Origin of the sequence: Pseudomonas sp. REST10, assembly GCF_029542605.1 — a bacterium.
Lineage (GTDB): Bacteria > Pseudomonadota > Gammaproteobacteria > Pseudomonadales > Pseudomonadaceae > Aquipseudomonas > Aquipseudomonas khazarica.
This window is the reverse complement of sequence record NZ_CP035677.1, coordinates 4,561,935-4,617,487: the sequence shown is the minus strand read 5'-3', so window position 1 is coordinate 4,617,487 and position 55,553 is coordinate 4,561,935. Positions and strand designations below refer to the sequence as shown.

Genomic DNA, 55,553 nt, shown 5'->3' with positions numbered 1-55,553 from the left:
CCGCAATGCTCGGCGACATGCGCTGCTCGCCCGTGTTCGAGAGCCATGCCGTGGGCATCAAGAGCGGTAATTTCTTCAACCTGGTGGTGGTCGGGGACACCGAGCTGCCGCTGCTGGAGCTGGACCGCCGGCTGAAGTTCATCGAAGCCGACAACGGCCGCTATGCCCCGGACCGCAAGGGCCTGCCGCTGGATATCGACGTGCTGCTGTATGGCGAGCAGGTGGGCAACTTCAACGGTCTGATCCTGCCGCGTGCCGAGATTCTCAAGAACGCCTTCGTGCTCTGGCCGCTGGCGCTGCTGGCTCCCGAGACCTGCCACCCGCTCGACGGCCGCTCGTTCGCCGAGCTCTGGGGCTCGGCGCAGATCGACCAGCAGCTCTGGCCGGCCGCCTTCCAGTGGCGTGACAGCGCGCTGACACCGGCCGAACTGCTGGCGTCCGCGTAGCACCGAGCCCGGCTGCAAGTGCCTGGAGATGCCGTGCCTTGAGGCTACGGCGGGCGTTCGGTTGTAGCCAAGTGGAATCCGCGACCTGCGCGCATGCCGCCCCGGATTGCATCCGGGCTAGGCTTGCTCGCGTTCCTTGTAGGCCTTGAGTGCGTTCAGGCGTTCGCGATTGAGCGCTTCACCCAGTTCCGCACCCTTGTAGCCCTTATCCAGCAACGGCTTCACCGCTACCTGGCGCGCGACTTCGGCAGCGCCCAGCAGGTAGGCGGCCTGCGGATAGTCGCGTTGCTCCAGGCCCAGGCGCCCGCGTGCGTCCATCTCGCAGGCCGCGACGAATTCGGCGAAGCGTTGCGGGCGGCGGAACACATCGAAGCGTTGCAGCAGCTCCAGCAGTGTCGAGGCGCGCAGTTCCCGTGCACGGTGGCCATGGGTATGGAACTCGCCAACCAGCAAGGCCAGCTCGGCGCAGTCGCGCGGCACCTTGCAGCGTTCGTTGATCGCCTGGATCAGGTTCAGCCCCAGGTGCTCGTGGGCGATATGCCGTGGCCATTGCTCGGCCGGCGTCAGGCCCTTGCCGACATCGTGCAGCAGGCTGGCCCAGCGCACGCTCAGTGGCTGCTCGTGCTCGGCACACTGTTGCAGCACGCTGAGTACGTGCACGCCGGTGTCGATCTCCGGGTGGTGCGCGGCTGGTTGCGGCACGCCGAACAGGGCGTCGACCTCAGGCAGCAGGGCCGCTAGGGCGCCGCAGTCACGCAGTACCTGGACGAACACATCCGGGCGCGGCTCCATCAGGGCGCGGGAAATTTCCTTCCAGCTGCGCTCGGCGGTGAGGTGCGCCAGTTCGCCGGATTCGGCCAGCTGGCGCATCAGGGCCAGGGTCTCCTCCGCCACGCTGAAGCCCATTGGCGCATAGCGTGCGGCGAAACGGGCGACGCGCAGGACCCGCAACGGATCTTCGGCGAAGGCCGGGGAAACGTGGCGCAGTACGCGCGCGGCAAGATCCCGCTGACCGCCGTAGGGGTCGAACAGCGTACCCTGATCGTCCTCGGCCATGGCGTTGATGGTCAGGTCGCGGCGGATCAGGTCCTCTTCCAGGGTGACGTCGGGGCTGGCATGAAAGGTGAAACCGCCGTAGCCGCGCCCGCTCTTGCGCTCGGTGCGGGCCAGAGCGTATTCCTCCCCGCTCTGCGGGTGGAGGAATACCGGGAAGTCCTCGCCGACCGGCCGATAGCCGAGCGCGAGCATCTGCTCGGCATCGGCGCCGACCACCACCCGGTCTATATCGGTGACCGGTCGCCCGAGCAGGCGGTCGCGCACGGCGCCGCCGACTTTGTAGATCTGCATGTCTGATCCTCCACTGAGCGCAGAGGATATCGAAGATTGGCCCGGGCTGCGTGGGCCCGAGTCGATTGGCTGCTGCTTGCGGCGCTGCCTATGGCGTGGCCAGGGGGATCTGCTCGGTCAGCGCCTGGGTGGCACGCTCCAGCAGCTCGGCGCTGTCGTGCGCCGGGCTCAGTCCGGTGCTGATCACGCCTTCCCAGAGGATGTCACCGTCCAGGTCGGTCAGGCGCAGGCGCAGCACGCCGGTCTCGTCACGCAGGCGATGCATGGCCTGGTACGGGCCCAGGGGGTTGGGCGCAGGTGTGTCGACCTTGAACGTCAGCGGGCTGTCCTGCACGGCCAGCCAGTAGTAGACGCGCAGCTGCGGCGGTCGGCTCTGGTGATAGCCGCGTGCTGACAGGCCGTGACGCAGCAGCTGAGGCAACTGGCGATAGCGCTCGGGAAAGGGAGGCTCACCCTCCAGGCTGCGCTTTGGGTCGATCAGTTCGTAGCTGTGTTGCCCGGCGAGCGAGGCATCGGCCGGGCTGAGGATGCGCGCCTGCGGCACGTGGCTGGCGCAGGTGGCCAGCCCCAGGCACAACAGGAGCACCAGAAAGATTCGCATGCGCTGTCTCTCGCGGAGTCTGCCTGCGATGCTGGTATCTGCTGCGATCTTCGGCAACCGATCAAATGGGTGGTATCACCAGGTCCAGGCGTGGGTACTCGCTGTCCCCCTCGGCGCTGCCGCGTGGCGGCACGTGCTGGGTGGTGATCAGCTGGTCGCCCTGGCAGACCTCCAGGTGGATATCGAAGCCCCACAGCCTGTGCAGGTGCTTGAGCACTTCCTCGGTGGAATCGCCCAGTGGCTTGCGGTCGTGCTGCTGGTGGCGCAGGGTCAGCGAGCGGTCGCCGCGTCGGTCGATGTTCCAGATCTGCACGTTGGGCTCGCGGTTGCCCAGGTTGTACTGGGCGGCGAGCAGTTCGCGGATGGTGCGGTAGCCGGACTCGTCGTGAATGGCCGGCACCAGCAGCTCGTCCTTCTGGTCGTCGTCGAGGATGCCGAACAGCTTGAAGTCGCGGATCACCTTGGGCGAGAGGAACTGCAGGATGAAGCTCTCGTCCTTGAAGCTGGTCATGGCGAACTTGAGGGTGGTCAGCCAGTCGCTGCCGGCGATGTCGGGGAACCAGTGCTTGTCCTCATCGGTGGGCTCCTCGCAGATGCGGCGGATGTCACGGTACATGGCGAAGCCCAGGGCATAAGGGTTGATGCCGCTGTAGTAGGGGCTGTCGAATGGCGGCTGGTAGACCACGCTGGTGTGCGACTGCAGGAACTCCATCATGAAGCCGTCGGTGACCAGGCCCTCGTCGTACAGGTCGTTCATCAGCGTGTAGTGCCAGAAGGTGGCCCAGCCTTCGTTCATCACCTGGGTCTGGCGTTGCGGGTAGAAGTACTGGGCGATCTTGCGCACGATGCGGATCACCTCGCGCTGCCAGGGCTCCAGCAGCGGCGCGTGTTTCTCCAGGAAGTAGAGGATGTTTTCCTGTGGCTCGGCCGGGAAGCGCTTGCTGTCCTTCTCGCCGCCTTTGTCGGCGCTGCGTGGGATGGTGCGCCAGAGGTCGTTGATCTGTTTCTGCAGGTGCTCTTCGCGGTCCTTCTGGCGCTTGCGTTCCTCCTCGGCCGAGATCGGATAGGGCCGCTTGTAGCGGTCGACGCCGTAGTTCATCAGGGCATGGCAGGAGTCGAGCAGTTCCTCCACCGCGTCGATGCCGTAGCGCTCCTCGCACTGCATGATGTACTGCTTGGCGAACACCAGGTAATCGATGATCGAGCTGGCATCGGTCCAGGTGCGGAACAGGTAGTTGCCCTTGAAGAAACTGTTGTGGCCGTAACAGGCATGGGCGATCACCAGCGCCTGCATGCAGATGGTGTTCTCCTCCATCAGGTAGGCGATGCACGGGTCGGAGTTGATCACGATCTCGTAGGCCAGGCCCATCTGCCCGCGCTTGTAGCCTTTCTCGGTGGCGAGGAAGTGCTTGCCGTAGGACCAGTGGTGGTAGCCCAGCGGCATGCCGACCGAGGCGTAGGCATCCATCATCTGTTCGGCGGTGATGACTTCGATCTGGTTCGGGTAGGTGTCCAGCGCATAGCGTTCGGCGATGCGCGAGATTTCGCGGTCATAGGCGCGAATCAGCTCGAAGGTCCATTCCGAACCGGTGGACAGCGGTTCACGTTTCTTGGCAGTGGCACTCATGACTCGGCCCTCAGCTCACCAGACGACGCTGGAAGAGTTCGCGGAACACCGGGTAGATGTCCGCTGCGGAAACCAGTTGCTGCTGGGCGAAGCTGTCGGCGAACGCCTCGGCCACTTGCTCGTACTCGAACCACAGCGCCTGGTGCTCGCGTGGGGTGATCTCGACGTAGGTGAAGTACTGCACGAACGGCATGATTTGATTGATCAATATATCCCGGCAGATCGGTGAATCATCGTTCCAGTTGTCGCCGTCCGACGCCTGGGCGGCGTAGATGTTCCACTCGTTGATCGGGTAGCGCTCGGCCATTACTTCCTGCATCAGTTTCAGGGCGCTGGAGACGATGGTGCCGCCTGTCTCGCGGGAGTAGAAGAACTCCTCTTCGTCGACTTCCTTGGCGCTGGTGTGGTGGCGGATGAACACCACGTCGATCTTGTCGTAGTTGCGCTTGAGGAACAGGTACAGAAGGATGAAGAAGCGCTTGGCGATGTCCTTGGTGGCCTGGGTCATGGAGCCGGACACGTCCATCAGGCAGAACATCACGGCCTTGGAGCTGGGGTTGGGCTGCTTGGTCAGCAGGTTGTACTTGAGGTCGAAGGTGTCGAGGAAGGGCACGCGGTGGATGCGCGCGCTGAGGCGCTCGATCTCCGCCTCCACTTCCTGAATGTCGCCGAAGTTGTCCGGTTCTTCGCGGCGCAGGCGCTCCAGCTCGACCTTGGCCTCGCGCAGCTTGGCGCGGCTGGAGCCGGATAGCGCGATGCGCCGGGCGTGGGCCGAGCGCAGGGTCCGCACGATGTTGATGCGCGACGGATTGCCTTCGTTGCTGATGCCGGCGCGGACGGTCTTGAAGGTTTCGGCCCCGGTCAGGTGGCGCTTGACCAGGTTGGGCAGCTCCAGGTCCTCGAACATGAAGTCGAGAAACTCCTCCTGGGTGATCTGGAAGACGAACTCGTCCATGCCCTCGCCGGAGTTGCTCGCCTTGCCGCTGCCACGACCACCACCACCGCCCTGCGGCCGGGGGATGCGTTCGCCGGTGGTGAATTCCTTGTTGCCGGGGTGGACGATGGTCTGCTTGCCACCGCGCCCATGGTGCAGCACCGGCTCGTCGATGTCGCGGCCGGGAATGCTGATCTGCTCGCCATGCTCCATGTCGGTGATGGAGCGCCGGCTGACGGCTTCCTCCACCGCCTTCTTGATGTGCTCACGGTAACGCCGCAGGAAACGCTGGCGGTTCACCGTGCTCTTGTTCTTGCCATTCAGGCGCCGGTCGATCACATAGCTCATAGGCCCCTCCGGGGCTGCTTCAAGCTGCAAGCCACAAGCTGCAAGCAAGCGCCGGGCGACCAGCGCTTGCGTTCGTTCCGCCAGCTCGAAGCCTGGCGCTTGCCGCTGCCGTTATTGCGATTTGCGAACCCGCAGGTACCACTCCGACAGCAGGCGCACCTGCTTCTCGGTGTAGCCACGCTCGACCATGCGTTTGACGAAGTCGTTGTGCTTCTGCTGTTCCTCCTTGCTGCCCTTGGCGTTGAAGCTGATGACCGGGAGCAGGTCCTCGGTGTTGGAGAACATCTTCTTCTCGATGACCACACGCAGCTTCTCGTAGCTGAGCCAGGTGGGGTTCTTGCCGTTGTTGTTGGCACGGGCGCGCAGCACGAAGTTGACGATCTCGTTGCGGAAATCCTTCGGATTGCTGATGCCCGCCGGCTTCTCGATTTTCTCCAGCTCCTCGTTGAGGGCCACGCGATTGAGGATTTCGCCGGTTTCCGGATCGCGGTACTCCTGGTCCTGAATCCAGAAGTCGGCGTACAGCACGTAGCGGTCGAAGATGTTCTGGCCGTACTCGCTGTAGGACTCCAGGTAGGCGGTCTGGATCTCCTTGCCGATGAACTCGATGTAGCGCGGCGCCAGGTACTCCTTGATGTAGCGCAGGTAGCGCTCGCGCACTTCGGCCGGGAACTGCTCCTGCTCGATCTGCTGCTCCAGCACGTAGAGCAGGTGCACCGGGTTGGCGGCCACCTCATGCGGGTCGAAGTTGAACACCTTGGAAAGGATCTTGAAGGCGAAGCGCGTCGACAGGCCGTTCATGCCCTCGTCGACACCGGCGGCGTCGCGGTATTCCTGGATCGACTTGGCTTTCGGGTCGGTGTCCTTGAGATTCTCGCCGTCGTAGACGCGCATCTTCGAGTAGATGTTGGAGTTTTCCGGCTCCTTCAGGCGGCTGAGCACGGAGAACTGGGCCAGCATCTTCAGGGTGTCCGGCGCGCAGTGGGCCTTGGCCAGCGAGCTGTTGATCAGCAGCTTGTCGTAGATGCGCACCTCATCGCTGACGCGCAGGCAGTACGGCACCTTGACGATGTAGATGCGGTCGATGAAGGCCTCGTTGTTCTTGTTGTTGCGGAAGCTGTGCCACTCGGACTCGTTGGAGTGGGCCAGCAGGATGCCGCTGTAGGGGATCGCGCCGAGGCCTTCGGTGCTGTTGTAGTTGCCCTCCTGGGTAGCGGTGAGCAGCGGGTGCAGCACCTTGATCGGTGCCTTGAACATCTCGACGAACTCCATCAGGCCCTGGTTGGCCCGGCACAGCGCGCCCGAGTAGCTGTAGGCGTCGGCGTCGTTTTGCGGGAAGTCCTCCAGCTTGCGGATGTCCACCTTGCCGACCAGTGCGGAGATGTCCTGGTTGTTCTCGTCGCCCGGCTCGGTCTTGGCCACGGCGATCTGGTTGAGGATCGACGGGTAGAGCTTGACCACGCGGAACTGGCTGATGTCGCCGCCGAATTCCTGCAGGCGCTTGGTCGCCCAGGGCGACATGATCGAGTTGAGGTAGCGGCGTGGGATGCCGTAGTCCTCCTCGAGGATCGCACCGTCCTCGGTGGCGTTGAACAGCCCCAGGGGCGATTCGAACACCGGCGAGCCCTTGATGGCGTAGAAGGGCACCTTCTCCATCAGTTGCTTGAGCTTCTCGGCCAGCGACGACTTGCCGCCGCCAACCGGGCCCAGCATGTAGAGGATCTGTTTCTTCTCTTCCAGGCCCTGTGCCGCGTGGCGGAAGTAGGAGACGATCTGGTCGATGCACTCTTCCATGCCGTGGAAGTCGGCGAAGGCCGGGTAACGACGGATGACCTTGTTGGAAAAGATTCTGGACAGTCGCGAGTTGCTCGAGGTGTCGAGCAGCTCGGGTTCGCCGATGGCCATCAGCAGGCGCTCGGCCGCAGTGGCGTAGGCGCTGCGATCCTGCTTGCACAGTTCGAGGTACTCCTGCAGCGAGTACTCCTCCTGGCGGGTCGCCTCGAAACGCTGTTGGAAGTGACTGAAAATACTCATGACTTCACCTCGCTCGATGCTGAAAGCTGGCTCGGGATCGGTCGTGCGTACAGGTGCTGGGTAACCCCGGCTCAGAGACAAGTCGGGAAGAATCCCCCAAAACCTAAAAGTCGTTACCGATGGCCCGATGCCGGTTGACCGGCTCTACCTTCAGTGGGATGGCCTGAGTAACAGAATAGTTCGTTCTGCGAATGGTCAAGGGCGGGACAACGATAACTGAATGTTACCGTGCCTCGGGAAACGGCGGCAGGCCAGAGCGGGCGGGGCTTGCCGCTGGGCGAAATTTATTCTTCGGCGCTTTGCGCGGTTTCGTCCGGGTAGGTGGCGCGCCACAGCTCGAAACCGCCGTCGAGGCTGTAGACGTCGGAGAAGCCCTGGCCGACCAGATAGGCGGCAGCGCCCTGGCTGGAGTTGCCGTGGTAGCAGGAGACGATCAGCGGTGCATCCAGGTCTGCATGGGTGATGAAGTCATGCAGCGAGTGGTTGTCCAGGTGACGCGAGCCGCTGATGTGGCCGTTGGCGAAGCTCTGCGGGTCGCGGATGTCGACCACCACGGCGCCCTGGGCGCGCAGCTCTTGTGCCTGTTGCGGGGAGATTCGCTTGAATTCGCTCATGTTCGGGGCCTTTGCGTGATTCGTGGGAGCGCTGCTGGCGCTCATGCCTTGGGGCAGGTGCAGCGATGGAGTTCGCCGCTGTCGACGTCGAGCAGGGTCATCGCACCGCCCCAGACGCAGCCGGTGTCGAGGGCATGCAGGCCGGGTTCCCGGCAGTTGCCTTCCAGTGCGGCCCAGTGGCCGAAGATGATCTTCTCGCCGCGCATCTTGCGCTGTGGATGGCTGAACCAGGGGGCGAAGCCGGGGGGCGCATTGCCGATGCCTTCCTTGGTTTTCAGGTCCAGGGTGCCGTCGGCGGTGCAGAAGCGCATGCGGGTGAAGTAGTTGGTGATCACCCGCAGGCGCGTCACGCCGCTCAGCTCCCGGTTCCATTTCGCCGGCTCGTTGCCGTACATGCCGTCGAGAAACAGCGGCAGGCGCGCGTCATCGCGCAGGACTTCCTCGACCTCGGCCGCGCGGCGCAAGGCCTTGCTCAGCGTCCATTGCGGCGGAATGCCGGCATGCACCAGGGTGACCTTGCGTTCGGCGTCGTGGTGTACCAGTTTCTGCAGGCGCAGCCAGTCGAGCAGATCGGCGCGGTCCGGGGCGTCGAGGATCTCGCGCAGGGTGTCGCCCTTCTTCAGGCGCTCGATATTGTGCGCCACGGCCAGCAGGTGCAGGTCATGGTTGCCCAGGACGCAGGTCACGGCCTGGCGGATGCTATAGAGGAAACGCAGGGTTTCCAGCGACTGCGGGCCGCGGTTGACCAGGTCGCCGACCAGCCAGAGCCGGTCCCTGGTCGGGTCGAAGGCGACTCGTTCGAGCAGGCATTGCAGCGGTTTCAGGCAGCCCTGCAGATCACCCACGGCATACACGGCCATCAGTGCAGGGCTCCCGGCACTGCCAGGCGGAAGGGAGCGATGATGGCGTCGAAGCGTTTGCCGTCCTCGGCGAGCATCTGGTAGCTGCCCTGCATGGTACCCACCTGGGTGGCCATGACCGTGCCGCTGCTGTAGGTGTGGCTGGCGCCCGGCTCGATGTGCGGCTGCTGGCCGATGACGCCCGCACCGCGCACTTCCTGCACGCGGCCGTCACCGTCGGTGATGATCCAGTGGCGCGACAGCAGCTGCGCCGGCAACTCGCCGTTATTGACGATGGTCACCTTGTAGGAGAACGCGTACCGGCTCTGCTCCGGCTGCGATTGCGCGGGCAGGTAGCGAGTGGTGACGCTGACGTCGATCTGATAACGAGGGTCGGACATGCAGGAAACCCGTTGAGCGTGATTGCAGTTTAGTCCTGAGCCGCGCCGGGCTGCAGGGCCAGCTGGTCGGCCAGGCGGACGAAGGCGGCCAGGTCCAGCTGTTCGGGGCGCAGGCTGCCGTCCACCCCGGCGGCCTCGATGGCCTCGGCCGGCAGCAGCTGCTTGAGCGTGTTGCGCAGGGTCTTGCGGCGCTGGTTGAAGGCCTCGCGGACGACGCGCTCCAGCAGGCGATGGTCCTTGGCCGGGTGCGGCAAGGTCTCATGCGGGACCAGGCGAACGATGGCCGAGTCGACCTTCGGCGGCGGATTGAAGGCGCCGGGGCCGACGTTGAACAGATGCTCCACGCGGCAGTGGTACTGCACCATGATCGACAGGCGGCCCCAGTCACCGCCGCCAGGACCGGCGGCCATGCGCTCGACCACTTCCTTCTGCAGCATGAAGTGCATGTCGCGAATCAGTGGCGCGTTGTCCAGCAGGTGGAAAATCAGCGGCGTGGAGATGTTGTAGGGCAGGTTGCCGACCACGCGCAGGCTGTGCGGCGCGGCCTCGAGGCGGGAAAAGTCGAACTTCAGCGCATCGCCCTGATTCAGGCGAAAGCGCGGGTTGTCGCCGAACTTGTTCTGCAGGATGGGAATCAGGTCGAGGTCCAGCTCGATCACGTCGAGTTGCGCGCCGCTGCCCAGCAGGCCTTCGGTCAGAGCGCCCTGGCCCGGGCCGATCTCCAGCAGGCGCTCGCCTTCCTTGGCGCGGATGGCGCGCAGGATACGGTCGATCACGCCGGCATCATGCAGGAAGTTCTGGCCGAAGCGCTTGCGCGCGCGGTGTTGGTATTCGGACATGTACGGCTCCGCGAGCAGCTCGACGCGTGGTGGCCGAGGCTGGATGCAAAAAGGGAAGTCGCACAGTTTACCAGCGAATGGCGCCAGGGGTATGGGCCTTGGCCCCAGTGGCTCAATCCGTGCGGCTGGCGGCCATCTGGTAGGCAGTTTGCAGGGCGACCTGCAGGCTGCCGATGTCCACCTTGCCAGTGCCGGCCAGGTCCAGCGCGGTGCCATGGTCCACCGAGGTGCGGATGATCGGCAGCCCCAGGGTGACGTTCAGCGCGGCGCCGAAGCCCTTGAACTTGAGCACCGGTAGGCCCTGGTCGTGATACATGGCCAGCACTGCGTCGGCCTGGTCCAGGTACTTGGGGGTGAACAGGGTGTCGGCTGGCAGCGGGCCGATGAGGTTCATGCCCTCGGCGCGCAGGCGCTGCAGCGTCGGCTCGATGATGTCGATCTCCTCGCGCCCCAGGTGGCCGCCTTCACCGGCGTGCGGATTGAGCCCGCAGACCAGGATGCGCGGCGCGGCGATGCCGAACTTGCTGCACAGGTCGGCGTGCAGGATGCGGGTGACACGCTCCAGGCGCTCCGCGGTGATCGCGGCCGCGACATCCTTGAGCGGCAGGTGGGTGGTGACCAGGGCCACGCGCAGGCCGTGGGTCGCCAGCATCATCACCACCTGCGAGGTCTGGGTGAGGTCGGCGAGAAACTCGGTGTGGCCGGAGAAGGCGATGCCCGCCTCGTTGATCACGCCCTTGTGCACGGGGGCCGTGATCATCCCGGCGAAGGTGCCATCCAGGCAGCCCCGGGCTGCGCGGGTGAGGGTCTGCAGGACATAGCTGGCGTTGGCGGCTGCCAGCTTGCCCGGTTCTGCGGCGACGGCCAGGGGCGTGTCCCAGACGTACAGGCTGCCCGCCGCTGCGGGAGCGTCCGGCCATCGCTGCGGCTCGACCGCCAGCAGCTCGATGGACAGGCCCAGTTGCCTGGCGCGCTCGGCCAGCAGTTCACGGCTGGCGATCGCCACCAGCGGCGCCGGTTGCGCCTCGCGTGCCAGCAGCAGGCAGAGGTCGGGACCGATGCCGGCTGGCTCGCCTGGGGTGAGGGCAAAGCGGGGGAGCGTCATGGCGGATCTCTGTGCGGGCGACGGGGCGTCAGTGTACGCCGCCGGGCCGATAACGAAAAAGCCCGGCACAGGGCCGGGCTCGTTCAGACAGCGTCGCTGTTACAGCTTGGTCTCGACGTAGGCTTCGTCGCGGATCTGGCGCAGCCAGGCCTGCAGCTCTTCGTCGTACTTGCGGTTGCGCAGCAGGTTGGCGGCCTGTTGCTCACGGAACTGCTCGCTGGTGTCGGTAGCGCGACGGCCCAGCACCTGCAGCACGTGCCAGCCGTAGGGGCTCTTGAACGGCTTGGACAGTTCGCCGCTCGGGGTGTCGTTCATGACCTTGCGGAACTCCGGCACCAGCGCGTTCGGGTCGATCCAGTTGAGGTCGCCACCGTTGAGGGCGGAACCCGGATCTTCCGAGAAGTTCTTCGCCAGTTCGGCGAAGTCTTCGCCCGCAAGGATGCGCTGATAGAGACGCTCGACCAGGCGACGGGTCTCGGCTTCGCTGCGGATTTCGCTCGGCTTGATCAGGATGTGGCGCACATGCACTTCGTCACGTACCTGGGTGTCACCGCCACGCTTCTCGGTCAGCTTGAGGATGATGAAGCCGCCGGGCGTACGTACAGGCTCTGTCACTTCGCCCGGGTTGAGGGCGCTGACCATGCTATCGAACGGTGGCGGCAGCTGGCCGGCCTTGCGCCAGCCCATCTCGCCGCCTTCCAGGGCGTTCTCGCTGGCCGAGCGAGCCACGGCCAGCTGGGCGAAGTCCGCGCCCTGTTGCAGTTGCTGATACAGCTCCTGCGCCTGGCGGTCGGCAGCCTGGATCTCGCTGGACGATGCGCCTTCGGATACCGGAATGAGGATGTTGGCCAGGCGGAACTCTTCCGACAGCTGCATCTTGCCCAGGTCGGAGGCGAGGAAGTTCTGCACTTCCTGGTCGGTGACCTGGATGCGCTCGGCGACGCGCCGCTGGCGTACACGGCTGATGATCATCTCGCGGCGCACCTGGTCACGGGCGTCGTCGTAGGACAGACCGTCGCGCGCCAGTGCCTGGCGGAACTGCTCCAGGGACATGCCGTTGCGCTGGGCGATGGTGCCCATGGCCTGGTTCAGCTCCTCGTCGGTGATGCGAATGCCGGAGCGTTCGCCGATCTGCAGCTGAATGTTCTCGATGATCAGGCGCTCGAGCACCTGCTGGCTGAGCACGTGCTCGGGCGGCAGGGTGCCGCCACGCTTGTCGATGGTCTGCTGAACTTCGCGCAGACGCGCGTCGAGCTGGCTCTGCATGACCACGTCGTTGTCGACGATGGCCACGACGCGATCCAGAGGGCGAACCTGGGCCTGAGCCGTTGCCGCCAGCAGTGCTGCGCCCAACAGCAGGGGGCGCAGGCAATCAGAAAGCTTGGTCTTCACGTTCACGGTAACCTTGAATGCCTTGGTCGAGGAAAGATTCCACCTTGTTGCCTACGACACCGCCGAGGCCCTTGAGGACGATCTGCAGGAAGATGCCGCGGTCCGCCTCGTCGTTGCGCGAGGGGTCGAGGCTGACTTCGTCGTAGTCGATCCAGTAGCGGTTGATCAGGCGCAGCTTCCAGCAGCAACTGTCGTACTCGAAACCACCGAAGGCTTCGAGGGTACGGTTGCGGCCATAGTCGTACTGCCAGCGCGAGATCAGGCTCCACTGCGGAGCCAGCGGCCAGATGACGGAGAAGTCATGCTGGTCGATCTTGTAGTAGTCCTTGATGTAGTTCGGGTTCGGCGTGCCATCGTTAAGGGTCGGGTTGCCGTAGTCCGGGTTGGTGGTCCAGGTGCCGCTGTCACGGTCGTAGCGCACGGTGTCGTTACGATAGCGATAGCCGAAGTTGACCACCTTGTTCGGGTTGGCTTCCGGCTGGTAATGGAACATCGCGCTGCCCGAGCGGGTGGCGTGCTGGTCCGGGTCCCAGTTGAAGGTCGAGGCGAAGCGCCAGTCGCGGTTGAAGCGATACAGGTACTCCAGGGCGTACGGCGAGACGTCGGCGGTCGACTCGGCGCGGTCGCGGTAATTGATGCCGGCCAGCTGTACCTTGCGGTCTTCGAAATAGAAGGCCTGGCCGATACTGACACGCTGGCGCTCGAAACCGTTCGGCTCGATCCAGCGGCTGGTCAGGCCCAGCGACAGCTTGTTCTCGTCACCGATGCGGTCCTTGCCGCTGAAGCGGTTCTCGCGCCACAGCGAGGCGTAGCTGAAGGTCGGTTCGCTGGTGTCGAAGATCGGGATGTCGGTCTGGTCTTCTTCCGGTACGTAGAGGTAGAACGCACGCGGTTCGAGGGTCTGGCGGAAGTCCTTGCCGAACAGCTGGGTGTTGCGGTCGAAGTACAGGCCGCTGTCGACGCTGAACAGGCCGACACCGCGGTTGGGCGAGCGCTTGTAGTCCACGCCGAACCATTGGCGATTCGGATCGTCGAGAGCATTTGTCGCGCCAGCAATTTGCGATCTGCCCAGGCCGTCCAGGTTCACCTGATATTGCGTGTGCAGGTACTTGACCTGGGGCTTGATGAACCCCCCGCTCCAGTTCAGCGGCAGGCTGACACCTGGCTCCAGGTGCAGGCGCTCGCCGTCGGCACGGTTCAGGCCGGTCAGGCGCGCGTCGTACCAGAGGTCTTGCGGCCGCCCGGTCAAGCCGTCCTTGTCGACGAAGTAACCCGAGCGCAGGTTGCGGTCGAAACGCACATACTCGGCACCATAGGTGAAGTCGAGACCGCCCGGCTTGAACGGCAGCTTGCCGTCCAGGGTGATCTGCGGCAGCCGGTCGTACGGCGTCACGTCGGTGATGTTGGCCAACTCGTAGGCATGCAGGTTCAGGCGTGCACGGTAGCTGTCGCCGCGATAGGTCAGGGTGCCGCGCTGGTTGACGTAGGTCGCTGTCTCGATGCCCAGGTCAGTGTTCAGATCCTGGAAGTAGTACGGATCGCTGATGTCGGTGTAGTCGACCTCAGCCAGCAGGCGCGAATTCAGGCCCTGCTTGTGCTGCCAGCTGTACATCCAGCGCTGGTCTTCGTATTCGGACTGCAGCTTGCGCTCGTCTTCGCTGTCGTTCAGCCAAGCGCCTCCGACCTGACCCTCGCTGCTCTCCGTCAGGTAGCGGAACTCGCCTTCCATCAGCAGGCCGCGTTTGGCCATGTAGGTGGGGTACAGGGTGGCGTCGTAGTTCGGCGCGAGGTTGAAGTAGTAAGGCGTCTGCAGCGAAAAGCCACTGCCGCTAGAGCTGCCGAGGCTGGGCGGCAGGAAGCCGGACTGGCGACGGTCGTCGATCGGGAAGTAGATGTACGGCGTGTAGAACACCGGAATGTCCTTGACCCGCAGCGTCACGTTGGTCGCGGTACCGAAGCCGGTCGCCGGGTTCAGCGTGATGTTGTTGCCTTTCAGGTGCCAGGCATTGTCACCCGGCTCGCAGCGGGTGTAGGTGCCGTCCTTGAGGCGGATGATCGCGGTCTCTTCGCGCTTGGCGTAGAGCGCGCTGCCACGTACGTGCGCCTGATGCATGACGTACTCGGCGTTGTCGATCTTGGCTTCGCCGTTGTCGAGCTGCAGCTCGGCGCGGTCACCGACGACCAATGCACCCTTGTCGCGCAGGCGCACGTTGCCGACCAGTTCGCCACGGTTTTCCGTCTGGTGCAGGCTGGCCTCGTCGGCTTCGACCTGCAGGCCGGACTGGCGCAGCACCACGTCGCCAGCGAGGGTGGCGATCTGCTTTTCCTGCTCGAAACGCGAAGCCTTGGCCGAGACGTACATCGGCGCCTCGCTCAGCGGCGTGGTGTCATCCATGCCTGGGCGCAAGGGCTCGACGTAGGCACCTGCGCAGTACGGACCGGCTTCGGCCAGCTGCGCGGCGGTCAACTTGTCACGCGGGACCCAGTCCAGGTGGCTGTAGTCGGCACTGCGCGAGGCGAGTGCGCGGCCCCCGCTTTCGGTGACCAGCACCGGCGCGGCATCCTGCTTGGCGACGGCCTCAGCGGTCGTGCCAGCCGTGGTGCTGACCGCATTGCGGCTGTGCTGCGGGCGAGGTGGCAGGGCACTGGTGGCTGTCTTCGGCGCACAAGCCCAGCCGCCCGTGGGCGACACCTGGCAATCGTATTGCTCGGCGGCAAAGGACTGTAGGCTGAACACGGGCTGTAGGGCCAGAAAGCTGCCGGTAACCAGCAGTGGAAATTTCTTGCGGAACGCGGGGTGTTTTACTGCCATCTTGTTAGTCCGGGCTTCCTGCGCGCTATCGGCCCGGGGGCCGCACGCCTCTCGATGGGCTGAAAAAGATGCTGGATAATAAAGCATGACCCGCGCAACGGCTAGCGCCGTCGGAGACCCCTTGATGTCTGAACACGATGTACGTCTGCAACAACTGCACGCCTGGCTCGCCGGGCAACTGCCAAAGCTGTTCGCCGAGCGCGGCTGGGGAGCGGTACCGCCCGCCGAGCTGAGCCCCGCCAGCAGCGATGCCAGCTTCCGGCGTTACTTTCGCTGGCAGGCGGGCGAGCGCAGCCTGATCCTGATGGATGCGCCGCCCCCTCAGGAGAACTGCACGCCCTTCGTGCGTATCGCCGGATTGCTGGCCAGCGCCGGCGTCCATGTGCCGCAGGTACTGGCGGCCGATATCGAGCAGGGCTTCCTGATTCTCGATGATCTGGGGCGGCAGACCTATCTGGATGTGATCGACCCGGACAACGCCGATGCACTGTTCGACGATGCCATCGAGGCGCTGCTCCAGCAGCAGCGCCTGCCGCTCGACCAGGACCTGCCGCATTACGACGAGGCCTTGTTGCACCGGGAGTTGCAGCTGTTTCCCGAGTGGTACGTGCAGCGGCAGCTGGGGCGCGAGTTCACGGCCGAGCAGGAGGCCGCCTGGCAGCGCATCAGCCGCTGTCTGATCGACAGTGCCCTGGCGCAGCCCAAGGTGCTGGTGCACCGCGACTTCATGCCGCGCAACCTGATGCAGAGCAGTCCCAACCCCGGGGTGCTGGATTTTCAGGATGCGGTCTACGGTCCGGTGACCTACGACATCACCTGCCTGTTCAAGGATGCCTTCCTCAGTTGGCCCGAGGCGCGTGTGCAGGGCTGGCTGGAGGGCTACTGGGAGCGGGCGCGGGCGGCCGGCATCCCGGTGCAGGCGTCGCTGGAGGATTTCCTGCGTGCCAGTGACCTGATGGGGGTGCAGCGTCACCTCAAGGTCATCGGTATCTTCGCGCGCATCTGCCATCGCGACGGCAAACCCAAGTACCTCGCCGATGTGCCGCGCTTCTTCGCTTATATCCAGGCGGTGTTGGCACGCCGGCCGGAGCTGGCCGAACTGGGCGAGCTGTTCGCCAGCCTGGAGTCCGTGGAGGCCGTGGGCGCATGAAGGCGATGATTCTGGCCGCAGGCAAGGGCGAGCGACTGCGCCCGTTGACGCTGCACACGCCGAAGCCGCTGGTGCGTGCGGCCGGCGTGCCGTTGATCGAGTATCACCTGCGTGCGCTGGCGGCTGCCGGTTTCAGCGAGCTGGTGATCAACCACGCCTGGCTCGGCCAGCAGATCGAGGACCATCTCGGCGACGGCTCGCGCTTTGGCGTGATCATCCGCTATTCGCCGGAAGGCGAGCCGCTGGAGACCGGCGGCGGCATCTTCAAGGCCTTGCCGTTGCTGGGTGATGAGCCGTTCCTGGTGGTCAATGGCGATATCTTCACCGACTACGCCTTCGCCCAGTTGCGCAAGCCGCTGGCCGGGCTGGCTCATCTGGTGCTGGTGGACAATCCCGAACACCACCTGCAGGGCGACTTCCTCCTGGCTGACGGACAGGTCTCCGACGGCCAGGGGGCTGGCGAACGTCTCACCTACAGCGGGCTGGCGGTGCTCAGTCCGCAACTGTTCGAGGGCTGTGAACCGGGGGCGTTCAAGTTGGCACCGCTACTGCGCCAGGCGATGGCGCGAGGGCTGGTCAGTGGCGAGCGACATGCGGGGCGCTGGATCGATGTCGGTACGCATGAGCGTCTGGCCGATGTCGAGCGTGTGCTGCAGGAGTCGCCCTAGTGCTGTGGCCGGCCACTCTGCTTGGTGCGGCAGCGGGGCTTGCCCTCGCCAGCATCCCCGGCGCATTGCTGGGCGGCCTGCTTGGCCAGGTGCTGGACCGACGCCTGCGTCTGCACGGGTGGGACAACCTGCGTGAGCGCCTTGGCCGGGCTACGCCTGGCGACGACCAGCTGTTGTTCCTGATGCTCGGGCGCCTGGCCAAGAGTGACGGGCGGGTGGTGCAGAGCCACATCCAGCAGGCCCGTTCGGAAATGCAGCGTCTGGGCCTGGACGAGGCGGGCCAGCGCCGCGCCATCGAGTCCTTCGCGCGCGGCAAGACCGGGCGTGACAACCTGCGCACGCCGCTGCAGCGTCAGCGCGAGCGGGCCGATGCGCTGTTGCGGGCCTGCTGGCGCATGGCCTGGGTCGACGGGCGGGTGTCGCCCAGCGAGCACGAGCTGATCCTGCTGTGGGGCAAGTGGCTCGGCTGGGACAGTGCACGCCTGGAGCGCCTGGGCGAGGAATATGCGCCGCGCCGCAGCCAGCAGCCGGCCCCGGCGGGTGGCAGCTACCAGGAGGCGCTGCGCCTGCTCGGGGTCAGCGAGAGCAGCGAGCCCGATCAGATCAAGCGCGCCTATCGTCGTCTGCTCAGCCGCCATCACCCGGACAAGCTGGCCGGTTCCGGTGCCTCGCCCGAGCGGATTCGCGAAGCGACCGAGACCACGCGTCAGCTGCATCAGGCCTATGCGCTGATTCGTCAGCGCCGGGACCTGCGCTAGCCGCCGCTGGCGCGGATGTGCAGTTGCAGCCAGCCGCGCAGGCGGCGGTACAGCTGTTCGTCCTGCACGGCCAGGTTGCCCGGCAGGGCCTTCATCGCCACCTGTATATAGGTGGGCAGCTTGGCGCGCTTGCTGGCCTGCAGGCGTTTCAGGGCGGCGCTGCGTTCGCTGGCCTGGTCCTTGTAGTAGAAGTCGCCGGTGGCCACGGGCAGCTCCGGCACCAGTTCATCCAGTGGTGGTGCGAACCCGGCGGGTAGCTCGGCTGCCACCATCAGCAGGTTGTGCACGTTGGCCGGCTTGCGCTCGTTGAGATAGCGCGCTGCCCAGTACGCCCCGCTGCCATGACCGAGCAGCACGATCTCCTTGGCCTGGCGTTGTTCGGCGAAGGCGATCGCGGCATCGATTCGCGCCATGACGCGCTCGACATGCTTCTGCCGTCGTTGCTCCGGGCTGATCTCGGGGGCTGCCGCACCTTCCGCAGGCTCGACGCTGTCGGCAGTGGTCGGCTCGGTGCTCGGCGACGTTTCCGCGCCGTCTGCCGCCGGTGGGGGCGTTTCAGTGGCTTCATCGCGCAGGGGAACGGGGTCGCCATCCGGGTCCGGCAGGGTGAGGCTCAGGCTGTGCCAGCCCGCATCGGGGAACTTGCGCCGCAACGGGCCGACGGCGGCCGCGCCGTCGGCGTTTTCCACGTCACCGGGCACCAGAATCACGACGCCGCTGGGCTCGCCGACGTTGGCCGGGAGCCACAGCGCCAGGAAGCTTTCGTCGCCGGCCTGCAGCATCTGCTGCTCGCGCTTGTCCAGGCGTTGTTCCAGGGCCAGTGCTTCGCTGACGCTGCGCTCCGGCAGGGCCGGGCGCTCGTTGCCGGGGCCGGCGCCATCGGGATTTTCGCTTGCCGCTGCATCGCTGGTTTCCTGTGCCCAGGTCGCGGGGCTGCAAGACAGGCAGAGTCCGAGCAGAAAGAGAGAGAGGGGGCGCATCGTTCGAGCTCCTGATGATCTGCTACAGAGCCTAATGCCGGGCTCCGCTTTTGTCAGGCGACGGCTGCAAGACTGGAGTAAGGTAGGGGATCGCGTCATCGGATCGTCCCCTCGCATGAAGTCCGCTCTCTTCTCCCTCTGCCTGCTGCTGATGCTGTGTGCCTCGACCACCTGGGCAGATGCGACGCGCCTGCCGTTGCGGCCGGCCTACGATGTCGAACAGCGAGCCTGGCTGAAGGCGCATCCGGTGTTGCGGGTGGGGCTGATCCAGCAGGCACCCTGGGCCCAGCGCGTGCAGAACCGGCAACTGGTCGGCGCCAACATCGACCTGATGAAGCGCCTGCTCGAAGGCATGGGCGTCATGCCCGACTGGCACCTGTACCCGGATTTGCCCGCGCTGGAGCGGGCGGCTGCAGCAGGTGAGGTGGACCTCGCTCCCGGACTGCAGCAGACCCCGGCGGGGTTGCGCATCTGGCACTACTCGATGCCCTATCTGCGGGTGCCGCATCTGGTCGTCGGTGAACGCAGCGGCAGTGGCTCGGTGGACCTCGATCAGTTGCCGCTGGAGCAGATCGTGGCGGTGCGCGTGCCGAGCCAGGCAGCCGAATACCTGGAGCGTACCCATACCAACCTGCGCCTGAAGCCCACCAGCAGCGAACGCGCCGCGCTGCTGCAGGTGCTGAACCAGGAAGTCAGCTACGCGGTGCTCGACGAGGCCAGCCTGAGCCTGCAACTGCGCGAATCGCGCTTCACCAACCTGAGCATCGTCGGTGATATCGGGCTGCCGCAGCTGTTGCGCCTGGCCACGCGCCGCGACCAACCGCTGCTGTCGGACATCGTCGACCGCACCCTGCAGGCGCTCCCGGCTCGCGAACTGGAGGAGCTGCGTGACACCTGGCTGCCGCTGCGCTACCCGCAGTCCACGGACTTCGTCGGTTTCTGGAAGACCCTCACGCTGTTCCTCTTTCTGCTGCTGACCCTGGTGGCGACCGCGCTGTACCGGCAACGCCAGCAGACCCGCCTGCTGGAGCGCGGCCTGCTCGGCGCGCGGGCGCAGCTCGACTCGCATCAGCAGGCCGCCGAGGCGCTGCGCCTGAGCCAGTTCTCCATCGACAACAGCACGGTCGGCATCCTCTGGGTCAACTGGGACAGCCACTTGCGCTATGCCAACGGCGCGGCCGAACGCATGCTCGGCTATCGCCCCGGCGAGTTGGTGGACAGGCCGCTGAGCCAGGTGGAGCCGAGCCTCGACATGGATCGCTGGCTGCGCCTGTGGAAGCGCGTACGCGAGCAGGAAGACGGTTCGTCGAGTTTCGAGATCGACTGCCTGCGCGCCGATGGCAGCCGCATGCCGGCGGATGTGTCGTTGAGCTTTCTGCGCTATCGCCAGGCCGAGTACCTGGTGGTCTTCCTCAGCGACGTGACCGAGCGCCGCCGCGCGCGGGCTGCACTGGAGGAGAGCGAGGCGCGCTTCAAGGGCATCGCCGGCAACGTGCCGGGCCTGGTGTTCCGCCTGGAGCGCGCGGCCCCGGGGCAGGTGGTCAACTTCGCCTATATCAGCGAGGCCAGCCAGGAGATGGTCGGCTGGCCGGCCCGTGAACTGCAGCGTGAGGAGCGTGGCATCCGCAGCCTGGTGCATCCGCAGGACCTGGCCAGCTACCTGAACAGCCAGACGCTGGCGCTGGAAGGCGAGAGCGACTGGTATTGGCAGGGGCGCATCCTGACCCGCGACGACGAGGTGCTCTGGGCCGACATTCGCACCACCGCGCGGCCTTTGGGCGGCGGGCGCATGGTCTGGGACGGGATTCTCTGGGACATCACCGAGAACAAGCTGGCGGAGCTGGCCCTGGCCGATTCGCGGGCGCGCCTGCGTGAGCTGTCGGCGCATCTGGAGAGCGTGCGCGAAGAGGAAAAGGCGCGCATCGCCCGCGAGGTGCATGACGAGCTGGGCCAGGTGCTGACCGTGCTCAAGCTGGAAACGGCGATGTGCGAGCTGGCCTGTGCCGGGCAGATACCGGCGCTGGACGAGCGCCTGGCCAGCATGAAGCGCCTGATCGCACAGCTGTTCCAGCTGGTACGCGACGTGGCCACGGCGTTGCGTCCGCCGATTCTCGATGCCGGTATCGCCTCGGCCATCGAATGGCAGGTACGTCGTTTCGAGGAGCGGACGCAGATCCCCTGCCTGGTCGAGGTGCCGGAGCATCTCATGCAACTGCCGGATGCCCAGGCCATCGGCCTGTTCCGCATCCTGCAGGAGGCCCTGACCAACGTGATGCGCCATGCCGGCGCGCACAGCGTCGAGGTGCACCTGTGGCAGGAGGGCGACACCTTGTGCCTGTCGGTGGCGGACGATGGCAAGGGCTTCGATCCGGCGCAGCGCAAGCCGGGACAGTCCTTCGGCCTGGTCGGCATGCAGGAGCGCATGCTCATGCTCGGCGGGCAGTTGCAGATTGACAGCAGGCCCGGCGAGGGCACTACCCTTTATGCGCGCATAACTTTGGATGAGGAGGTCACGGCGTGATCCGGGTACTCGTGGCCGAAGACCACACCATCGTACGGGAAGGCATCAAGCAACTGATCGGCATGGCCCGCGACCTCGAGGTGGCGGGGGAGGCGAGCAACGGTGAGCAGCTGCTCGACGTGCTGCGACGCACGCCCTGCGATGTGGTCCTGCTGGATATCTCCATGCCTGGCGTCAACGGCCTGGAGGCCATTCCGCGGATTCGCGCGCTCAGCGCGTCCCCGGCCATCCTGGTGCTGTCGATGCATGACGAGGCGCAGATGGCCGCCCGCGCCCTCAAGGCCGGCGCCGCCGGCTATGCCACCAAGGACAGTGACCCGGCACTGCTGATCACCGCCATCCGCAAGGTCGCTTCGGGCGGGCGCTACATCGACCCGGCGCTGGCCGACCGCATGGTCTTCGAGGTCGGCCTGACCGATTCGCGCCCGCCCCATGCGCAACTGTCCGAACGCGAGTTCTCGGTGTTCGAGCGCCTGGTGCGTGGCGAGGGCGTCAACGACATCGCCCTGCACCTGGCGGTGAGCAACAAGACCGTGAGCACGCACAAGGCGCGCCTGATGCAGAAGCTGGGCGCGCATTCGGTGGCCGACCTGGTGCGCTACGCCATGGAACACCGCCTGGTCTGAGCGCTCAGCCGCGCCGGAGCAGGGTGGATGGCGCTCTTTTCATCCACCGTTTCGAGATCGACGCGCTCGCATCGGTGGACATGATAAGTGCTGTCCACCCTACCCGTGGATCAGCTGTTGGCGCGCAGTGCTGATCGCGGATAGATCGCGTCTGCAGGCGCGGCCTGCGCCTTCGATAGCCGAGACTATCACTCGGAATTTGTAGGGCGATCCCTACACGAGATTCTCTCCGCGCCTGATATCAGCTTGTCATCCCGCCCGATTTTTCGCCCTTTCTCGCCGCCCTACTCTGTGGTCATCGGCCTGAGACAAGAACAAGGGTGTGGTGTGATGGCAAACGATGTACTGGTGAGCTTCCGCGGCGTGCAGAAGAGCTACGACGGCGAAACGCTGATCGTCAAAGACCTCAACCTGGATATCCGCAAGGGCGAGTTTCTGACCCTGCTCGGCCCGTCCGGTTCCGGCAAGACCACCAGCCTGATGATGCTGGCCGGTTTCGAAACGCCGACCGCCGGCGAGATCCTCCTCGATGGCCGCTCGCTGAACAAACTGCCGCCACACAAGCGCGACATCGGCATGGTATTCCAGAACTACGCGCTGTTCCCGCACATGACCGTGGCGGAGAACCTGGCCTTCCCGCTGAGCGTGCGCGGCATGTCGCGCACCGACATCAGCGAGCGGGTCAAGCGGGCACTGTCGATGGTGCAGCTCGACAGCTTCCGCAACCGTTATCCGGGGCAGCTTTCCGGTGGCCAGCAGCAGCGTGTGGCACTGGCCCGCGCGCTGGTGTTCGAGCCGCAGCTGGTGCTGATGGACGAACCGCTCGGGGCGCTGGACAAGCAGCTGCGCGAGCACATGCAGATGGAGATCAAGCACCTGCACCAGCGCCTGGGCGTGACCGTGGTCTACGTGACCCACGACCAGGGTGAAGCGCTGACCATGTCCGACCGCGTGGCGGTGTTCCACCAGGGCGAGATCCAGCAGATCGCCGCGCCGCGCGAACTCTATGAAACCCCGCAGAACACCTTCGTCGCCCAGTTCATCGGTGAGAACAACCGCCTCGCCGGGCAACTGGTCAGCCGCGACGGCGAGCAGTGCGTGGTGCGCCTGGCGCGCGGCGAGCAGGTGAAGGCCACGGCGGTGAACGTCGGTGCCGTCGGCGAGCCGGTGAGCCTGTCGATCCGCCCGGAGCGCATCCGCCTCAACGGCCACAGCGAAGCCTGCCCGAACCGGTTCTCCGGGCGCATCGCCGAGTTCATCTACCTGGGCGACCACGTGCGCATCCGCATGGAGGTCTGCGGCCAATCCGATTTCTACGTCAAGCAACCCGTGGCCGAGCTCGATCCGGGCCTGGAGGTTGGTGACCTGGTTCCGCTCGGCTGGTCTGTCGAGCATGTCCGCGCGCTCGACCCACTCCTGGCGGAGTGAGCGTTGCGCGCAGTGCTTCACCTTACCCCGTAACACAGAGGAGCTGATAAGAATGACGAAATCCCTGAAGCTCGCGGCATTGGCCCTGGGCGTGAGCTGTGCCATGCCGGCGCTGGCGGTGGATCTGACCGCGGTGTCCTTCGGCGGCGCGAACAAGGCGGCGCAGGTCAAGGCCTTCTACGAACCCTTCGAGAAGGACACCGGCAACAAGGTACTGGGCGGCGAATACAACGGTGAGATGGCCAAGGTCAAGGCCATGGTCGACACCCGCAGCGTGAGCTGGGACCTGGTCGAGGTGGAGTCCCCGGAACTGGCACGCGGCTGTGACGAAGGCCTGTTCGAGGAGCTCGATCCGGCGCAGTTCGGCAGCGCTGACAATTTCATCGACGGCGCCATCCAGCCCTGCGGCGTGGGCTTCTTCGTCTGGTCGACGGTGCTGGCCTACAACGCCGACAAGCTGAGCAGCGCACCGACCAGCTGGGCCGATTTCTGGGACGTGCAGAAATTCCCGGGCAAGCGCGGCCTGCGCAAGGGCGCCAAGTACACCCTGGAATTCGCCCTGATGGCCGATGGCGTGCCGGTCAAGGACGTGTACAAGGTGCTGGCCACCAAGGATGGCCAGGATCGCGCGTTCAAGAAGCTCGATGAGCTCAAGCCGAACATCCAGTGGTGGGAAGCCGGTGCCCAGCCGCCGCAGTACCTCGCCTCCGGCGACGTGGTGATGAGCTCCGCGTACAACGGCCGCATCGCTGCCGTGCAGGCCGAGAGCAACCTGCAGGTGGTGTGGAACGGCGGTATCTACGACTTCGACTCCTGGGCGATTCCGCGTGGCGCGAAGAACGCCGAAGTGGCCAGGCAGTTCATTGCCTACGCGGTCAAACCCGAAGCGCAGAAGACCTACTCGGAAAACATCGCCTACGGCCCGGCCAACAAGCAGGCCATCGAGCTGCTGGCGCCGGAGCGTCTGAACCTGATGCCGACCACGCCGGAAAACATCGCCAACCAGGTGGCCATCGACGTGACCTTCTGGGCTGACTACGGCGAGCAGCTGGAGCAGCGTTTCAACGCCTGGGCCGCGCGTTAAGTCGCCTATCCGGCCCCGCCCACTGGCGGGGCCGTCTGAATTCTCTTCCTGCTTGCGGAGTTGTCCATGGCCGCCGTACTGCCTGCCACCGATATGCCAGGGCCCAGCCTGAAACAGCGTCTGGCCCGTGCCGAGCGTTTCAATCGCCTGAAGTCGAAGGCGCTGATCCTGCCGCTGTTGCTGTTTCTCCTGCTGACCTTCCTGTTGCCCATCGGCGCCCTGCTGCTGCGCAGTGTCGACAACCCGGAAGTGGTCGGCAGCCTGCCGCGTACCGTCGAGGCGCTCGCCACCTGGGATGGCCGTGGCCTGCCCGCCGAGCCGGCCTATCGGGCGATTGCCGAGGACCTTGCCGAGGCCCGTCGCAATCAGCAGCTGGGTGACCTGTCCAAGCGCCTGAACATGGAGCTGGCAGGCTTCCGCAGCCTGGTCAGCAGTACCGCACGCAAGCTGCCGCTACGTGAGGAGCCGGCCTCCTATCAGACGGCCTTCCTCGACCTGGACGAGCGTTGGGGTGACCCCGCCTACTGGCAGGTGATCCGCCGCAACGCGTCTTCGTCCACCCCCTACTACCTGCTGGCCGCGCTCGATCACCGCATCGACGACCTCGGTGAGCTGGCCAAGGCCACGCCGGACCAGGCCATCTACCTGGACATCTTCGCCCGTACCTTCTGGATGAGCCTGGTGATCACCGCCATCTGCCTGGTGCTGGCGTACCCGCTGGCGTACCTGCTGGCCAACCTGCCGACCCGTTCCGGCAACCTGCTGATGATCCTGGTGCTGTTGCCGTTCTGGACCTCGATCCTGGTGCGGGTCGCGGCCTGGATCGTGCTGCTGCAGTCGGGCGGCCTGATCAACAGTGCGCTGATCTCGCTGGGCATCATCGAGCAGCCGCTGCAACTGGTGTTCAACCGCAGCGGCGTGTACGTGGCGATGGTGCACATCATGCTGCCGTTCATGATCCTGCCGATCTACAGCGTGATGAAGGGCATCTCGCCCAGCTACATGCGCGCGGCGGTGTCGCTCGGCTGCCACCCGTTCGCCAGTTTCTGGCGGGTGTACTTCCCGCAGACCCTGGCCGGTGTCGGTGCAGGCTGCCTGCTGGTGTTCATCCTGTCGATCGGCTACTACATCACCCCGGCGCTGCTGGGCAGCCCGAACGACCAGATGATCAGCTACTTCGTCGCCTTCTACACCAACACCACCATCAACTGGGGCATGGCCACGGCCCTCGGCGGCCTGCTGCTGGCGGCGACCCTGGTGCTCTACGTGGTGTACAGCTGGCTGGTCGGCGCAAGCAAGCTGCGGCTTGGCTGAAAGCGGCCTGCGTAGCAGGCCATCCGATGACCCTCGCCCATTCATGGGCGAGGGTGCCCGAAGGACGGGAGAGGGTGCTTGTGTCGGCAGCGCTGCTCTACGTCTCTGATGTTCACCAGACCTTCTCCCGCCAGCGGGAGAGGGGAGCTAAACGCTAAATGGAGTCACAGCCATGCTCAGCCCCTACATGTCACCCGTCGAGCGCCTCTGGTACTACGGCCTGCGCATTCTCTGCGGCCTGGTGCTGCTGTTCCTGATCCTGCCGGTGCTGGTGATCGTGCCGCTGTCGTTCAACTCCGGCACCTTCCTCGTCTACCCGCTGCAGGGCTTCTCGCTGCGCTGGTACGAGGACTTCTTCATGTCCGCCGACTGGATGCGTTCGCTGAAGAACAGCCTGATCATCGCCCCGGCGGCGACGATGCTGGCGATGGGCTTCGGCACCCTGGCGGCCATCGGCCTGACCCGTGGCGAGTTTCGTGGCAAGGCGCTGGTCATGAGCCTGCTGATTTCCCCGATGATCGTCCCGGTGGTGATCATCGGCGTGGCCAGCTACCTGTTCTTCGCGCCCCTGGGCCTGGGTAACAGCTACCTGTCGCTGATCCTGGTGCATGCGGTGCTCGGCGTGCCCTTCGTCATCATCACCGTGTCGGCGACCCTGCAGGGTTTCAACCACAACCTGGTGCGCGCCGCGGCCAGCCTCGGTGCCTCGCCGATCACCACCTTCCGCCGCGTGACGCTGCCGCTGATCGCGCCTGGCGTCATCTCCGGTGCGCTGTTCGCCTTCGCCACCTCGTTCGATGAAGTGGTGGTGACGCTGTTCCTCGCCGGCCCCGAGCAGGCGACCCTGCCCCGGCAGATGTTCAGCGGCATCCGCGAGAACCTGTCGCCGACCATCGCGGCCGCTGCCACCTTGCTGATCGGCTTTTCCGTGCTGCTCCTGCTGACCCTGGAGTGGCTGCGCGGCCGCAGCGAGCGCCTGCGTACCCAGCAAGTGGAGTGAGTTCACCCGTGCGGCGCAAGGGGCCGCATACCTGAGTCATCATTAGCGAATGCGTGCCGGCATGGCCCGTGAGGCTGCGCCGGCCGTTCACAGGGAGAATCAAGGATGCTGTGGAAACGTAATTGGCCCTGGGCGCTCGCCCTGTGCTGCGTGGCTTCGATCGATGTGGCCCAGGCCGCATCGCAGTTGCGGGTCGTTTCATTCGGTGGCTCGGTGCGCGATGCCCAGCGCGAAGCCTTCTATCGCCCGTTCCGCGAAGCCTCCGATGTCGTGGTGGTGAGCGGCTCCTACAACGGCGACTTCGGCAAGCTGCGCAAGATGCAGGCGATGCAGCACGTCAGCTGGGACGTGATCGAGGTCGAGGCGCCCGAGCTGGTGCGGGGTTGCGAGGAAGGGCTGTTCCAGCCGATCGATGCCAGTGCGCTGGGCGATACCTCCAGCTATCTGCCGGGGGCGATACGGCCCTGCGGCGTGGGCATCTTCGTCTGGTCCATGGCGCTGGCCTACGACAGCAAACGCTTCGGCCAGGCACCGACCGGCTGGGCCGATTTCTGGGACGTGCAGAAATTCCCGGGCAAGCGCGGCCTGCGCAAGGGGGCCAAGTACAACCTCGAATTCGCCCTGCTGGCCGATGGCGTGCCGGCGCAGCAGATCTATGCGCGCCTGGCCAGCGAGGCCGGTGTGCGCCAGGCCTTCGCCAAGCTCGATCAGATCAAGGCCGATATCCACTGGTGGGAAGCCGGGGAGGAGCCGGTGCGGCGCCTGCGCGATGGCTCCGTGGCGATGAGTGCGGCCTACAGCGGACGTATCGCCACGGCGCAGGATCAGGGCGACCCGCTGCAGCTGATCTGGGCCGGCAGCGTCTATGACTTCGATTACTGGGCGATTCCCAAGGGCAGCTTCAACACGCCGCAGGCGCAGGCGTTCATCCGCTTCGCCAGCCAGGCCGACGCCCAGCGTGCCTTCTCCGAGCAGATTCCCTACGGGCCGATCCGCCAGGACGCCCAGGCCGGGCTCGACGCGCAGCGCCTGGCCAGGCTGCCGACCGCGCCGCAGAACCTCGAGCAGGCACTGCCGATGGGGGTGGAATTCTGGATCGAACATGGTGCCGACCTGGAGGCTCGCTTCGAGCAGTGGGCGTCACGCTGAGGCAGGCGGCGGCAGGCAGCGATAGAATTCGTGCTTTAAGCCAGCCGAGGATGCCTGATGGATTTCGATGCCCCGGGGTTTCGCGAACTGCTCGATGCCCTGCATGACGGTGTCTACATCACCGATGCCGACGGCATTACCCTCAAGGTCAACAGCGCCTACGAACGCCTGACCGGACTGCGCAGCGAGGACGTGGTCGGCCAGCACATGCAGGCGCTGGTGGAGCAGGGGGTGATCTCGCAATCGGTTTCCCTGCGCGTGCTCAAGGAGGGCAAGGCGCTGTCGCTGATGCAGAGCGTCAGCCAGGGCAAGCGCCTGCTGGTCAGCGGTACGCCGATCTTCGCCGAGGACGGGCGTGTACGTTATGTGGTCAGCACCGTGCGTGACATGACCGAACTGCTGCGCATGAAGCACGAGCGCGACGAGCTGCAGCAACTGCGCAAGCTGCGCAGCAGCACCGCCAGGCTGCATGCCGGCCAGCGCGATGACCTGCTCGACACCTCGCCCGTGGCCAACCTGCCGGCCTCGGGCAGGGTCTTCGCCCTGGCCCGCCAGGTCGCCGCCAGCGATGTGAAGGTGCTGCTGCAGGGCGAAACCGGTGTGGGCAAGACGCTCATCGCGCAGTACATCCACAAGAGCAGCCCGCGGGCTGCACAGCCCTTTCTGGCGCTCAACTGTGGCGCGCTCCCAGAGAACCTGATCGAGGCCGAACTGTTCGGCTATGTCGCCGGGGCCTTCACCGGTGCCGGCAGCAAGGGCAAGCGCGGCCTGCTGGAGCTGGCGCACCAGGGCACGGTGTTCCTCGACGAAATCGGCGACCTGCCGCTGGCGCTGCAGGTGAAGCTGCTCAAGGTGATCGAGGAGAGCCGCTTCATTCCGGTCGGCGGGCTGGAACTCAAGGAGGTGGACGTGCGCATCGTCACCGCCACGCACCACGACCTGCGCGCGATGGTCAGCGAAGGGCGTTTTCGCGCCGACCTCTATTACCGCCTCAACGTGGTGCCGATTCATGTGCCGGCGCTGCGTGAGCGGCGCGAGGAGATCCAGCCGCTGCTGGATTTCTACCTGGCCGAGTTCAACCAGCGCTACGGCCGCGAGCTGAGCTGGGGGCTGGAGGCCCTCGATGCGCTCACCGACTACGACTGGCCCGGCAACATTCGCGAGCTGATCAACCTGGTCGAACGCCTGGTGGTCACCTGCAGCGCCGGGAGCGTGGAGCTGTTCGACCTGCCCGAGGAGATGCGTGCCGCCCGTGGCGCGCGTGACGATGAGCACCTGCTGCCGCTGCGCAAGCAGGTCGAGCAGCTGGAGCGCCGCCTGATCCGCCAGGCGCTGGTGCAGCACAAGACCACGCGAGAGGCTGCCAGGGTGCTGGGCCTGAGCCAGGCGACGCTGGTGCAGAAGATGAAGCGCTGGGAACAGGGCTGATTGAAAAATGGATCGTAAGGCGGCTTTTTGATTGGTTTTCCGATCAATGCTGCCTTGAAAAACACTGTGGCAAATCGACGCAAGCCCTCTGCGGCGGTGCTTTGCGCGAAGTGGCACAGGAATCGCTATTGCAGCGCCCGACCCCGTTTCGCAAAACAACGCATAAAGGGCCTGCTGATGAGTATTGCTGCATTCAAGATCGCCAATAAGCTGCTGACCGGCCAGGGCGCCGTCGAACAGCTGGCGAGCGAACTGCCCCGCCTGAAGATCAGCAACCCGCTGATCGTCACCGACACCATCCTGATCAAGTCCGGTACGGTCGAGCATGTCCTCGGGCAACTGGGGGAAATGGCCTATGGCATCTTCGATGGTGTCGAACCGGAGCCGGAGATCGCCATCGTCGAGGCCTGTGCCAAGGCCTATCGCGAGGGTGGTCACGACGGCCTGATCGGCGTGGGCGGTGGCAGCGCCATCGATATCGCCAAGGCCGTGGCCGGCTATGTGGGCCATGACGGCGCGCTGGAAGAGCTGTTCGGCGTCGACCAGGTCAAGCGCAAGGGCCCGCCGCTGATCGCCATCCCGACCACCGCCGGCACCGGCTCGGAAGTGACCAATGTGTCGATCCTGTCCGACAAGCAGGCGCAACTGAAGAAGGGCATCGTCAGCGACTACCTGCTGCCCGACGTGGCGCTGGTCAGCCCGGTGATGACCCTGACCTGTCCGCGCGGCGTCACTGCGGCCAGCGGTGTCGACGCACTGGTGCATGCGGTGGAGTCGTACCTGTCGGTCAATGCCTCGCCGATCACCGACGCGCTGGCCATCGGCGCCATCAAGCTGATCGCCAGGGCCCTGCCCAAGGCCTACGCCAACCCCGCCGACCTGGCCGCGCGCGAGGACATGGCCACCGCCAGCCTGATGGCCGGCATGGCTTTCGGCAATGCGGGGGTCGGTGCGGTGCACGCCCTGGCCTATCCGCTGGGCGGGCGTTTCAACATCGCCCACGGGGTCAGCAATGCCTTGCTGCTGCCTTACGTGATGGCCTGGAACAAGCTGGCCTGCGTCGAACGCATGGCGGAAATCGCCACCGCTCTGGGCGTGCAGACCCACGGCCTGAGCGACAAGGCGGCCGCCGATCTGGCGGTCGAGGCCATGGCCGAGCTGTGCGCCAGCGTCGACATTCCCAAGGGCATGCGCAGCTTCGGTGTGCCCGAAGACGCCATCCCGGCCATGGCCGAAGAGGCCAGCCGGATCGACCGCCTGATGCGCAACAACCCGCGTCGCCTGACTGCCGGCGACATCGAGCAGATCTACCGCGCCGCCTACTGAGCGCTGCGCGACAACCGCTGAAAGGCCCCAGCCTGCTGGGGCCGGCTGACTACAACTCTAATAAGGCTGGGTGACTCACATGTCCGAACTGCATCAATCCGAACTGGGCGCGGAAGCTCCTTACTGGCCGCTGGGGCCATTCAAGGTGCGTCTGCCGTTCATTCATTACCGCTTCGAAGCCTCCGACTACATGCAGGGCCTGCTCATGTGTGCGGTGGACCTGGCGGCGATCCCGCTGATGACCGAATTCCTCGGCATGCCGTTCGAGGTCGCGCTGGCGGTGGTCATGCTCAATGGCTTGCTCTATCTCGTGCACCACCTGCTCGGTGATCCGGTGGTGCCAGGCTGGATCACCCCGGCGATTCCCCTGCTGATGGCCTATTGCAGCCAGTTTCCGGAGGGGCCGGAGCGGGTTCACGCGTTGATCGCCTTCCAGTTGATGCTCGGGGTGTTCTCCATCGGCCTGGGGATGACGGGCATGGCGCGCAAGGTGGTGTCGCTGGTGCCCTCGGCGCTCAAGGCCGGCATCATCATGGGCGCCGGCCTGAGTGCGGTGGTCACGGTGTTCAAGGAAGGCGGCCGCTTCGACAGCTTCCCCTGGACCATCTCCATCGCGGTGGGCATCGCCTTCTACCTGGTGTTCTCCATGCACTTCCAGGAGCTGAAGAAGCGCAGCCGCTTCTGGTGGAACTTCGCCAAGCTGGGCATCTTCCCGATCATCCTGCTGGCGGTGTTCGTTGCGCCGATCTTCGGCGAGGCACCGTGGCCGAAGATCGAGTGGGGCATCAGCCAGCCGGACTTCGCCACCCTGTGGCGCGAATACACCGTGTTCGGTCTCGGCATGCCGCCGCTGATGATGTTCGCCACTGCCATCCCCACCGTGCTGGCCGCCTACCTGGTGGTGTTCGGCGACGTGCTGGGGGCCAGGGCGATCCTCTCCGAGGCCGACCATGTGCGCCGTGACGAGAAGGTCGATTTCAACCCCGACCGCTCGCACCTGATCTTCGGCGGGCGCAACGCCTTCATGAGCATCTTCGGCCCGGACGTGGCCATGTGCGGCCCGCAGTGGTCGGCGATGCAGGTGGTGATCACCGAGCGCTTCAAGGGCGGCGCCAAGGCGATGAAATCCATCTACGGTGGCGTCGGCTGGTTCCGCTGGGGCACCAACACCGGCTTGCTGCTGCTGCCGGTGGTGACCCTGTTGCAGCCGATTCTCGGTGTGGCGCTGGCGCTGACCCTGCTGATCCAGGGCTACGTCAGCGTACGCCTGGGCATCATGGAAGCCCGCAGCCAGCGTGACCTGGGGATCGCCGGGGTGATCGGCGCGGTGCTGGCGATCAAGGGCGCCGGCTGGGCCTTCGCCATCGGCGTCGGCCTCTGCGCGCTGATCTATGGCGCGCGGATGTTCCGTGGCGAAAACGACCAGACCTTCACCAAGGATCTGCCACCGGCCGAGTGATTCCTTCCTAACCGACCTGCCGGAGGCCGTGCGCCTCCGGCTGCAGGAGCCATGCATGAAACTGATCGATGCTGATTTGCTGCGTCACCAGGCCTACGTCGATGGCCAGTGGTGCGATGCCGACGAGGGCGCGACCACGGAAATCTTCAATCCCGCCAGCGGCGCGTCGCTGGGCCGTGTGCCCAACATGGGCGCGGGCGAGACCCGTCGCGCCATCGACGCGGCGCAGGTCGCGCAGGTGGCCTGGCGCGCACTGACCGCCAAGGAGCGCGCGGCGCGTTTGCGCGCCTGGTACGAGCTGATGCTGGCCAACCAGGAAGACCTGGCGCAGATCATGACCGCCGAGCAGGGCAAGCCGCTGAGCGAGGCGCGGGGCGAGGTGCTGTATGCCGCGTCCTTCATCGAATGGTTCGCCGAGGAGGCCAAGCGTGTCTATGGCGACACCATCCCTGGCCATCAGCCGGACAAGCGCCTGATCGTGACCAAGGAGCCGGTCGGCGTGGCGGCGGCGATCACCCCCTGGAATTTCCCGGCGGCGATGATCACCCGCAAGGCCGGGCCGGCACTGGCCGCCGGTTGCGCCATGGTGCTCAAGCCGGCGCCGCAGACTCCCTTCAGTGCCCTGGCCCTGGCGGTGCTGGCCGAGCGCGCGGGTATCCCGGCGGGCCTGTTCAGCGTGCTGCCGGCCGATGCCGAGCGCTCCCGTGAGGTCGGTGGCGAGCTGTGCGCCAATCCGGTCGTGCGCAAGCTTTCGTTCACCGGCTCGACCGGCGTCGGCATCAAGCTGATGGAGCAATGCGCGCCGACGTTGAAGAAGCTGTCGCTGGAGCTGGGGGGCAACGCGCCGTTCATCGTCTTCGACGATGCCGACCTGGATGCGGCGGTCGAGGGGGCCATGGTCGCCAAGTACCGCAATGCCGGGCAGACCTGCGTCTGTGCCAACCGCATCTACGTGCAGGACGCCGTGTACGACGCCTTCGCCGAGAAGCTCGCGGCGGCGGTGGCCAGGCTCAAGGTCGGACAGGGCGTCGAGGCGGGGGTGACCACCGGGCCGCTGATCGATGGCAACGCCGTGGCCAAGGTGCAGAGCCACCTGGCGGATGCGCTGGAGAAGGGCGCCAGGGTGGTGCAGGGCGGCAAGGCGCTGGGTGGCAACTTCTTCGAGCCGACCGTGCTGGTCGACGTGACGCCGCAGATGCGCGTGGCCCGCGAGGAAACCTTCGGTCCGCTGGCGCCGCTGTTCCGCTTCAGCGACGAAGCCGAGGTGGTGCGCCAGGCCAACGACACCGAGTTCGGCCTGGCCGGCTACTTCTATACCCGCGATCTGGGCCGCGCTTTCCGCGTGGGCGAGGCGCTGGAGTACGGCATGGTCGGCATCAACACCGGGCTGATCTCCAACGAGGTGGCGCCGTTCGGTGGCATGAAGGCCTCCGGGCTTGGCCGCGAAGGCTCCAGGTACGGGCTGGATGAGTACCTGGAAATCAAATACCTCTGCCTCGGCGGTATCTGAGTCGCGGCGCGCAGGTGGGAGGGGCTTCGGCCGCGGCGGCTACCGGCCCGAACGTCCAGCGCTCGCCGCTGAAGCGCCTCCCGGCGTGCAGTGCTTGTGACTATCTGGCAGCGCCGTCCTCGGGCAGCGCTGCCAGATGAGGCTCGAGCCGCTACAATGCCCGCCACCGTGATCAAGCACTCAGAGGTGCGCCATGCAACCCTTCGCCATCGCCCCGTCGATCCTGTCCGCCGACTTCGCCCGCCTGGGCGAGGAAGTGGATAACGTGCTCGCCGCCGGGGCGGACATCGTCCACTTCGATGTCATGGACAATCACTACGTACCCAACCTGACCATCGGCCCGATGGTCTGCTCGGCGCTGCGCAAGTACGGCATCACCGCGCCGATCGACGCCCACCTGATGGTCAAGCCGGTGGATCGCATCATCGGTGACTTCATCGAGGCCGGCGCCTCGTACATCACCTTCCACCCGGAAGCCAGCGAGCACATCGACCGCTCGCTGCAACTGATCAAGGCCGGTGGCGCCAAGGCCGGCCTGGTGTTCAACCCGGCCACGCCGCTGGACGTGCTCAAGTACGTGATGGACAAGGTCGACATGATCCTGCTGATGAGCGTCAACCCGGGCTTCGGCGGGCAGAAGTTCATCCCCGGCACCCTCGACAAGCTGCGCGAGGCGCGCGCGCTGATCGACGCCAGCGGTCGTGAGATCCGTCTGGAGATCGACGGCGGCGTCAACGTGCAGAACATTCGCGAAATCGCCGAGGCGGGCGCCGATACCTTCGTTGCCGGCTCGGCGATCTTCAACCAGCCGGACTACAAGGCCGTGATCGATGCCATGCGTGCCGAGCTGGCCCAGGTGCGTGGATGAAACCGCTGCGCGAGCTGTGCGGCGGCGAGCTGCCGCGGCTGGTGATGTTCGACCTGGACGGCACGCTGATCGACTCGGTGCCGGACCTGGCCGCTGCCGTCGACCGCATGCTGGTCGAGCAGGGGCGTGCCCCGGCGGGTATCGAGAAGGTTCGTGACTGGGTCGGCAACGGTGCCCGGGTGCTGGTGCGACGCGCCCTGGCCGATGGCCTGGAGCATGCGGCGGTGACAGAGGCCGCGACGGAAGAGGCGCTGGCGCGCTTTCTCGAGATCTACGCCGATTGCCATGAGCTGACGGCGCTCTATCCCGGCGTGCACGAGCTGCTCGAGGCCCTGAGCACGGCTGCCGTGGAACTGGCGGTGGTGACCAACAAGCCGGAGCGCTTCGTTGCACCGCTGCTGGAACAGGTCGGTCTGGGGGGGTACTTCCGCTGGATCATCGGCGGTGACACCCTGCCGCAGCAGAAGCCCGACCCGGCCGCGCTGCTGCAGGTGATGCACCTGGCGGGTGTCGACGCCGGGCAGTCGTTGTTCGTCGGGGATTCGCGCAGCGACGTGCTGGCCGCGCGTGCTGCCAGCGTGCCGTGCGTGGCGGTGAGCTACGGCTACAACCACGGGCGCCCCATCGACGAGGAACGGCCGAGCCTGGTCGTGGATAGCCTCGCCGAACTGCTGTAGGGGGGCGCCGCATCGATCCACTGCGGTGAGCTTGCCGGTGGGCGAGGGGGCCTGGCGGGTGATGCGGCTGTCCGGCTTGCGCAGGCGCGGATTCATCGCTGATTCCGTGGAGAGGTCCGCTCCTGCAACGCTATCGCCTTACCCGGCTTGCAGCCTGTAGTGTGTAGCTGCTACCTTGGCCGCTCTCCTTATTCCCCCGCCTGTCGAGATCGCACCGTGGTGGTTAGCTGCAAACTCTGGATGAAAGTCATCAAGGCTCTGGCCCGCTGGCGCTGGCGCGCCTGATTTTTTCCTGCCGCTGCGCGCGGCCCGTTTGCACCCGACCGTTTTCCCCGAGCCATGAGGCTGATCATGACCCATGAAGAATTCCTGCGTTTAGCCGGCGAAGGCTACAACCGCATTCCCCTGGCCTGCGAAACCCTGGTGGATTTCGACACGCCCCTGTCCATCTACCTGAAGCTGGCCGACGCGCCGAACTCCTACCTGCTCGAATCGGTGCAGGGCGGCGAGAAGTGGGGGCGTTATTCGATCATCGGCCTGCCGGCGCGCACCGTGTTGCGCGTGCACGGCCATGACGTCGTGGTGAGCACCGATGGCGTCGAGGTCGAGCGTCAGCAGAGTGCCGACCCGTTGGCGTTCGTCGAGCAGTTCAAGGCGCGCTACAAGGTGCCGACCATCGCCGGCCTGCCGCGTTTCAACGGTGGCCTGGTGGGCTACTTCGGCTACGACAGCGTGCGCTATGTCGAGCAGAAGCTGGCCAGCTGCCCGAATCCGGACCCGCTGGGTACGCCGGATATCCTGCTGATGGTGTCCGACGCCGTGGTGGTGTTCGACAACCTGGCGGGCAAGATGCACGCCATCGTCCTGGCCGACCCCGATGAGGCGGATGCCTTCGAACGGGGCCATGCGCGCCTGCGCGAGATCCTGCACAAGCTGCGTCAGCCGATCACCCCGCGCCTCGGCGTGGACCTCGCTGCGCCACAGGGCGAGGAGCCGGCGTTCCGCTCCAGCTACAGCAAGGGTGACTACGAATCGGCGGTCAGTGCGATCAAGGAATACATCCTGGCCGGCGACTGCATGCAGGTGGTGATCTCCCAGCGCATGACCATCGGCTTCCAGGCCGCGCCCATCGATCTGTATCGCGCGCTGCGTTGCATCAACCCGACGCCGTACATGTACTTCTTCAACTTCGGCGACTTCCACGTGGTCGGCAGCTCGCCGGAAGTGCTGGTGCGGGTCGAGGATGGCCTGGTCACCGTGCGCCCGATCGCTGGTACCCGGCCGCGTGGCGCCACCGAAGAGGCCGACCTGGCGCTGGAGCAGGACCTGCTCGGCGATGCCAAGGAGGTCGCCGAACACCTGATGCTGATCGACCTGGGCCGCAACGATACCGGCCGCGTGTCGCAGATCGGCTCGGTCAAGCTCACCGAGAAGATGGTCATCGAGCGTTATTCCAACGTCATGCACATCGTCTCCAACGTCACCGGCCAGCTCAAGCCCGAGCTGTCGGCGATGGATGCGCTGCGCGCGATCCTGCCGGCGGGCACCCTGTCCGGGGCGCCGAAGATCCGCGCCATGGAAATCATCGACGAGCTGGAGCCGGTCAAACGCGGCGTCTACGGCGGTGCGGTCGGTTACTACGCCTGGAACGGCAACATGGACACTGCCATCGCCATCCGCACCGCGGTGATCAAGGATGGCGAGCTGCATGTACAGGCTGGCGCCGGTATCGTCGCCGATTCGGTGCCTGCCCTGGAGTGGGAAGAAACCCTGAACAAGCGCCGCGCGATGTTCCGCGCCGTTGCGCTGGCTGAACAGACCGCTCCCCAGGCTCAGGAATAAGAGGCGCCGCACCATGCTTTTGATGATCGACAACTACGACTCCTTTACCTACAACGTCGTGCAGTACCTGGGTGAACTGGGCGCCGACGTGCATGTGATTCGCAACGACGAACTCAGCGTGGCCGAGATCGAGGCGCTCAAGCCCGAGCGCATCGTGGTCTCGCCGGGGCCGTGCACGCCCAGCGAAGCGGGGGTGTCCATCGAGGCCATCCTGCATTTCGCCGGCAAGCTGCCGATCCTGGGCGTGTGCCTGGGCCACCAGAGCATCGGCCAGGCCTATGGCGGCGACGTGGTGCGTGCGCGCCAGGTGATGCACGGCAAGACCAGCCCGGTGTTCCACGAGGACAAGGGGGTGTTCGCCGGCCTCAACAAGCCGCTCACCGTGACCCGCTATCATTCCCTGGTGGTCAAGCGCGAGACCTTGCCTGACTGCCTGGAAATCACCGCCTGGACCCAGCACGACGACGGCTCGGTCGACGAGATCATGGGCCTGCGCCACAAGACCCTGAACATCGAAGGCGTGCAGTTCCACCCCGAGTCCATCCTGACCGAGCAGGGCCACGAACTGTTCGCCAACTTCCTCAAGCAGACCGGAGGCGTGCGCGCATGAACATCAAGGAAGCCCTCAACCGGATCGTCGCCCAGCTCGATCTGACCACCGAGGAAATGCAGGCGGTGATGCGCGAGATCATGACCGGCCAGTGCACCGACGCCCAGATCGGCGCCTTCCTCATGGGCATGCGCATGAAGAGCGAGACCATCGACGAGATCGTCGGTGCTGCCAGTGTGATGCGTGAGCTGGCCTCCCCGGTGGTGATCGACGCCGAGCGCATGGTCGATACCTGCGGCACCGGCGGCGACGGCATGAACGTGTTCAACGTCTCCACCGCCGCGGCATTCGTCGTCGCGGCTGCCGGTGGCAAGGTGGCCAAGCATGGCAACCGCGCGGTGTCCGGCAAGAGCGGCAGTGCCGATCTGCTCGAGGCCGCCGGGGTCTACCTGGGACTCAAGCCCGAACAGGTGGCGCGTTGCGTGGAAAGCGTCGGGGTCGGCTTCATGTTCGCCCCTGCCCATCACGGGGCGATGAAGCACGCCATCGGTCCCCGTCGCGAACTGGGGCTGCGGACCATCTTCAACATGCTCGGCCCGATGACCAATCCGGCGGGTGCCCGGCATCAGGTGATCGGTGTGTTCAGCCAGGCGCTGTGCCGGCCGATGGCCGAGGTGCTGCAGCGTCTGGGTAGCCAGCACGTACTGGTGGTGCATGCGCAGGACGGCCTGGACGAGATCAGCCTGGCTGCACCGACCTTCGTCGCCGAGCTGAAGGATGGGGCGGTCAGCGAGTACCGCATCCAGCCAGAGGATTTCGGCATCAAGAGCCAGAGCCTGATCGGCCTGACCGTCGACAACGCCGAGCAGTCGCTGGAGCTGATTCGCGACGCGCTGGGTCGACGCAAGACCGAGAATGGACAGAAGGCGGCCGATATGATCGTCCTCAATGCCGGTGCGGCGCTGTACGCCGCCGACCATGCCAGTACCCTGAACGAAGGCATGCAGCTCGCGCATGACGCCCTGCACACCGGGCTGGCGCGCGAGAAGCTGGAGGAGCTGGTGTCCTTTACCGCGGTATTCAGACAGGAGAACGAAGGGTGAGCGTACCGACCGTACTGGAGAAGATCGTTGCCCGTAAGTTCGAGGAAGTGGCGGCGCGCCGCGCGCAGGTCAGCCTCGCCGAACTCGAGGTCGCAGCCCGCAGCGCCGACGCACCGCGCGGTTTCGCCCGCGCACTGCTGGAGCAGGCTGCGCGCAAGCAGCCGGCAGTGATTGCCGAGGTGAAGAAGGCATCGCCGAGCAAGGGCATCCTGCGCGAGGACTTCATCCCGGCCGACATCGCCCGCAGCTACGAGGCCGGCGGCGCTACCTGCCTGTCGGTGCTGACCGATATCGACTTCTTCCAGGGTGCCGACCAGTACCTGCAGCAGGCCCGTGCGGCCTGCACGCTGCCGGTGATCCGCAAGGACTTCATGGTCGATCCGTATCAGATCGTCGAAGCCCGCGCCCTGGGCGCCGACTGCGTACTGCTGATCGTCTCCTGCCTGGATGACGTGCGCATGGCCGAACTGGCCTCGGTGGCCAAGGATGTTGGTCTCGATGTGCTGGTGGAGGTGCATGACGGCGACGAACTCGAGCGCGCCCTGACCACCCTCGATACGCCCCTGGTCGGTATCAACAACCGCAACCTGCACACCTTCGAGGTCAGCCTGGAAACCACGCTCGACCTGCTGCCACGTATCCCAAGGGATCGCCTGGTGGTGACCGAGAGCGGCATCCTCAACCGGGCCGATGTCGAGCTGATGGAAATCAGCGAGGTGTACGCCTTCCTGGTCGGCGAAGCCTTCATGCGCGCGCAGGAGCCGGGCGTGGAGCTGCAGCGCCTGTTCTTTCCCGAGCGCGGGCGGGCCACGGTGATCGGCAAGGATCCCGACTAGGACGCATGAAAAAGCCGGCTCAGAGCCGGCTTTTTCATTGCGTGGCGCGTCAGCGAGTGCCGAACACCACCATGGTCTTGCCCTTGACGTGCACCAGCCCCTGTTCCTCCAGGGACTTGAGCACGCGACCGACCATCTCGCGGGAGCAGCCGACGATGCGGCCGATTTCCTGGCGGGTGATCTTGATCTGCATGCCGTCCGGGTGGGTCATGGCGTCCGGCTGCTTGCACAGGTCGAGCAGGGTGCGCGCGACACGGCCGGTCACGTCGAGGAAGGCCAGGTCGCCGACCTTACGCGTGGTGTTGCGCAGGCGTTCGGCCATCTGGCTGCCGAGGGCGAAGAGAATGTCCGGGTCTTGCTGGGTCAGTTCGCGGAACTTGGTGTAGCTGATTTCCGCGACCTCGCATTCGGTCTTGGCGCGTACCCAGGCACTGCGCTCCTTCTCCGTGCCTTCTTTCTCGAACAGGCCCATTTCACCGAAGAAGTCGCCGGCATTGAGGTAGGCGATGATCATCTCGCGGCCGTCGTCGTCCTCGATGAGGATGGTGACCGAACCTTTGACGATGAAGAACAGGGTTTCGCAACGATCACCTGCGTAGATGATGGTGCTTTTCGCGGTGTAGCGACGGCGGTGACAGTGCGCGAGCAACTTGTCGAGATGTTTGATTTTTGGTGTAAGGGTAATAGCGACCATGCCCGAGTCCCGAATATAGAAAAGTAGGCCTTTGTCCAACAGGCAATTTCTTATTAGTTATCCGGCCAAGTGTGCCAGCAATCCGGCGCCAGCTTAACAGACGCACAAAATGAAGGGTGTTTTTTGTGACCTGCCTAACACAGCCTAGTGGAACTTTGACGCTTGGCGCGTGCATCAGGATGTCGCGGGGCTGTGCTAACCTGCGTGCCTTTGCAAAGCAACGGAGCCTGGATAGATGAAAGCGCGCGTGCAGTGGGCCGGCGAAGCCCTGTTTCTCGGGGAATCCGGTAGTGGCCATGCCGTGGTCATGGACGGCCCGCCCGAGGCCGGAGGTCGCAACCTGGGCATCCGTCCGATGGAGATGCTGCTGATCGGCCTGGGTGGCTGCAGCAACTTCGATGTCGTCAGCATCCTGCGCAAGGGGCGCCAGCCGGTGGAGAGCTGCGAGGTGTTCCTCGATGCCGAGCGTGCAGGCGAGGAACCCAAGGTGTTCACCAGGATTCACCTGCACTTCGTGGTCAAGGGGCGTGGCTTGAAAGAGGCTCAGGTCAAGCGTGCCGTGGAGCTGTCGGCGGAGAAATACTGCTCGGCTTCGATCATGCTGGGCCGTGCCGGTGTCGACATCAGCCACGACTACGAAATCGTCGAGCTGGGCTGAGCGGGTTTCGCGTGATACGACGAGGGCGCCCATGGGCGCCCTCGTTCATTCAGATGCGGTAGGTGCTCTTGGTCATGACCTTCGATAGCAGGGTCATGCCGAACTTGACCGGCGCCGGGAAGCGTACACCGCCGGCTGCAAGCGCGCTGTTGGCGTGCTGCTGCTCGTCGATGCGCATCTGCTCGAGAATGGCGCGCGACTTGGCGTCATGTTCGGGAATCTGCTCCAGGTGTTCGTCCAGGTGCTTGCAGACCTGATCCTCGGTGGCGGCGACGAAGCCCAGGCTGACCCGGTCGCTGACCAGGCCGGCAACGGCGCCCACGCCGAAGGACAGCCCGTAGAACAGCGGGTTGAGCACGCTCGGGTGGCTACCCAGTTCGCGGATACGCTGCTCGCACCAGGCCAGGTGGTCGATTTCCTCATCGGCCGCGTGCTCCATGGCGCTGCGCACCTCCGGCAGCTTGGCCGTCAGCGACTGTCCCTGATACAGCGCCTGGGCGCAGACTTCACCGGTGTGGTTGATGCGCATCAGGCCGGCGACGTGGCGCGACTCCTCGCTGCTCAGCTCCGCCTCGTTCTGCACCACGGCGGGTGAGGGGCGAGCCGATGCGCCGCTGAAGGGCAGCAGGGTGCGCAGGGCGGCATCGGCCTGCAGCAGCAGGCGATCGACGGGGGAATACTGGCGTTCGCTGGCCATGGGGCACCTCCAGAAGGAACAACGCGCCTAGTCTACTGCAAAGTGGCCGGGGCGTCCGGGGTCAGGGCAACTCGCGCAGGACGCGAAAGCCCAGGGCATAGTCGCGGTGGTGCGGCTGCTTGAGGTCGCGCATGCTGCTGCGCAGGTAGCTCGGGCCGCTGTTCCAGGCACCGCCGCGCACCACGCGCGGGCTGTCGTCGAGCAGGCCGGCACTCTGCGTTTCGCTGCCGTCGAAGCGCTGGGTGAAGCGCGATGCGGTCCATTCCCAGACATTGCCCGCCGTGTCGCTCAGGCCGAAGCCGTTGGCGGGGAACTGGCCCACGGCGGCGGTCTTGTTGCGCAACAGGCGTGATGTCGCGCAGCCACGGCAGTGGGCGCGCGGCGCCTGCTCGCTGCTGTCCAGGTCATCGCCCCACCAGTAGTAGCTCGGGCTGCCGCCGCGCGCGGCATATTCCCATTCCGCCTCAGTCGGCAGGCGGTAGCGGGCGCCGCTCTGGCGCGACAGCCATTGCGTATAGGCATGCGCGTCGCGCCAGGACACGTGGATCACCGGGCGCCGTGCGGAGAGGCCCCAGCCCTCGTTGTCGGGCATGGGCAGGTTGGCGGCTTCGGCATAGCGCTGCCAGTCGGCGAAGGTGACCTCGTAGCGGCCGATGGCGAAGGGCGCGGCGAAGGTCACGGTTCGTGGCGGGCGCTCGTTGTCGTTGCCCCGGCCGCTGCCATCGCCCAGCTGGAACTGCCCGGCGGGGATGACCACCAGTTCGGGCCCCGTGCCGCCGCTGGCGAGCGCGTCGCTGATCGGCTCGCTGGCGAACGCCGGCAGGGCCAGCAGCGCCAGGCCGGCGAGGCCGAGGGATAGCTGCCGTGTCACAGCACGTGCGATCAGCACTTGCATGGCAGGTTGCCTGCGGCGACGATCTGCGTGTTTAGACGGTCCATGCGGCGAGCTCCCGATTCTGCCAAATCGCGGATGTTAACCTTGCTCGCCGGGCAGACCCAACCTCACAAGGAGCAGGTGTTGAAGAACGATATTCACGATCTGGGGCTGGTGCTGGACTCGAAGGTCAAGCTGATCGTCATCGAGTCCTGGGACGAGCTGCGCGTTCTGGAGACCCTGACTGGGCTGGCGATCAAGCGCGGCCTGGGCTTGCACACCTGGTCGGTGACCGAAGGCCTGCAGCGCCTCGGCTTCGGTGGCGCGGCGGTGGACGAGTCGCCCACACTGGAGCCGGATGCCGCGTTGCGCCTGATCAAGGTCGATCCGCAGCCCAACCTGTACGTGATGTGCGATCTGCACCCGTTCCTCGATGACAACCCTCGCCTGGTGCGCCTGCTCAAGGAGATCGCCATGAGCGAGGGGGCACACAAGCCGACGCTGGTACTGGTGTCGCACGCACTCAAGCTGCCGGCCGAGGTGCAGCGTTATGCCGCGCGCTTCAGCCTGGCGCTGCCCTCCGAGGACGAACTGCTCGGCATCGTGCGTGACGAGGCGACGCGCTGGAGCGAAGGGAACCGCGGGGCGCGGGTGCGCACCGACAATCGCACGCTGCAGCAGGTGGTCAAGAATCTGCGCGGCCTCAGCCATGCCGAGGCGCGTGCGCTGGCACGCAACGTGATCTGCGACGACGGGGCGATCACTCAGGAAGATATCCCCGAGCTGAACAAGACCAAGTTCCAACTGCTCGATCTGGAAGGCGTGCTCAGCTTCGAGTACGACACCGCACGCTTCGCGGAAGTCGGTGGCCTGGTCAACCTCAAGCGCTGGCTGGCGGAGCGGCAGGCCGGTTTCCTCGAGGGCAAGCAGCTCGACGCGCCAAAGGGGGTGATGCTGGTCGGCGTGCAGGGCGGCGGCAAGAGCCTCGCGGCCAAGGCGGTGGCCGGTCTCTGGGGGCTGCCGTTGCTGCGCCTGGACTTCGCCTGCCTGTACAACAAGTTCTTCGGCGAGACCGAGCGCAACCTGCGTGAGGCGCTGCGCCTGGCTGAACAGATGGCCCCCTGTGTGCTGTGGATGGACGAGGTGGAGAAGGGCCTGGCCAGTGGTGACCATGATGGCGGGGTCAGCCAGCGGGTGCTCGGCACCCTGCTGACCTGGATGTCCGAGCGCAAGGCACCGGTGTTCGTCGTGGCCACGGCCAATGCCATCGACCGCCTGCCGCCCGAGCTGGTGCGCAAGGGGCGTTTCGACGAGCTGTTTTTCGTCGACCTGCCGAGCGCCGAGGTCCGTGCCGAGATCTTCCGCATCCACCTGCAGCGCCGCGAGCTGGATCCTGCCGGGTTCGACCTGGCACAACTGGCGGCGGCCAGCGAGGGTTACTCCGGCGCGGAGATCGAGCAGGCGGTGGTCAGTGCGCTGTACGCCGGTCAGGCGCAACAGCAGTCGGTCGACCAGGCGCTGGTGGTGCGTGTGCTGCAGGGCACGGCGCCGCTGTCGGTGGTGATGGCCGAGCGGCTGGCGGCGCTGCGTGACTGGGCGGACGGCAGAACGGTCAACGCGGGCTGACGTCGGGCTGTCGCGAACGGCTCAGGCGCCAGTGAAGGGGCGGGTCAGGCGTGCGCTGATCTTGCGCACCAGCCAGCGCGGCGCCAGGCGCGGGCTCATGGCCAGCAGGCGGTTGCGCCAACCGGGAATGATCAGGGCGCGGTCTTTCTGCAGGGCGCGCACGGTGAGCAGCGCCACTTCCTCGGCGCTCATCATCAGCCTGCTGCCGGCGAGGCGGCTGACGTCCATCTGCGCCGAGCGGAAGAATGCACTGTGCGTCGGCCCGGGGCACAGGACGGAAACCTGGACGCCACGCGCGCGCAACTCCTCGCGCAGGCCTTCGGAAAAGTGCAGGACATAGGCCTTGCTGGCGTAGTAGCTGCTCATCCAAGGGCCCGGCTGGAATGCCGCGACCGATGCCACGTTGAGAATCTGTCCGCCGCCCTGTTCGGCCATACGCTGACCGAGGGCATGGCAGAGGCGGGTCAAGGCCAGGACGTTGACTTCCAACTGCTCCTGCTCGCGGCCCCAGTCCTGTTCGAGGAACGGGCCAGCACAGCCCAGGCCGGCGTTGTTCACCAGCAGGTCGATGTGCCACTGGCCCTGTTCCAGTTCGATCAGCAGCCCGGACAGCTGCAGGGGCTCGCTCAGGTCGCAGAGCCGGAACAGCACTTCGACGCCGAAGCGCTGTGCCAGCTCGCAGGCGATGCTTTCCAGGGCTTCACGCCGGCGCGCCACCAGGATCAGGTTGCGCCCACGACGCGCCAGGGCTTCGGCCATGGCCAGGCCGATGCCGCTGGATGCGCCGGTAACCAATGCATAACTGCGCATGATGGGGCGTCAATGATCCCGTCTGTAGGCCGGCACTAGCCGAGGTAGCCCTGGTAGGCAGGCAGGGCGATGGCCGCGACGATGCCCGCGATCGGTACCAGCAGGAACAGCCAGGCCAGGACCTTGACCCCGGTGCTGTTGGGCGGTGGCGGCGGACCGTAGCGGTTGACGCCCTGAGTACCCGGAATGATCAGCATGAGCAGGGCAAACACGCTGCCGACGACGGGAACGAAGTTGAGCAGCCAGAGCCAGCCTGACCAGCCCATGTCATGCAGGCGCTGCACGCCGATGAACACGCTGATAACGATCATGGCAATGACCGCGATACCCAGCAGCAGCCCGCCAAGAGTGCCGGAAATGGCCGAAGCGCCCGCGAACAGCGCCATCAGCGGCAGGGAGCAGAGCAGCATGGCCATGGTCCAGCCGAGGTAGCGCACGCGGCCGATACGGCCGTTGACGCTGAATACCTTGAGTTCGGAATACTCGGGCAGTGCCTCCGCGACATTGGCCTGCGGCGGTGCATAAGGGGAGGCGCCAGTGGCGTCTGCGACCTGCGCCGGGGCGGCTTCGGCCAGCTGGGCCTGGCGAGCGAGGTACTTCTCGATGATGATGCCGCAGGCAGAGCATTCGCTGGCCTTGGCCTGCTCATGCCCGCACTTGGGGCAGTTCATGCGGGCGCTATCCACCGGCTCCGCCTCGGATTCTTCTTCGGTGGGCACCAGGCTCAGGCTGGCGCTCTGGTCCAGTTCCTTGCGCACGTTGGCGCCGGCCTTCTGCAGGGCGTTGAGGTACTGGTTCGCCTCGTGTTCCTCGAGGTCGCGCTTGAGTGCCACCGGGGTGCCGCTGAACAGGCTGTCGATGCGGGCTGCATCGCTCTTGAACAGGCGGGCCAGATTGTCCTTGACCGTTTCCAGTGTGGTCTCCGGCATCAGTTGGCCATCGAACACTATCTTGTAGCGCGGTTGGTTCATGCGAGCTTCCTTGTCTGCTGGAAGGTAGAAGTGGGCTAAGCCTAGAGCGACGCGAGGCCAATATACAAGCGGCCTGAGCTGCGAGCGATGGGCAATGTTCAGGCGTTGCCTATTGTGCTCCAGCGGCCCACCAGCTGGCCGCGGCGTAGTAGACGTATTTCGCTGAAGTAGGGCAGCAGGCCCTCGCTGACGGCGGGGCGCAGGAACACCCAGTCCCCGCTGCCCAGTTGCGTGCCTGCGCTGCCGATCAGGCGTTCCTGGTTGGCGCTGCGGCCATACAGGGGGTCGTAGTCGAGGCCTTGTGGCGAAACGGGTTGCGCTGGCCAACGGCCACCGTACAGGTAGTAGGCGCGCTGCCGGTTCGGGTTCCAGGCGCTGATCGCCGGCTGCAGCGGCTGCAGGTAGGGCAGGGCTCCGTCAACCGCCTTGAGTACCGGCGCAGCGATCCACAAGGCCGGCTGGTGCGCCTGTAGCAGCGCGGTATCGAAGTCCGCAGGCTTGAGCAGGGCGGAGCCGACGGCGACTTCATTGAGCACGCTGGCCTGCTGGTTGTGGAGGGGGTAGGTCAGGCTGCCGCCGCCGTTGAGCAGGGGCTGCGCCGGCCACAGCTTGTCGAGCGAGCGTACGCTGTCGATGAACGCGCGATAGCGCGCATCGCTGTCGGCGAAGGCTTGCTGCTGGCGCATCCAGGGCGGGCTGTGGGCGACATGGGCGTCGTAGCCCATCAGGCCGCGGCACCGCAGCAGCGGGTAGCGGGTGAGTTGCTGCACGGCCTGGTTCAGTGCCTGCGGGCTGGCGAAGCCGCCACGCTGCAGGCCGACATCGATTTCCAGCGCGATGTGCAACGGCTGGTGCAGCGCCTTGGCCAGCTCGGCGTACTGCACCAGGCGCTGTTCGCTGTCGATCAGCCAGGTCACCTGGCGCGCCGCGTCGAAAGTCAGGTGCTGTGGCAACTGGCGGTGGAAGTTCAGTGCTGCCTCGACGGGCAGCGGCTTGCCCAGCAGCAGGTCGGCCTGGGGGAAACTCCTGGCCAGACGATTCAGCTGAGGTTGCTGAAAGACCATGAAACGCTGGGTCTGCAGGCGTTTGGCCAGGTACTCCAGCAGGCCACTGCTGGCCAGCGACTTGGTCACCAGGCGCAACGCGAGGCGCTCCGGCAGGCGCGCGGCGAGCAGGTCGGCGTTGGCGTCCAGCCGGTCGAGGTCGAGCAACAGGGTGGGCAGGCCATCGCCATCCTGTTGCAGCTGCCGATTGAGCGCGGCGAAATAGGCGTCATGCACCTGCCCCCGGTCATGCGGGCGCAGCGCCCAGCCGCCGAGCAGGCCCAGCGCTCCCAGGCCGAGCAGGTGACGGCGTTTCATCGTGGCCAGCGTTGCCCCAGTTGCTGGCTGCGGGCCACTGCCGCGCGGTACTCGCCGTCGAGTCGTGCCACCAGCTCCTGTACCGATGGCAGGTCATCGATGGCGCCAACCCCCTGGCCGGCCGACCATACGGTTTTCCACGCCTTGGCCTCGTCATCCATCGGCTTGAGTTTCTCGCCGTAGTTGATGCTGGCCTTGTTTTGCAACTGATTCAGGTCGTAACCCGCCTGTTCCAGGCTCTGGCGCATGAAGCTGGCCGGCACGCCGGAGACGGCGGGCGTGTGGATGATGTCGGCGGCGCGGGCGCCGAGGATCATATCCCGGTAGGCGGCGGGGGCGTCGTTCTGCGTGGTGGCGATGAAGCGTGTGCCCATGTAGGCCAGGTCCGCGCCCAGCAACTGGGCGGCGAGAATCTCATGGCCGTGGTTGAGGCAGCCGGACAGCAGCACGGTCTTGTCGAAGAATTGACGGATCTCGGCCAGCAGCGCGAAGGGGCTCCAGGTGCCCGCATGGCCACCAGCGCCCGCAGCCACCGCGATCAGCCCGTCGACACCGGCCTCTGCGGCCTTCTCGGCGTGACGGCGGGTGGTCACGTCATGGAATACCAGGCCGCCATAGCCATGCACGGCGTCGACCACTTCCTTCACCGCGCCCAGGCTGGTGATGACGATCGGTACGCGGCGCTCGACGCAGATGGCCAGGTCGGCCTGCAGTCGCGGGTTGCTCTGGTGCACGATCAGGTTGACGGCGAAGGGCGCGGCGTCGGGCTGCAGGCTGGCGCTAATCTCGTCGAGCCAGGCGGAGAAACCGCTGCTTTCACGCTGGTTGAGCGCCGGAAAGCTGCCGACGATACCGCTGTTGCAGCAGGCGCTGACCAGTGCCGGGTTGGATACCAGAAACATCGGAGCGGCTACCAGGGGCAGACGCAGGCGTTGCTCGAGCAGAGTAGGCAGAGACATGGTGGTTTCCTCAGAAGGGGCGGACGACGACCAGAATGACGATGCCCAGCAGAGCCAGCACCGGCGCTTCGTTGAACCAGCGATAGAACACATGGCTGCGGCTGTTCTCACCCCGCGCGAAGCGCTTCAGCTGAGCGCCGCACAGGTGGTGATAGATGACCAGGGCGACCACCAGTGTCAGCTTGGCGTGCATCCAGCCCTGGGAGAAATAGTAGGAAGGGTTGAGGCTCAGCAGCCAGATGCCCAGGCCCAGTGTCGCGATCATCGACGGCAGCATGATGCCGCGGTAGAGCTTGCGCTCCATCACGCAGAAACGTTCATGGCTGGCGCTGTCGTCGCTCATCGCGTGATAGACGAACAGGCGCGGCAGATAGAACAGGCCGGCGAACCAGCAGACCACGGCAATGATGTGCAGGGCCTTGAGCCAGAGATAGAGCATTTGCGTGTCTCATGCTGAAAATTGCCCCGATAGTAGAGGCAGGCAACGCTTTACGTCACCTCTGCGGTTGGAGCTTGGCCGATGCGGCTTTATCATCGGCAACTTTCCAATGGCTTTTGTGAAGGGGCATGTGATGATCAAGGTCGGTATCGTCGGCGGCACGGGTTACACCGGTGTTGAACTGCTGCGTCTGCTGGCGCAACACCCGCAGGCTGAAGTGACCGTCATCACTTCCCGTTCCGAAGCCGGCCTGCGTGTCGACGAGATGTACCCCAACCTGCGCGGCCACTACCCGGACCTGGCATTCAGCGTGCCGGACGTCGCCACCCTGGGCGCCTGCGATGTGGTGTTCTTCGCCACGCCTCACGGTGTGGCCCATGCCCTGGCCGGAGAACTGCTGGCTGCCGGCACGCGAGTGATCGACCTGTCCGCCGACTTCCGTCTGCAGGATGCCGAGGAGTGGGCCAAGTGGTACGGCCAGCCGCACGGCGCGCCGGAGCTGCTGAGCGAGGCGGTGTATGGCTTGCCCGAGGTCAACCGTGAGGCGATCAAGGCGGCGCGTCTGATCGCCGTGCCGGGTTGCTACCCGACGGCGACCCAGCTTGGCCTGATCCCGTTGCTGGAGGCCGGGCTGGCAGACACCGGCAGTCTGATTGCCGACTGCAAGAGTGGTGTCAGCGGCGCCGGGCGTGGCGCCAGCGTCGGCTCGCTGTTCTGCGAGGCCGGCGAAAGCATGAAAGCCTACTCGGTCAAAGGCCATCGCCACCTGCCGGAAATCCGCCAGGGGCTGCGCCTGGCTGCGGGCAGCGACGTCGGCCTGACTTTCGTCCCGCACCTGACACCGATGATCCGTGGCATTCACGCCACCCTGTATGCGCGCGTGGCCGATACCTCGGTGGATCTGCAGGCACTGTTCGAGAAGCGCTATGCGGGCGAGCCGTTCGTCGATGTGATGCCAGCCGGCAGCCACCCGGAAACCCGCAGCGTGCGCGGCGGCAATGTCTGCCGGATCGCGGTGCATCGGCCTCAGGGCGGTGACCTGGTGGTGGTGCTGTCGGTCATCGACAACCTGGTCAAGGGGGCTTCCGGCCAGGCAGTGCAGAACATGAACATCCTCTTCGGCCTCGACGAGCGACTCGGCCTGTCGCACGCGGCTCTGTTGCCGTGACAGCGGGTTGGGAAGTTCGCCTCAGCGATCCGCGCCGTGATCGTCGACGTCGCTGGTCGCTGTTGCTGCTGGTGCTCGCGCTGCCAGCGGCATTCGCCCTGGGCTGGTACTGGCCGCAGGCTGCGCCGCAGCAGAGCCCGGAGCAAACGCAGGCGCTGCTGACGCGCCTGGCCGAGCAGGACCAGGAACTGGAGCTGCTGCGCCAACGCCTGGCGGTGGTGGGCAGCAGCGACAAGGTGAGTCAGCAGGCGATCGAGCAGAACCGCCTGACCATCAAGCTGCTCGAGGAGCAGATCTTCAAGCAGCAGCAGGACCTGGCCTTCTACAAGGGCGTGCTGGCGCCTGCCAGTCGCCGCGAAGGCCTGCGCATTCGCACGTTTGAGCTGCAAGCCACGGACGCACCTCGGCGTTTCCGCTACAAATTGCTGATGAGCCGAGTCGGTGCCAGTGACGAGGCGCTGCAGGGGAAGATGCGTGTCACCGTCGAAGGTCGGCAGGGGGGTAAAACCGCCTCTCTGGCGCTGTCGACGTTGTCCGATGACGTGAGTGAAAACCCCATCCCATTTTCCTTCAAGCATTTCCAGTCCTTTCCCGAGGCTGGCCGCTTCGGTGAATTGCAGCTGCCTGAAGGCTTCGAGCCGCTTCAGGTCAAGGTTCAGGCGGAAGTCGAAGGCGACAAGCCGCTGAACCGTACGTTCGAATGGATCAAATCAGGAGTTATGACCCCCCATGTGGAGTAAAGACAAGGCCAAACCCGACCTGCAGCGTTTCAGCGGCAAGACCAGCCTGATCGCTGCCGGTGCCGAGCTGGTGGGCGACATGCGCTTTCAGGGCGCGGTGCAGGTGGACGGCAAGGTCACCGGAAACCTGCTGGCCACCGAAGGGCTGGTTCGTGTCAGTGTGGGTGGGCTGGTTGAAGGAGAGGTGCGGGCCCCCCATATCGTCATCGACGGCGAAGTGATCGGCGACGTGTTCGCCAGCGGCCATCTTGAACTGGGTGCGCGTTCGCGTGTGCGCGGCAATCTGCACTATGCCCTGATGGAAATGGCCATGGGGGCGCAGATCGAAGGTCGCCTTCACCATCTCAAGGACGGCGACAAGCCGCTTGAGCTGCCAGCCTTGGTAGATGCCGAGCAATAGTTGACCGATTTTGTAGGGCAAGCGGATAATGCATGCCCAACGCAGTATGGCGCATGGCGCCGGGAGTTCAGCATGAGCGTCGAAACCTTCACCCCTGCCCCTTTGCACTTCACCCAGGGTGCGGCCAGCAAGGTGAAGACCCTGGTCGATGAAGAAGGCAATCCGCGTCTGAAGTTGCGCGTGTTCGTCACGGGCGGTGGCTGCTCGGGCTTTCAGTACGGCTTCACCTTCGATGAAGACGTCGCCGAGGATGACACCATTGTCGAACGCGAGGGTGTCAGCCTGGTGGTCGATGCCATGAGCTTCCAGTATCTGGTCGGCTCCGAGGTCGATTACCAGGAAGGGCTCGAGGGTTCGCGCTTCGTGATCAAGAACCCCAATGCCACCACGACCTGTGGCTGTGGTTCGTCCTTCTCGATCTAAGCACCTTGGCAGATGAAAAACGCCGCGCTCGATGCGCGGCGTTTTCGTTCAGGCGGGATAGATCGCGCCGAGGATGCGCAGCCCTGCGGCTCCGGTAACGCTCGGCCGGTTACCCGGAATCCCCTCCAGGGCGCAGTGGGCGAGCCAGGCGAAGGCCATGGCCTCGACCCAGTCCGGGTCGATACCCTGCGCAGCCGTGCTCCGCACGTCGGCTCCTTGCATCAGCGCGCTCAGGCGCTGCATGAGACAGGTGTTGTGCGCGCCGCCGCCGCATACCAGCAGGACATCGGTATGGGCCTGCGCAGTGCGCAAGGCACTGGTGATGCTGCGGGCAGTGAGTTCGACCAGCGTCGCCTGAACATCCTCGCCCGCTATCGCAGGCAAGGCCTGCAGGTGGCCGAGCAGCCAGTCGAGGTTGAACAGTTCGCGGCCGGTACTCTTGGGGCCGGCCGTCGCGAAGAACGGATCGCTCAGCAGTCGGCTCAGCAGGCCGGGGTGCACGGTGCCAGTGGCAGCCCAGGCACCGTCGCGGTCATAGTTGAGCCCCTGGCAGTGATGAATCCAGGCATCGAGCAGGACGTTTCCAGGGCCGCTGTCGAAGCCCAGCACCTCCCCATTCGGATCCAGCAGGCTGAGATTGCTGAAACCGCCGACGTTCAGCACGGCCACCTGATGCTCGCCATCAGCAAACAGGCTCTGATGGAAGGCAGGCACCAAGGGCGCGCCCTGGCCACCCGCCGCAACGTCGCGGCGGCGGAAGTCCGCGACCACGCAGATGCCGGTCAGCTCGGCGAGTAGCGCGGGGTTGCCGATCTGGATGGTGAAACCACGGGCAGGTTCATGGCGCACGGTCTGGCCATGGCTGCCAATGGCGCGAATCTGTTGTGCGGTCAGGTTCTGCTGTTTCAGCAGCTCGTCGATGCCCTGTGCGGCAATCTCGACCCAGCGTTGTTCGGCAATGGCTGCGCGAGCCAGCTCATTTTCGCCAGGTGCGCAGAGTGCCAGCAGATCGCTGCGCAGCGTCTCGGGCATTGGCCGGTAGAGGGTCGCGAGCAGGCGGGGGGAGTGGTGTTGCTCGATCAGTGCGATGTCCAGGCCGTCCAGACTGGTACCGGACATCACACCTATATAAAGAGACATGGATTACTGCTTGTTGCTGGCCAGCATGGTGGCCTTTTCCTGATCCATGCGTGCCATCAGCGGCTTGCTCAGTTGCATGAAGCGTTGCTTCTCGCTCGCAGCAATCGGGTCGGCCATTGGCAGCTTCTGGCTCAGCGGGTCGACGTGCACACCATTGACCTGGAACTCGTAGTGCAGGTGCGGGCCGGTCGACAGGCCGGTGGTGCCGATATAGCCGATGATCTGTCCTTGCTTGACGTTGACGCCGTTGCGAATGCCCTTGGCGAAGCCCTGCATATGCGCATAGAGCGTCCGGTAGCGCTGTCCGTGCTGGATGATCACCGTATTGCCATATCCGCCGTTACGACCGGCCAGGGCGATCTTGCCGTCGCCGGCCGCCTTGATCGGTGTGCCGCGTGGCGCCGCGTAGTCGACACCCTTGTGCGCGCGAATCTTGTTCAGGATCGGGTGCTTGCGTCCGGTGGAGAAGCGCGAGCTGATGCGGGCAAAGTCCACCGGCGTGCGGATGAAGGCCTTGCGCATGCTTTCGCCGTTGGCGCTGTAGTAGCTGGTCGCGCCCTGCTTGTTGGTGTAGCGCACAGCGGTGTAGGTCTTGCCGCGGTTGGTGAAGCGTGCGGACAGGATGTCGCCGGTGCCGACGCGCTTGCCGTTGACCACCTTCTCCTCGTAGATCACCTCGAACTCGTCGCCTTCGCGAATATCCATGGCGAAGTCGATGTCGTAACCGAAGACGTTGGCCAGGTCCATGGTCAAGCCATGAGACAGACCGGCACGCTTGGCCGAGAGGAACAGCGAGCTGTTGATCACGCCATGGCTGTAGGCCGTCACGACTTCCGGCTTGACCTGGTCACGCTGGAAATCGAAGCCATCGGCGTCACGGCTCAGGCGAATGGTTTCCAGTTCACTGAGCTTGCTCTGCAGGCTTTTCAGCTTGCCGTCGTCACCCAGCTGGAAGTCGAGTACCTGGCCGACCTTGAGGCGGCTGAACTGCTTGGCTTCCTTGCTGCTGTTGAGCGCCTCGTGCAGGTCGTTCGCGTTCAGCCCGACCTTGGCAAAGACCGTGGACAGCGTATCGCCGTTGCTGACGGTGACGCTGTGCTGGTTGGGATCGGAAGGAGTGGTGTCGGCTGTTGCTGGATTCTTTTCATCAGCGCCATCTCCGACGCTGTTTTCGGCGCTATCTGCGCTCGGTCCGATCGTGGCGAACGGCGAGGCAGCGCCAGAGGCTGGCTGTCCCGCTCGGAGGTCGTCCTTTTCCTGCAGCACCAGCTCGGCTTCGCTGCCGAGGTCCAGATCGAGAAAGGTCTTCTGCGCTTCGACTTCACGCGAAGGAAACACCAGCAGAGCCAGGCTCAGCAGCGCAGCTACACCACTCGCAGCCAGGATATGGCTCTTTGGGTAGGGCGGGGCTTTAGGGATATTTTGCGTCATGGCGTGAGGCGTTTTCTTGGAATGTGCATTAACTGTATAAAATATAACCAAAATCGGCTCGGGGCAACCCTTGACATGCCCTGTCTGCGACCGCCGGGCCAACCATGGGCAAAACTTGTAATTAGTTTGCGATCTTGTATGGTTGGTTCCCTTTCAATTTCCAGTGGTTGCGGGTTCTGTCATGAAGTCGGTCGAAGAGCAGCTGGCGCTGATCAAGCGCGGTGCGGAAGAGGTTCTGGTTGAAGCGGAGCTGGTCGAAAAGCTCAAGCGTGGTCAGCCGCTGCGGATCAAGGCGGGTTTCGATCCTACCGCGCCGGACCTGCACCTCGGTCATACCGTGCTTATTAATAAGCTGCGTCAGTTCCAGGAGCTGGGACATCAGGTGATTTTCCTGATCGGTGACTTTACCGGAATGATTGGTGATCCCAGCGGCAAGAGCGCTACCCGTCCGCCGCTGACCCGCGAGCAGGTACTGGACAACGCCGAGACCTACAAGCAGCAGGTGTTCAAGATCCTCGATCCGGCCAAGACCGAGGTGGCGTTCAACTCCACCTGGATGGATCAGCTCACGCCGGCCGACTTCATTCGCCTGGCGTCGCAGTACACCGTGGCGCGGATGCTCGAGCGCGATGACTTCGACAAGCGCTACAGCAGCAACCAGCCGATTGCCATCCACGAGTTCCTCTACCCGCTGGTGCAGGGCTACGACTCCGTTGCGCTCAAGGCCGATGTGGAGCTTGGCGGTACCGACCAGAAGTTCAACCTGCTGATGGGGCGCGAGCTGCAGCGTGCCTACGGTCAGGAGTCGCAGTGCATCGTCACCATGCCTCTGCTCGAAGGGCTCGATGGCGTGAAGAAGATGTCCAAGTCTCTGGGTAACTACGTGGGTATCCAGGAAGTGCCTGGCGTGATGTACAACAAGCTGGTGTCCATGCCGGATGCATTGATGTGGCGCTACTTCGAGCTGCTCAGCTTCCGCTCCATGGAGGAGATCGAGCAGTTCAGGCGCGATGTCGAGCAGGGTGCCAACCCGCGTGACATCAAGATCAAGCTGGCCGAGGAACTGGTTGCGCGTTTCCATGGTGAAGAGGCAGCTGCCAATGCGCATCGCTCGGCCGGTAACCGCATGAAGGATGGCGAGCTGCCGGACGACCTGCCCGAGGTCGAGCTGGTTTCGGCTGAAGATATGCCGATCTCGTCCGTCCTTAATAAGGCAGGTCTGGTGAAGAACGCTGCGGTAGCGCGTGATCTGCTGGGCTCCGGCGGTGTGCGGGTCGATGGCGAGGTGGTCGATCGTTCCTTCCTGTTCAAGGTGGGCGAGGCCCATGTCTGCCAGGCGGGCAAGAAAGCCTTTGCGCGGGTCGTGCTCAAGGCCGAGTAATAAAATTGCAATTTAAGCTTGACGCGCGTTCTGTGGGTTGTAGAATGCGCGCCACTTCAGCGATGAAGCTCTTCGAAAACTTCTTGTTAATCAATAAGTTAAGTTTAAAAGAGGGGTTGCAAAGCTGGGTCGGGCGTGTAGAATGCGCGCCGGTCGACAGGGTGG

Annotated in this window: 51 protein-coding genes and 1 pseudogene (1 of these 52 only partly in view); 29 read left to right on the top strand and 23 right to left on the bottom strand. The window is 65.2% G+C overall.

All coding sequences use genetic code 11. The annotated features are described in order from the left end of the window. Nucleotides 1–446: the 3' portion of a 2-amino-4-hydroxy-6-hydroxymethyldihydropteridine diphosphokinase gene (gene folK, locus EWH21_RS21845; RefSeq protein ID WP_047589147.1), read on the top strand. The gene continues 82 nt to the left of window position 1, outside the view; 446 of the gene's 528 nt are visible here — the last part of the coding sequence; the start codon falls outside the window, past its left edge; it ends in the stop codon at nucleotides 444–446. Between the two features lie 117 nt (nucleotides 447–563). Here the strand turns inward: folK and EWH21_RS21840 are convergent, their stop codons facing one another. The 12 genes from EWH21_RS21840 to EWH21_RS21785 form a co-directional block, all read right to left on the bottom strand. Further along, nucleotides 564–1,793: a multifunctional CCA addition/repair protein gene (locus tag EWH21_RS21840; protein WP_277699312.1), complete on the bottom strand. Its 1,230-nt coding sequence runs from the start codon at nucleotides 1,791–1,793 to the stop codon at nucleotides 564–566. Nucleotides 1,794–1,881: 88 nt separating this feature from the next. After that, complete coding sequence (locus tag EWH21_RS21835; protein WP_277699311.1) at nucleotides 1,882–2,394, bottom strand: hypothetical protein; 513 nt, start codon at nucleotides 2,392–2,394, stop codon at nucleotides 1,882–1,884. Nucleotides 2,395–2,455: 61 nt separating this feature from the next. Continuing rightward, nucleotides 2,456–4,021, bottom strand: coding sequence for a SpoVR family protein (locus EWH21_RS21830; RefSeq protein WP_150606771.1), 1,566 nt, complete (start codon nucleotides 4,019–4,021; stop codon nucleotides 2,456–2,458). A 10-nt stretch (nucleotides 4,022–4,031) separates the two neighbouring features. After that, on the bottom strand, nucleotides 4,032–5,303 hold the full coding sequence (locus EWH21_RS21825) for a YeaH/YhbH family protein (RefSeq protein WP_277699310.1): 1,272 nt from the start codon (nucleotides 5,301–5,303) through the stop codon (nucleotides 4,032–4,034). A gap of 111 nt (nucleotides 5,304–5,414) precedes the next feature. Next, on the bottom strand, nucleotides 5,415–7,337 hold the full coding sequence (locus tag EWH21_RS21820; protein ID WP_277699309.1) for a PrkA family serine protein kinase: 1,923 nt from the start codon (nucleotides 7,335–7,337) through the stop codon (nucleotides 5,415–5,417). A gap of 284 nt (nucleotides 7,338–7,621) precedes the next feature. After that, a complete protein-coding gene (gene glpE, locus EWH21_RS21815; RefSeq protein WP_277699308.1) occupies nucleotides 7,622–7,951 on the bottom strand; it encodes a thiosulfate sulfurtransferase GlpE in 330 nt (109 codons plus the stop codon). Between the two features lie 41 nt (nucleotides 7,952–7,992). Beyond that, nucleotides 7,993–8,811 (bottom strand): symmetrical bis(5'-nucleosyl)-tetraphosphatase, encoded by an 819-nt coding sequence (locus tag EWH21_RS21810; protein WP_134676493.1) that lies wholly within the window; start codon nucleotides 8,809–8,811, stop codon nucleotides 7,993–7,995. Beyond that, nucleotides 8,811–9,191 (bottom strand): Co2+/Mg2+ efflux protein ApaG, encoded by a 381-nt coding sequence (gene apaG / locus EWH21_RS21805; RefSeq protein WP_277699307.1) that lies wholly within the window; start codon nucleotides 9,189–9,191, stop codon nucleotides 8,811–8,813. Before apaG ends, EWH21_RS21810 begins: the two co-directional genes overlap by 1 nt. Before the next feature lie 29 nt (nucleotides 9,192–9,220). After that, the gene (gene rsmA, locus EWH21_RS21800) at nucleotides 9,221–10,030 is read right to left on the bottom strand and encodes a 16S rRNA (adenine(1518)-N(6)/adenine(1519)-N(6))-dimethyltransferase RsmA (protein WP_152489734.1); all 810 of its coding nucleotides are present in this window, start codon (nucleotides 10,028–10,030) and stop codon (nucleotides 9,221–9,223) included. Between the two features lie 112 nt (nucleotides 10,031–10,142). Beyond that, the gene (pdxA, locus tag EWH21_RS21795) at nucleotides 10,143–11,135 is read right to left on the bottom strand and encodes a 4-hydroxythreonine-4-phosphate dehydrogenase PdxA (RefSeq protein ID WP_277699306.1); all 993 of its coding nucleotides are present in this window, start codon (nucleotides 11,133–11,135) and stop codon (nucleotides 10,143–10,145) included. 99 nt (nucleotides 11,136–11,234) lie between these two features. After that, nucleotides 11,235–12,527 (bottom strand): peptidylprolyl isomerase, encoded by a 1,293-nt coding sequence (locus EWH21_RS21790; protein ID WP_277699305.1) that lies wholly within the window; start codon nucleotides 12,525–12,527, stop codon nucleotides 11,235–11,237. Beyond that, on the bottom strand, nucleotides 12,508–15,339 hold the full coding sequence (locus EWH21_RS21785) for an LPS-assembly protein LptD (protein ID WP_277699304.1): 2,832 nt from the start codon (nucleotides 15,337–15,339) through the stop codon (nucleotides 12,508–12,510). Before EWH21_RS21785 ends, EWH21_RS21790 begins: the two co-directional genes overlap by 20 nt. 124 nt (nucleotides 15,340–15,463) lie before the next feature. On the opposite strand from EWH21_RS21785, the gene EWH21_RS21780 reads away from it, so the two are divergent. From EWH21_RS21780 to EWH21_RS21770, 3 genes are read left to right on the top strand one after another with little or no spacing between them, the layout of a single operon-like run. Beyond that, nucleotides 15,464–16,489, top strand: coding sequence for a phosphotransferase (locus EWH21_RS21780; RefSeq protein WP_277699303.1), 1,026 nt, complete (start codon nucleotides 15,464–15,466; stop codon nucleotides 16,487–16,489). Then, nucleotides 16,486–17,157, top strand: a complete 672-nt coding sequence (gene murU / locus EWH21_RS21775; protein WP_277699302.1) for an N-acetylmuramate alpha-1-phosphate uridylyltransferase MurU — start codon at nucleotides 16,486–16,488, stop codon at nucleotides 17,155–17,157. Before EWH21_RS21780 ends, murU begins: the two co-directional genes overlap by 4 nt. Then, nucleotides 17,157–17,915, top strand: a complete 759-nt coding sequence (locus tag EWH21_RS21770) for a DnaJ domain-containing protein (RefSeq protein WP_277699301.1) — start codon at nucleotides 17,157–17,159, stop codon at nucleotides 17,913–17,915. The genes murU and EWH21_RS21770 overlap by 1 nt, the downstream gene beginning before the upstream one ends. Here the strand turns inward: EWH21_RS21770 and EWH21_RS21765 are convergent. Next, on the bottom strand, nucleotides 17,912–18,895 hold the full coding sequence (locus EWH21_RS21765; RefSeq protein WP_277699300.1) for an alpha/beta hydrolase family protein: 984 nt from the start codon (nucleotides 18,893–18,895) through the stop codon (nucleotides 17,912–17,914). The two genes, EWH21_RS21770 and EWH21_RS21765, sit on opposite strands and share 4 nt — an antisense overlap. Nucleotides 18,896–19,010: 115 nt before the next feature. On the opposite strand from EWH21_RS21765, the gene EWH21_RS21760 reads away from it, so the two are divergent. The 18 genes and pseudogenes from EWH21_RS21760 to trpC all read left to right on the top strand — a co-directional run bounded on the left by EWH21_RS21760 (nucleotide 19,011) and on the right by trpC (nucleotide 39,616). Further along, nucleotides 19,011–21,416 carry a sensor histidine kinase gene (locus EWH21_RS21760; RefSeq protein ID WP_277699299.1) on the top strand — a complete coding sequence of 802 codons (2,406 nt, stop codon included), beginning with the start codon at nucleotides 19,011–19,013 and terminating at the stop codon, nucleotides 21,414–21,416. Continuing rightward, nucleotides 21,413–22,042 (top strand): response regulator transcription factor, encoded by a 630-nt coding sequence (locus EWH21_RS21755; protein WP_037054999.1) that lies wholly within the window; start codon nucleotides 21,413–21,415, stop codon nucleotides 22,040–22,042. The genes EWH21_RS21760 and EWH21_RS21755 overlap by 4 nt, the downstream gene beginning before the upstream one ends. Before the next feature lie 330 nt (nucleotides 22,043–22,372). Further along, nucleotides 22,373–23,470 carry an ABC transporter ATP-binding protein gene (locus EWH21_RS21750; RefSeq protein ID WP_277699298.1) on the top strand — a complete coding sequence of 366 codons (1,098 nt, stop codon included), beginning with the start codon at nucleotides 22,373–22,375 and terminating at the stop codon, nucleotides 23,468–23,470. A 52-nt stretch (nucleotides 23,471–23,522) separates the two neighbouring features. Further along, a complete protein-coding gene (locus EWH21_RS21745) occupies nucleotides 23,523–24,554 on the top strand; it encodes an ABC transporter substrate-binding protein (protein WP_277699297.1) in 1,032 nt (343 codons plus the stop codon). 66 nt (nucleotides 24,555–24,620) lie between these two features. After that, nucleotides 24,621–25,868 (top strand): ABC transporter permease, encoded by a 1,248-nt coding sequence (locus tag EWH21_RS21740; protein WP_277699296.1) that lies wholly within the window; start codon nucleotides 24,621–24,623, stop codon nucleotides 25,866–25,868. A gap of 172 nt (nucleotides 25,869–26,040) precedes the next feature. Continuing rightward, entirely contained in the window at nucleotides 26,041–26,868 is an 828-nt protein-coding gene (locus EWH21_RS21735; protein WP_037054990.1) for an ABC transporter permease, read from the top strand. Between the two features lie 105 nt (nucleotides 26,869–26,973). After that, the gene (locus EWH21_RS21730) at nucleotides 26,974–28,017 is read left to right on the top strand and encodes an ABC transporter substrate-binding protein (RefSeq protein WP_080757045.1); all 1,044 of its coding nucleotides are present in this window, start codon (nucleotides 26,974–26,976) and stop codon (nucleotides 28,015–28,017) included. A gap of 57 nt (nucleotides 28,018–28,074) precedes the next feature. Then, nucleotides 28,075–29,445 carry a sigma 54-interacting transcriptional regulator gene (locus tag EWH21_RS21725; protein WP_210389795.1) on the top strand — a complete coding sequence of 457 codons (1,371 nt, stop codon included), beginning with the start codon at nucleotides 28,075–28,077 and terminating at the stop codon, nucleotides 29,443–29,445. Nucleotides 29,446–29,622: 177 nt separating this feature from the next. Beyond that, nucleotides 29,623–30,771 carry an iron-containing alcohol dehydrogenase gene (locus EWH21_RS21720; RefSeq protein WP_047589104.1) on the top strand — a complete coding sequence of 383 codons (1,149 nt, stop codon included), beginning with the start codon at nucleotides 29,623–29,625 and terminating at the stop codon, nucleotides 30,769–30,771. Nucleotides 30,772–30,850: 79 nt separating this feature from the next. Then, nucleotides 30,851–32,230 (top strand): hypothetical protein, encoded by a 1,380-nt coding sequence (locus EWH21_RS21715; protein WP_277699295.1) that lies wholly within the window; start codon nucleotides 30,851–30,853, stop codon nucleotides 32,228–32,230. Between the two features lie 55 nt (nucleotides 32,231–32,285). Next, the gene (gene gabD, locus EWH21_RS21710) at nucleotides 32,286–33,740 is read left to right on the top strand and encodes an NADP-dependent succinate-semialdehyde dehydrogenase (RefSeq protein WP_277699294.1); all 1,455 of its coding nucleotides are present in this window, start codon (nucleotides 32,286–32,288) and stop codon (nucleotides 33,738–33,740) included. A 193-nt stretch (nucleotides 33,741–33,933) separates the two neighbouring features. Continuing rightward, the gene (gene rpe / locus EWH21_RS21705; RefSeq protein WP_013717380.1) at nucleotides 33,934–34,608 is read left to right on the top strand and encodes a ribulose-phosphate 3-epimerase; all 675 of its coding nucleotides are present in this window, start codon (nucleotides 33,934–33,936) and stop codon (nucleotides 34,606–34,608) included. Further along, the gene (locus EWH21_RS21700) at nucleotides 34,605–35,285 is read left to right on the top strand and encodes a phosphoglycolate phosphatase (protein WP_277699293.1); all 681 of its coding nucleotides are present in this window, start codon (nucleotides 34,605–34,607) and stop codon (nucleotides 35,283–35,285) included. The genes rpe and EWH21_RS21700 overlap by 4 nt, the downstream gene beginning before the upstream one ends. A gap of 192 nt (nucleotides 35,286–35,477) precedes the next feature. Then, a pseudogene (locus EWH21_RS21695) lies at nucleotides 35,478–35,570 on the top strand (phosphoglycolate phosphatase); the annotation flags it as partial. A gap of 66 nt (nucleotides 35,571–35,636) precedes the next feature. After that, nucleotides 35,637–37,127, top strand: a complete 1,491-nt coding sequence (gene trpE / locus EWH21_RS21690) for an anthranilate synthase component I (protein ID WP_277699292.1) — start codon at nucleotides 35,637–35,639, stop codon at nucleotides 37,125–37,127. A 13-nt stretch (nucleotides 37,128–37,140) separates the two neighbouring features. Next, nucleotides 37,141–37,737: an aminodeoxychorismate/anthranilate synthase component II gene (locus tag EWH21_RS21685; RefSeq protein WP_037054979.1), complete on the top strand. Its 597-nt coding sequence runs from the start codon at nucleotides 37,141–37,143 to the stop codon at nucleotides 37,735–37,737. Continuing rightward, nucleotides 37,734–38,780, top strand: coding sequence for an anthranilate phosphoribosyltransferase (trpD, locus tag EWH21_RS21680; RefSeq protein ID WP_037054977.1), 1,047 nt, complete (start codon nucleotides 37,734–37,736; stop codon nucleotides 38,778–38,780). The genes EWH21_RS21685 and trpD overlap by 4 nt, the downstream gene beginning before the upstream one ends. After that, a complete protein-coding gene (gene trpC, locus EWH21_RS21675; protein WP_152489717.1) occupies nucleotides 38,777–39,616 on the top strand; it encodes an indole-3-glycerol phosphate synthase TrpC in 840 nt (279 codons plus the stop codon). Before trpD ends, trpC begins: the two co-directional genes overlap by 4 nt. A 49-nt stretch (nucleotides 39,617–39,665) precedes the next feature. Here trpC and crp read toward each other — a convergent pair whose 3' ends face one another. Further along, a complete protein-coding gene (gene crp, locus EWH21_RS21670; protein WP_037054974.1) occupies nucleotides 39,666–40,310 on the bottom strand; it encodes a cAMP-activated global transcriptional regulator CRP in 645 nt (214 codons plus the stop codon). A 235-nt stretch (nucleotides 40,311–40,545) separates the two neighbouring features. Here crp and EWH21_RS21665 point away from each other — a divergent pair, with 235 nt between their 5' ends. After that, nucleotides 40,546–40,968, top strand: a complete 423-nt coding sequence (locus EWH21_RS21665) for an OsmC family protein (protein ID WP_037054973.1) — start codon at nucleotides 40,546–40,548, stop codon at nucleotides 40,966–40,968. A gap of 49 nt (nucleotides 40,969–41,017) precedes the next feature. Here the strand turns inward: EWH21_RS21665 and coq7 are convergent, their stop codons facing one another. Further along, entirely contained in the window at nucleotides 41,018–41,665 is a 648-nt protein-coding gene (coq7, locus tag EWH21_RS21660; RefSeq protein WP_037054971.1) for a 2-polyprenyl-3-methyl-6-methoxy-1,4-benzoquinone monooxygenase, read from the bottom strand. A gap of 61 nt (nucleotides 41,666–41,726) precedes the next feature. Next, entirely contained in the window at nucleotides 41,727–42,560 is an 834-nt protein-coding gene (locus tag EWH21_RS21655) for a formylglycine-generating enzyme family protein (protein WP_277699291.1), read from the bottom strand. 123 nt (nucleotides 42,561–42,683) lie between these two features. Here EWH21_RS21655 and EWH21_RS21650 point away from each other — a divergent pair, with 123 nt between their 5' ends. After that, the gene (locus tag EWH21_RS21650) at nucleotides 42,684–44,165 is read left to right on the top strand and encodes an AAA family ATPase (protein ID WP_037054968.1); all 1,482 of its coding nucleotides are present in this window, start codon (nucleotides 42,684–42,686) and stop codon (nucleotides 44,163–44,165) included. Nucleotides 44,166–44,186: 21 nt separating this feature from the next. Here the strand turns inward: EWH21_RS21650 and EWH21_RS21645 are convergent, their stop codons facing one another. The 5 genes from EWH21_RS21645 to hemJ all read right to left on the bottom strand — a co-directional run bounded on the left by EWH21_RS21645 (nucleotide 44,187) and on the right by hemJ (nucleotide 48,705). Continuing rightward, nucleotides 44,187–44,975, bottom strand: coding sequence for an SDR family oxidoreductase (locus EWH21_RS21645; protein ID WP_277699290.1), 789 nt, complete (start codon nucleotides 44,973–44,975; stop codon nucleotides 44,187–44,189). Nucleotides 44,976–45,010: 35 nt separating this feature from the next. After that, nucleotides 45,011–45,946: a DUF805 domain-containing protein gene (locus EWH21_RS21640; protein WP_152489714.1), complete on the bottom strand. Its 936-nt coding sequence runs from the start codon at nucleotides 45,944–45,946 to the stop codon at nucleotides 45,011–45,013. Nucleotides 45,947–46,044: 98 nt separating this feature from the next. After that, nucleotides 46,045–47,307 (bottom strand): alanine racemase, encoded by a 1,263-nt coding sequence (locus tag EWH21_RS21635; RefSeq protein ID WP_277699289.1) that lies wholly within the window; start codon nucleotides 47,305–47,307, stop codon nucleotides 46,045–46,047. After that, nucleotides 47,304–48,266, bottom strand: coding sequence for a nitronate monooxygenase family protein (locus tag EWH21_RS21630; protein WP_037054960.1), 963 nt, complete (start codon nucleotides 48,264–48,266; stop codon nucleotides 47,304–47,306). Before EWH21_RS21630 ends, EWH21_RS21635 begins: the two co-directional genes overlap by 4 nt. Before the next feature lie 10 nt (nucleotides 48,267–48,276). Then, on the bottom strand, nucleotides 48,277–48,705 hold the full coding sequence (gene hemJ / locus EWH21_RS21625) for a protoporphyrinogen oxidase HemJ (RefSeq protein ID WP_047586843.1): 429 nt from the start codon (nucleotides 48,703–48,705) through the stop codon (nucleotides 48,277–48,279). 133 nt (nucleotides 48,706–48,838) lie between these two features. Between hemJ and argC the strand changes: the two genes are divergently transcribed. The 4 genes from argC (at nucleotide 48,839) to erpA (ending at nucleotide 51,436) form a co-directional block, all read left to right on the top strand. Then, complete coding sequence (argC, locus tag EWH21_RS21620) at nucleotides 48,839–49,873, top strand: N-acetyl-gamma-glutamyl-phosphate reductase (RefSeq protein WP_277699288.1); 1,035 nt, start codon at nucleotides 48,839–48,841, stop codon at nucleotides 49,871–49,873. Further along, on the top strand, nucleotides 49,870–50,613 hold the full coding sequence (locus EWH21_RS21615) for a DUF6776 family protein (RefSeq protein WP_277699287.1): 744 nt from the start codon (nucleotides 49,870–49,872) through the stop codon (nucleotides 50,611–50,613). Before argC ends, EWH21_RS21615 begins: the two co-directional genes overlap by 4 nt. Next, entirely contained in the window at nucleotides 50,603–51,013 is a 411-nt protein-coding gene (locus EWH21_RS21610; protein WP_037054952.1) for a polymer-forming cytoskeletal protein, read from the top strand. The genes EWH21_RS21615 and EWH21_RS21610 overlap by 11 nt, the downstream gene beginning before the upstream one ends. Before the next feature lie 72 nt (nucleotides 51,014–51,085). Then, nucleotides 51,086–51,436: an iron-sulfur cluster insertion protein ErpA gene (gene erpA, locus EWH21_RS21605; protein WP_004373465.1), complete on the top strand. Its 351-nt coding sequence runs from the start codon at nucleotides 51,086–51,088 to the stop codon at nucleotides 51,434–51,436. A gap of 48 nt (nucleotides 51,437–51,484) precedes the next feature. On the opposite strand, the gene EWH21_RS21600 is transcribed toward erpA, so the two are convergent. Both EWH21_RS21600 and EWH21_RS21595 read right to left on the bottom strand, forming a co-directional pair. Beyond that, nucleotides 51,485–52,576 carry an anhydro-N-acetylmuramic acid kinase gene (locus EWH21_RS21600; RefSeq protein WP_277699286.1) on the bottom strand — a complete coding sequence of 364 codons (1,092 nt, stop codon included), beginning with the start codon at nucleotides 52,574–52,576 and terminating at the stop codon, nucleotides 51,485–51,487. 3 nt (nucleotides 52,577–52,579) lie between these two features. Next, nucleotides 52,580–54,007: a peptidoglycan DD-metalloendopeptidase family protein gene (locus EWH21_RS21595; protein ID WP_277699285.1), complete on the bottom strand. Its 1,428-nt coding sequence runs from the start codon at nucleotides 54,005–54,007 to the stop codon at nucleotides 52,580–52,582. A gap of 181 nt (nucleotides 54,008–54,188) precedes the next feature. Here EWH21_RS21595 and tyrS point away from each other — a divergent pair, with 181 nt between their 5' ends. Continuing rightward, nucleotides 54,189–55,388, top strand: a complete 1,200-nt coding sequence (tyrS, locus tag EWH21_RS21590) for a tyrosine--tRNA ligase (RefSeq protein ID WP_277699284.1) — start codon at nucleotides 54,189–54,191, stop codon at nucleotides 55,386–55,388. Nucleotides 55,389–55,553: the final 165 nt, after the last annotated feature.

Bases quoted from the DNA above. Each gene is read 5' to 3' on its own strand.
- EWH21_RS21840 (WP_277699312.1), bottom strand. From the start codon at position 1,793: ATGCAGATCTACAAAGTCGGCGGCGCCGTGCGCGACCGCCTGCTCGGG.
- EWH21_RS21835 (WP_277699311.1), bottom strand. From the start codon at position 2,394: ATGCGAATCTTTCTGGTGCTCCTGTTGTGCCTGGGGCTGGCCACCTGC.
- EWH21_RS21830 (WP_150606771.1), bottom strand. From the start codon at position 4,021: ATGAGTGCCACTGCCAAGAAACGTGAACCGCTGTCCACCGGTTCGGAA.
- EWH21_RS21825 (WP_277699310.1), bottom strand. From the start codon at position 5,303: ATGAGCTATGTGATCGACCGGCGCCTGAATGGCAAGAACAAGAGCACG.
- EWH21_RS21820 (WP_277699309.1), bottom strand. From the start codon at position 7,337: ATGAGTATTTTCAGTCACTTCCAACAGCGTTTCGAGGCGACCCGCCAG.
- glpE (WP_277699308.1), bottom strand. From the start codon at position 7,951: ATGAGCGAATTCAAGCGAATCTCCCCGCAACAGGCACAAGAGCTGCGC.
- EWH21_RS21810 (WP_134676493.1), bottom strand. From the start codon at position 8,811: ATGGCCGTGTATGCCGTGGGTGATCTGCAGGGCTGCCTGAAACCGCTG.
- apaG (WP_277699307.1), bottom strand. From the start codon at position 9,191: ATGTCCGACCCTCGTTATCAGATCGACGTCAGCGTCACCACTCGCTAC.
- rsmA (WP_152489734.1), bottom strand. From the start codon at position 10,030: ATGTCCGAATACCAACACCGCGCGCGCAAGCGCTTCGGCCAGAACTTC.
- pdxA (WP_277699306.1), bottom strand. From the start codon at position 11,135: ATGACGCTCCCCCGCTTTGCCCTCACCCCAGGCGAGCCAGCCGGCATC.
- EWH21_RS21785 (WP_277699304.1), bottom strand. From the start codon at position 15,339: ATGGCAGTAAAACACCCCGCGTTCCGCAAGAAATTTCCACTGCTGGTT.
- EWH21_RS21780 (WP_277699303.1), top strand. From the start codon at position 15,464: ATGTCTGAACACGATGTACGTCTGCAACAACTGCACGCCTGGCTCGCC.
- murU (WP_277699302.1), top strand. From the start codon at position 16,486: ATGAAGGCGATGATTCTGGCCGCAGGCAAGGGCGAGCGACTGCGCCCG.
- EWH21_RS21765 (WP_277699300.1), bottom strand. From the start codon at position 18,895: ATGCGCCCCCTCTCTCTCTTTCTGCTCGGACTCTGCCTGTCTTGCAGC.
- EWH21_RS21760 (WP_277699299.1), top strand. From the start codon at position 19,011: ATGAAGTCCGCTCTCTTCTCCCTCTGCCTGCTGCTGATGCTGTGTGCC.
- EWH21_RS21750 (WP_277699298.1), top strand. From the start codon at position 22,373: ATGGCAAACGATGTACTGGTGAGCTTCCGCGGCGTGCAGAAGAGCTAC.
- EWH21_RS21745 (WP_277699297.1), top strand. From the start codon at position 23,523: ATGACGAAATCCCTGAAGCTCGCGGCATTGGCCCTGGGCGTGAGCTGT.
- EWH21_RS21740 (WP_277699296.1), top strand. From the start codon at position 24,621: ATGGCCGCCGTACTGCCTGCCACCGATATGCCAGGGCCCAGCCTGAAA.
- EWH21_RS21735 (WP_037054990.1), top strand. From the start codon at position 26,041: ATGCTCAGCCCCTACATGTCACCCGTCGAGCGCCTCTGGTACTACGGC.
- EWH21_RS21730 (WP_080757045.1), top strand. From the start codon at position 26,974: ATGCTGTGGAAACGTAATTGGCCCTGGGCGCTCGCCCTGTGCTGCGTG.
- EWH21_RS21725 (WP_210389795.1), top strand. From the start codon at position 28,075: ATGGATTTCGATGCCCCGGGGTTTCGCGAACTGCTCGATGCCCTGCAT.
- EWH21_RS21720 (WP_047589104.1), top strand. From the start codon at position 29,623: ATGAGTATTGCTGCATTCAAGATCGCCAATAAGCTGCTGACCGGCCAG.
- EWH21_RS21715 (WP_277699295.1), top strand. From the start codon at position 30,851: ATGTCCGAACTGCATCAATCCGAACTGGGCGCGGAAGCTCCTTACTGG.
- gabD (WP_277699294.1), top strand. From the start codon at position 32,286: ATGAAACTGATCGATGCTGATTTGCTGCGTCACCAGGCCTACGTCGAT.
- rpe (WP_013717380.1), top strand. From the start codon at position 33,934: ATGCAACCCTTCGCCATCGCCCCGTCGATCCTGTCCGCCGACTTCGCC.
- EWH21_RS21700 (WP_277699293.1), top strand. From the start codon at position 34,605: ATGAAACCGCTGCGCGAGCTGTGCGGCGGCGAGCTGCCGCGGCTGGTG.
- trpE (WP_277699292.1), top strand. From the start codon at position 35,637: ATGACCCATGAAGAATTCCTGCGTTTAGCCGGCGAAGGCTACAACCGC.
- EWH21_RS21685 (WP_037054979.1), top strand. From the start codon at position 37,141: ATGCTTTTGATGATCGACAACTACGACTCCTTTACCTACAACGTCGTG.
- trpD (WP_037054977.1), top strand. From the start codon at position 37,734: ATGAACATCAAGGAAGCCCTCAACCGGATCGTCGCCCAGCTCGATCTG.
- crp (WP_037054974.1), bottom strand. From the start codon at position 40,310: ATGGTCGCTATTACCCTTACACCAAAAATCAAACATCTCGACAAGTTG.
- EWH21_RS21665 (WP_037054973.1), top strand. From the start codon at position 40,546: ATGAAAGCGCGCGTGCAGTGGGCCGGCGAAGCCCTGTTTCTCGGGGAA.
- coq7 (WP_037054971.1), bottom strand. From the start codon at position 41,665: ATGGCCAGCGAACGCCAGTATTCCCCCGTCGATCGCCTGCTGCTGCAG.
- EWH21_RS21655 (WP_277699291.1), bottom strand. From the start codon at position 42,560: ATGCAAGTGCTGATCGCACGTGCTGTGACACGGCAGCTATCCCTCGGC.
- EWH21_RS21645 (WP_277699290.1), bottom strand. From the start codon at position 44,975: ATGCGCAGTTATGCATTGGTTACCGGCGCATCCAGCGGCATCGGCCTG.
- EWH21_RS21640 (WP_152489714.1), bottom strand. From the start codon at position 45,946: ATGAACCAACCGCGCTACAAGATAGTGTTCGATGGCCAACTGATGCCG.
- EWH21_RS21635 (WP_277699289.1), bottom strand. From the start codon at position 47,307: ATGAAACGCCGTCACCTGCTCGGCCTGGGAGCGCTGGGCCTGCTCGGC.
- EWH21_RS21630 (WP_037054960.1), bottom strand. From the start codon at position 48,266: ATGTCTCTGCCTACTCTGCTCGAGCAACGCCTGCGTCTGCCCCTGGTA.
- hemJ (WP_047586843.1), bottom strand. From the start codon at position 48,705: ATGCTCTATCTCTGGCTCAAGGCCCTGCACATCATTGCCGTGGTCTGC.
- argC (WP_277699288.1), top strand. From the start codon at position 48,839: ATGATCAAGGTCGGTATCGTCGGCGGCACGGGTTACACCGGTGTTGAA.
- EWH21_RS21610 (WP_037054952.1), top strand. From the start codon at position 50,603: ATGTGGAGTAAAGACAAGGCCAAACCCGACCTGCAGCGTTTCAGCGGC.
- erpA (WP_004373465.1), top strand. From the start codon at position 51,086: ATGAGCGTCGAAACCTTCACCCCTGCCCCTTTGCACTTCACCCAGGGT.
- EWH21_RS21600 (WP_277699286.1), bottom strand. From the start codon at position 52,576: ATGTCTCTTTATATAGGTGTGATGTCCGGTACCAGTCTGGACGGCCTG.
- EWH21_RS21595 (WP_277699285.1), bottom strand. From the start codon at position 54,007: ATGACGCAAAATATCCCTAAAGCCCCGCCCTACCCAAAGAGCCATATC.
- tyrS (WP_277699284.1), top strand. From the start codon at position 54,189: ATGAAGTCGGTCGAAGAGCAGCTGGCGCTGATCAAGCGCGGTGCGGAA.